Origin of the sequence: Streptomyces sp. CHD11 (assembly GCF_018638295.1) — a bacterium.
GTDB lineage: Bacteria > Actinomycetota > Actinomycetes > Streptomycetales > Streptomycetaceae > Streptomyces.
Map to the genome: position 1 here is coordinate 56,330 of NZ_JABTTS010000022.1, position 50,628 is coordinate 106,957.

General features: G+C 71.3%; 48 protein-coding genes (1 of these 48 running past the window's edge). 29 read left to right on the forward strand and 19 right to left on the reverse strand.

What is annotated here, in order from left to right; genetic code table 11:
- Positions 1 to 138 carry the beginning of a class I SAM-dependent methyltransferase gene (locus tag HTV45_RS21295; RefSeq protein WP_215207423.1) on the reverse strand. The gene continues 717 nt to the left of window position 1, outside the view, so only the first 138 of its 855 coding nucleotides appear in the window; the start codon lies at positions 136 to 138; its stop codon lies off the left edge, out of view.
- 169 nt (positions 139 to 307) lie between these two features.
- On the opposite strand from HTV45_RS21295, the gene HTV45_RS21300 reads away from it, so the two are divergent.
- The 6 genes from HTV45_RS21300 (at position 308) to HTV45_RS21325 (ending at position 6,429) form a co-directional block, all read left to right on the forward strand.
- Positions 308 to 1,657 carry an extracellular solute-binding protein gene (locus tag HTV45_RS21300; RefSeq protein WP_308309721.1) on the forward strand — a complete coding sequence of 450 codons (1,350 nt, stop codon included), beginning with the start codon at positions 308 to 310 and terminating at the stop codon, positions 1,655 to 1,657.
- Positions 1,657 to 2,595 (forward strand): carbohydrate ABC transporter permease, encoded by a 939-nt coding sequence (locus tag HTV45_RS21305; RefSeq protein ID WP_215207424.1) that lies wholly within the window; start codon positions 1,657 to 1,659, stop codon positions 2,593 to 2,595. Before HTV45_RS21300 ends, HTV45_RS21305 begins: the two co-directional genes overlap by 1 nt.
- Positions 2,592 to 3,452, forward strand: coding sequence for a carbohydrate ABC transporter permease (locus tag HTV45_RS21310; protein ID WP_215207425.1), 861 nt, complete (start codon positions 2,592 to 2,594; stop codon positions 3,450 to 3,452). The genes HTV45_RS21305 and HTV45_RS21310 overlap by 4 nt, the downstream gene beginning before the upstream one ends.
- Before the next feature lie 327 nt (positions 3,453 to 3,779).
- Positions 3,780 to 4,616 (forward strand): CPBP family intramembrane glutamic endopeptidase, encoded by an 837-nt coding sequence (locus HTV45_RS21315; protein ID WP_215207426.1) that lies wholly within the window; start codon positions 3,780 to 3,782, stop codon positions 4,614 to 4,616.
- Entirely contained in the window at positions 4,613 to 5,770 is a 1,158-nt protein-coding gene (locus HTV45_RS21320) for a histidine kinase (protein ID WP_215207427.1), read from the forward strand. The genes HTV45_RS21315 and HTV45_RS21320 overlap by 4 nt, the downstream gene beginning before the upstream one ends.
- On the forward strand, positions 5,767 to 6,429 hold the full coding sequence (locus HTV45_RS21325; RefSeq protein WP_215207428.1) for a response regulator transcription factor: 663 nt from the start codon (positions 5,767 to 5,769) through the stop codon (positions 6,427 to 6,429). The genes HTV45_RS21320 and HTV45_RS21325 overlap by 4 nt, the downstream gene beginning before the upstream one ends.
- A gap of 5 nt (positions 6,430 to 6,434) precedes the next feature.
- On the opposite strand, the gene HTV45_RS21330 is transcribed toward HTV45_RS21325, so the two are convergent.
- The 3 genes from HTV45_RS21330 to HTV45_RS21340 form a co-directional block, all read right to left on the reverse strand.
- Complete coding sequence (locus HTV45_RS21330; protein WP_215207429.1) at positions 6,435 to 7,154, reverse strand: hypothetical protein; 720 nt, start codon at positions 7,152 to 7,154, stop codon at positions 6,435 to 6,437.
- On the reverse strand, positions 7,144 to 7,659 hold the full coding sequence (locus HTV45_RS21335) for a SigE family RNA polymerase sigma factor (RefSeq protein WP_215207430.1): 516 nt from the start codon (positions 7,657 to 7,659) through the stop codon (positions 7,144 to 7,146). Before HTV45_RS21335 ends, HTV45_RS21330 begins: the two co-directional genes overlap by 11 nt.
- 253 nt (positions 7,660 to 7,912) lie before the next feature.
- Complete coding sequence (locus tag HTV45_RS21340; protein WP_215207431.1) at positions 7,913 to 8,983, reverse strand: Ku protein; 1,071 nt, start codon at positions 8,981 to 8,983, stop codon at positions 7,913 to 7,915.
- Between the two features lie 63 nt (positions 8,984 to 9,046).
- On the opposite strand from HTV45_RS21340, the gene ligD reads away from it, so the two are divergent.
- The 5 genes from ligD to HTV45_RS21365 all read left to right on the forward strand — a co-directional run bounded on the left by ligD (position 9,047) and on the right by HTV45_RS21365 (position 14,139).
- Positions 9,047 to 9,931 (forward strand): non-homologous end-joining DNA ligase, encoded by an 885-nt coding sequence (gene ligD, locus HTV45_RS21345; RefSeq protein ID WP_215207432.1) that lies wholly within the window; start codon positions 9,047 to 9,049, stop codon positions 9,929 to 9,931.
- Positions 9,932 to 10,164: 233 nt separating this feature from the next.
- Positions 10,165 to 10,710: an SH3 domain-containing protein gene (locus tag HTV45_RS21350; RefSeq protein WP_215207433.1), complete on the forward strand. Its 546-nt coding sequence runs from the start codon at positions 10,165 to 10,167 to the stop codon at positions 10,708 to 10,710.
- A 43-nt stretch (positions 10,711 to 10,753) separates the two neighbouring features.
- Positions 10,754 to 12,115: an FtsW/RodA/SpoVE family cell cycle protein gene (locus HTV45_RS21355; protein WP_215207434.1), complete on the forward strand. Its 1,362-nt coding sequence runs from the start codon at positions 10,754 to 10,756 to the stop codon at positions 12,113 to 12,115.
- The gene (locus HTV45_RS21360) at positions 12,112 to 13,569 is read left to right on the forward strand and encodes a penicillin-binding transpeptidase domain-containing protein (RefSeq protein ID WP_215207435.1); all 1,458 of its coding nucleotides are present in this window, start codon (positions 12,112 to 12,114) and stop codon (positions 13,567 to 13,569) included. Before HTV45_RS21355 ends, HTV45_RS21360 begins: the two co-directional genes overlap by 4 nt.
- A gap of 66 nt (positions 13,570 to 13,635) precedes the next feature.
- Positions 13,636 to 14,139 (forward strand): DUF3291 domain-containing protein, encoded by a 504-nt coding sequence (locus HTV45_RS21365; protein ID WP_215207436.1) that lies wholly within the window; start codon positions 13,636 to 13,638, stop codon positions 14,137 to 14,139.
- Here HTV45_RS21365 and HTV45_RS21370 read toward each other — a convergent pair.
- A complete protein-coding gene (locus tag HTV45_RS21370; protein ID WP_215207473.1) occupies positions 14,136 to 14,735 on the reverse strand; it encodes a Uma2 family endonuclease in 600 nt (199 codons plus the stop codon). The genes HTV45_RS21365 and HTV45_RS21370 overlap by 4 nt on opposite strands.
- A 224-nt stretch (positions 14,736 to 14,959) precedes the next feature.
- Between HTV45_RS21370 and HTV45_RS21375 the strand changes: the two genes are divergently transcribed.
- The 4 genes from HTV45_RS21375 to HTV45_RS21390 all read left to right on the forward strand — a co-directional run bounded on the left by HTV45_RS21375 (position 14,960) and on the right by HTV45_RS21390 (position 18,242).
- Positions 14,960 to 15,898, forward strand: a complete 939-nt coding sequence (locus HTV45_RS21375; protein WP_215207437.1) for a diiron oxygenase — start codon at positions 14,960 to 14,962, stop codon at positions 15,896 to 15,898.
- 50 nt (positions 15,899 to 15,948) lie between these two features.
- On the forward strand, positions 15,949 to 16,602 hold the full coding sequence (locus HTV45_RS21380) for a TetR/AcrR family transcriptional regulator (RefSeq protein WP_215207438.1): 654 nt from the start codon (positions 15,949 to 15,951) through the stop codon (positions 16,600 to 16,602).
- A 54-nt stretch (positions 16,603 to 16,656) separates the two neighbouring features.
- Positions 16,657 to 16,971 (forward strand): hypothetical protein, encoded by a 315-nt coding sequence (locus HTV45_RS21385; protein WP_215207439.1) that lies wholly within the window; start codon positions 16,657 to 16,659, stop codon positions 16,969 to 16,971.
- A 107-nt stretch (positions 16,972 to 17,078) separates the two neighbouring features.
- Positions 17,079 to 18,242, forward strand: coding sequence for an NlpC/P60 family protein (locus HTV45_RS21390; protein ID WP_215207440.1), 1,164 nt, complete (start codon positions 17,079 to 17,081; stop codon positions 18,240 to 18,242).
- Here the strand turns inward: HTV45_RS21390 and HTV45_RS21395 are convergent.
- The 5 genes from HTV45_RS21395 to HTV45_RS21415 are packed head-to-tail and all read right to left on the reverse strand — an operon-like array spanning position 18,215 to position 24,507.
- Complete coding sequence (locus tag HTV45_RS21395; RefSeq protein ID WP_215207441.1) at positions 18,215 to 19,468, reverse strand: styrene monooxygenase/indole monooxygenase family protein; 1,254 nt, start codon at positions 19,466 to 19,468, stop codon at positions 18,215 to 18,217. The genes HTV45_RS21390 and HTV45_RS21395 overlap by 28 nt on opposite strands.
- Before the next feature lie 12 nt (positions 19,469 to 19,480).
- Positions 19,481 to 20,119, reverse strand: a complete 639-nt coding sequence (locus HTV45_RS21400; RefSeq protein ID WP_215207442.1) for an ATP/GTP-binding protein — start codon at positions 20,117 to 20,119, stop codon at positions 19,481 to 19,483.
- Positions 20,100 to 20,537, reverse strand: coding sequence for a DUF742 domain-containing protein (locus HTV45_RS21405; RefSeq protein WP_215207443.1), 438 nt, complete (start codon positions 20,535 to 20,537; stop codon positions 20,100 to 20,102). Before HTV45_RS21405 ends, HTV45_RS21400 begins: the two co-directional genes overlap by 20 nt.
- Positions 20,534 to 21,073: a roadblock/LC7 domain-containing protein gene (locus HTV45_RS21410; protein WP_215207444.1), complete on the reverse strand. Its 540-nt coding sequence runs from the start codon at positions 21,071 to 21,073 to the stop codon at positions 20,534 to 20,536. The genes HTV45_RS21405 and HTV45_RS21410 overlap by 4 nt, the downstream gene beginning before the upstream one ends.
- Positions 21,070 to 24,507 (reverse strand): sensor histidine kinase, encoded by a 3,438-nt coding sequence (locus HTV45_RS21415; protein WP_215207445.1) that lies wholly within the window; start codon positions 24,505 to 24,507, stop codon positions 21,070 to 21,072. The genes HTV45_RS21410 and HTV45_RS21415 overlap by 4 nt, the downstream gene beginning before the upstream one ends.
- A 410-nt stretch (positions 24,508 to 24,917) precedes the next feature.
- Here HTV45_RS21415 and HTV45_RS21420 point away from each other — a divergent pair, with 410 nt between their 5' ends.
- Positions 24,918 to 25,712: a protein phosphatase 2C domain-containing protein gene (locus tag HTV45_RS21420; protein ID WP_215207446.1), complete on the forward strand. Its 795-nt coding sequence runs from the start codon at positions 24,918 to 24,920 to the stop codon at positions 25,710 to 25,712.
- Between the two features lie 108 nt (positions 25,713 to 25,820).
- On the opposite strand, the gene HTV45_RS21425 is transcribed toward HTV45_RS21420, so the two are convergent.
- Positions 25,821 to 26,315, reverse strand: a complete 495-nt coding sequence (locus tag HTV45_RS21425) for a MarR family winged helix-turn-helix transcriptional regulator (RefSeq protein ID WP_215207447.1) — start codon at positions 26,313 to 26,315, stop codon at positions 25,821 to 25,823.
- A 264-nt stretch (positions 26,316 to 26,579) separates the two neighbouring features.
- Between HTV45_RS21425 and HTV45_RS21430 the strand changes: the two genes are divergently transcribed.
- Entirely contained in the window at positions 26,580 to 27,413 is an 834-nt protein-coding gene (locus HTV45_RS21430) for a lysozyme (protein ID WP_215207448.1), read from the forward strand.
- A gap of 75 nt (positions 27,414 to 27,488) precedes the next feature.
- Here HTV45_RS21430 and lon read toward each other — a convergent pair whose 3' ends face one another.
- Positions 27,489 to 29,903 carry an endopeptidase La gene (lon, locus tag HTV45_RS21435; RefSeq protein WP_215207449.1) on the reverse strand — a complete coding sequence of 805 codons (2,415 nt, stop codon included), beginning with the start codon at positions 29,901 to 29,903 and terminating at the stop codon, positions 27,489 to 27,491.
- A gap of 153 nt (positions 29,904 to 30,056) precedes the next feature.
- Here lon and HTV45_RS21440 point away from each other — a divergent pair, with 153 nt between their 5' ends.
- From HTV45_RS21440 to HTV45_RS21470, 7 genes are all read left to right on the forward strand, one after another.
- The gene (locus HTV45_RS21440) at positions 30,057 to 30,755 is read left to right on the forward strand and encodes a spermidine synthase (protein ID WP_215207450.1); all 699 of its coding nucleotides are present in this window, start codon (positions 30,057 to 30,059) and stop codon (positions 30,753 to 30,755) included.
- Between the two features lie 125 nt (positions 30,756 to 30,880).
- The gene (locus HTV45_RS21445; RefSeq protein ID WP_215207451.1) at positions 30,881 to 31,621 is read left to right on the forward strand and encodes a response regulator transcription factor; all 741 of its coding nucleotides are present in this window, start codon (positions 30,881 to 30,883) and stop codon (positions 31,619 to 31,621) included.
- Positions 31,618 to 32,730 (forward strand): ATP-binding protein, encoded by a 1,113-nt coding sequence (locus HTV45_RS21450; RefSeq protein WP_215207452.1) that lies wholly within the window; start codon positions 31,618 to 31,620, stop codon positions 32,728 to 32,730. The genes HTV45_RS21445 and HTV45_RS21450 overlap by 4 nt, the downstream gene beginning before the upstream one ends.
- A gap of 292 nt (positions 32,731 to 33,022) precedes the next feature.
- Positions 33,023 to 36,856 (forward strand): multifunctional oxoglutarate decarboxylase/oxoglutarate dehydrogenase thiamine pyrophosphate-binding subunit/dihydrolipoyllysine-residue succinyltransferase subunit, encoded by a 3,834-nt coding sequence (locus tag HTV45_RS21455; protein WP_215207453.1) that lies wholly within the window; start codon positions 33,023 to 33,025, stop codon positions 36,854 to 36,856.
- An 80-nt stretch (positions 36,857 to 36,936) separates the two neighbouring features.
- Positions 36,937 to 37,116: a DUF6104 family protein gene (locus HTV45_RS21460; RefSeq protein ID WP_030049542.1), complete on the forward strand. Its 180-nt coding sequence runs from the start codon at positions 36,937 to 36,939 to the stop codon at positions 37,114 to 37,116.
- Positions 37,117 to 37,602: 486 nt separating this feature from the next.
- A complete protein-coding gene (locus HTV45_RS21465; protein WP_215207454.1) occupies positions 37,603 to 38,511 on the forward strand; it encodes a DUF4097 family beta strand repeat-containing protein in 909 nt (302 codons plus the stop codon).
- Position 38,512: 1 nt separating this feature from the next.
- The gene (locus HTV45_RS21470; RefSeq protein WP_215207455.1) at positions 38,513 to 39,580 is read left to right on the forward strand and encodes a helix-turn-helix transcriptional regulator; all 1,068 of its coding nucleotides are present in this window, start codon (positions 38,513 to 38,515) and stop codon (positions 39,578 to 39,580) included.
- An 18-nt stretch (positions 39,581 to 39,598) separates the two neighbouring features.
- Here the strand turns inward: HTV45_RS21470 and HTV45_RS21475 are convergent, their stop codons facing one another.
- The 4 genes from HTV45_RS21475 to HTV45_RS21490 all read right to left on the reverse strand — a co-directional run bounded on the left by HTV45_RS21475 (position 39,599) and on the right by HTV45_RS21490 (position 42,870).
- The gene (locus tag HTV45_RS21475) at positions 39,599 to 40,165 is read right to left on the reverse strand and encodes a Clp protease N-terminal domain-containing protein (RefSeq protein ID WP_215207456.1); all 567 of its coding nucleotides are present in this window, start codon (positions 40,163 to 40,165) and stop codon (positions 39,599 to 39,601) included.
- Complete coding sequence (locus HTV45_RS21480) at positions 40,165 to 40,374, reverse strand: HTH domain-containing protein (protein ID WP_215207457.1); 210 nt, start codon at positions 40,372 to 40,374, stop codon at positions 40,165 to 40,167. The genes HTV45_RS21475 and HTV45_RS21480 overlap by 1 nt, the downstream gene beginning before the upstream one ends.
- Before the next feature lie 101 nt (positions 40,375 to 40,475).
- Positions 40,476 to 41,441 carry a zinc-binding dehydrogenase gene (locus HTV45_RS21485; protein WP_215207458.1) on the reverse strand — a complete coding sequence of 322 codons (966 nt, stop codon included), beginning with the start codon at positions 41,439 to 41,441 and terminating at the stop codon, positions 40,476 to 40,478.
- 190 nt (positions 41,442 to 41,631) lie between these two features.
- Positions 41,632 to 42,870, reverse strand: coding sequence for an NADP-dependent malic enzyme (locus tag HTV45_RS21490; protein ID WP_215207459.1), 1,239 nt, complete (start codon positions 42,868 to 42,870; stop codon positions 41,632 to 41,634).
- Between the two features lie 582 nt (positions 42,871 to 43,452).
- Here HTV45_RS21490 and HTV45_RS21495 point away from each other — a divergent pair.
- Genes HTV45_RS21495 through HTV45_RS21505 form a run of 3 tightly spaced genes read left to right on the forward strand, consistent with a single transcriptional unit; the run spans position 43,453 to position 46,176 of the window.
- The gene (locus HTV45_RS21495) at positions 43,453 to 44,418 is read left to right on the forward strand and encodes an ABC transporter substrate-binding protein (protein ID WP_215207460.1); all 966 of its coding nucleotides are present in this window, start codon (positions 43,453 to 43,455) and stop codon (positions 44,416 to 44,418) included.
- Between the two features lie 31 nt (positions 44,419 to 44,449).
- Positions 44,450 to 45,418 (forward strand): amino acid ABC transporter permease, encoded by a 969-nt coding sequence (locus tag HTV45_RS21500; protein ID WP_215207461.1) that lies wholly within the window; start codon positions 44,450 to 44,452, stop codon positions 45,416 to 45,418.
- Entirely contained in the window at positions 45,415 to 46,176 is a 762-nt protein-coding gene (locus tag HTV45_RS21505; RefSeq protein ID WP_285899671.1) for an amino acid ABC transporter ATP-binding protein, read from the forward strand. The genes HTV45_RS21500 and HTV45_RS21505 overlap by 4 nt, the downstream gene beginning before the upstream one ends.
- Positions 46,177 to 46,238: 62 nt before the next feature.
- Here the strand turns inward: HTV45_RS21505 and HTV45_RS21510 are convergent, their stop codons facing one another.
- Positions 46,239 to 47,009, reverse strand: a complete 771-nt coding sequence (locus tag HTV45_RS21510) for a trans-aconitate 2-methyltransferase (RefSeq protein ID WP_215207462.1) — start codon at positions 47,007 to 47,009, stop codon at positions 46,239 to 46,241.
- A 99-nt stretch (positions 47,010 to 47,108) separates the two neighbouring features.
- Between HTV45_RS21510 and HTV45_RS21515 the strand changes: the two genes are divergently transcribed.
- Positions 47,109 to 47,759, forward strand: coding sequence for an ABATE domain-containing protein (locus HTV45_RS21515; RefSeq protein ID WP_215207463.1), 651 nt, complete (start codon positions 47,109 to 47,111; stop codon positions 47,757 to 47,759).
- Here HTV45_RS21515 and sodX read toward each other — a convergent pair.
- Positions 47,642 to 48,076, reverse strand: coding sequence for a nickel-type superoxide dismutase maturation protease (gene sodX / locus HTV45_RS21520; RefSeq protein WP_215207464.1), 435 nt, complete (start codon positions 48,074 to 48,076; stop codon positions 47,642 to 47,644). The two genes, HTV45_RS21515 and sodX, sit on opposite strands and share 118 nt — an antisense overlap.
- Positions 48,077 to 48,221: 145 nt before the next feature.
- On the opposite strand from sodX, the gene sodN reads away from it, so the two are divergent.
- Positions 48,222 to 48,617, forward strand: a complete 396-nt coding sequence (gene sodN / locus HTV45_RS21525; RefSeq protein ID WP_215207465.1) for a superoxide dismutase, Ni — start codon at positions 48,222 to 48,224, stop codon at positions 48,615 to 48,617.
- 120 nt (positions 48,618 to 48,737) lie between these two features.
- On the opposite strand, the gene HTV45_RS21530 is transcribed toward sodN, so the two are convergent.
- A complete protein-coding gene (locus HTV45_RS21530; protein WP_215207466.1) occupies positions 48,738 to 50,081 on the reverse strand; it encodes a M1 family aminopeptidase in 1,344 nt (447 codons plus the stop codon).
- Positions 50,082 to 50,628: the final 547 nt, after the last annotated feature.

Here is a 50,628-nt window from a genome sequence, read left to right on the forward strand (position 1 = left end):
GGCGGCCGCCAGGAGCGGGGCGTTGGCGGGGTCGTTGAGGGCGTCGTAGCGCGCCTGGTGTTCGGCCCAGTGCCGGCCCTCGTAGCCGTTCCACGCCTCGAACTGGTGGGTGTTCACGATCCGGTTGTCATCGGCCATACCTCCCATGGTGCCCTGCGGGGTGGCGGCAGGGTGTCCGCCGGTCCGGTCGGGGAGGCCGCCCGCCCCCTGTCGTTCATGTATGTAAATTCTGTTCATTCTATTGATTCAGGCAATGTCTGTGCGTAGAGTCCGGCCACCTCGCCCGTACGCAATGGACGGAGCTCCCGTGTCGAAGCAACTCCGTAAGCCTGAAGGAGCGCGGCGGTTCGGCGCCATCGCCGCCGTTCTCGCCGTCGCCGCCGCCGCCACCGGTTGTTCATCGGGTGGATCAGGTCAACAGCAGGATGAATCACAGTCGTTGGAGGTCTGGATCCGGCAGGACGCCGGCAGCCCCGCCGCGGAGTCGGCCGAGGCCCTTACCAAGGCGTTCGCCGAGGAGAGCGGCATCGACGCGAAGCTCGTCGCCGTCGGTGTGAACGACTTCGAGACCAAGCTCCAGCAGCGCACCGCCCAGAAGGACCTCCCCGACATCGTCATCAACGACACCGGACAGCTGGGCAACCTGGTGACCCAGGGGCTGGTCCGCGAGGTCGACCGCGAGGGCCTGGCCGGCAGTGCCGACCTCGCCGACCGGGCCTGGGAGGCGGCGCAGGGATACGACGGCAAGTACTACGGAGTGCCCTTCAACTCGCAGGCCTTCGCGCTGCTGATACGCAAGGACTGGCGGGAGAAGGTGGGAGCGGACGTTCCCACGTCCTGGGACGAGCTGACCGATCTGGCGGTCAAGTTCACCGAGGAGGACCCGGACGGCAACGGGAAGAACGACACCGCCGGGATGGTGGTGCCGGGGACCACCACCCGTGGCTATCTGACCTGGTGGTTCTCCACCATGCTGTGGTCCGAGGGCGGTGACTTCGTCAAGAAGCAGGGTGACGGCTACACGGCCGCGATCGACGAGCCCGCCTCGGTAGAGGCCGTGGAGAAGCTCCAGGCGATGTTCTGCGACTCCAAGGTCGTCCAGCCGGGGGCCACCACGGCGGACACCGCCACCACCCACACCGTGTTCGAGAGCGGCAAGGGCGGCATCTACCTGACCGGGCCGTACATGCTGCCGCGCTTCGACGGGTCGCTGGGCAAGGACAAGTACGAGGTGGTCCCCGCCCCGCCCGGCGCCGACGGCCAAGCCGCCCTGGCGGAGGGCGAGAACGTCTATCTGATGGCCGGCTCGTCCAACGAGAAGGGCCAGCAGGAGTTCGCCGAGTTCGCCGCCGCCCCCGCCGGACAGAAGATCGGCCTGGGCGTGGACAACGGCGGCATCATCGTCCGTCTGCCGGTCAACACCACGGTGGACGGGGCGGCCGAGCGCGAGGACCCGCGCTGGGACGTGTTCCAGAAGGTCTACGACGCCTCCGGCCGCAACGCGGCGGCCCTGCCCAACTGGTCCACCGTCCGCCAGATCTCCTCCGAGGGCCTCAACGGCGTGGTCTCCGAATGCTCCCGCGACGTGGGACAGGCGATGGGCGAACTGGCCGGTGAGATCGACGCCGAGCTCGAGAAGCAGGAGGCCAAGGGCTGATGACCGTGACCGAGGCGCGGGCGTCGCGCAAGCCGGACGTCCGGCGCCCGCCCCGTACGGGCCCGCCGGCGAAGACGCGGTGGCGGCGGGCCGCGACGCCCTGGCTGTTCCTGGCGCCGGCCCTGCTGCTCTTCCTGTACTTCAAGTTCATCCCCATGGCGCAGGCCCTGCAGATGAGCTTCCAGGAGGTCCGTCCGTTCCTCGGTAACACGTATGTCGGAGGCGAGAACTACTCCGAGATCGCGGGCAGCGCCGACTTCGGTGCGGCGGTGTGGCACACGGTGGTCCTGGCCGTGGCCACGACCGCCGGTTCGATCGTCATCGGACTGGCTCTGGCGCTGCTGCTGGAGGGCCAGACCCGGTCACTGTGGTTCATCCGCTCGGCGATCTTCCTGCCGGTGGTCACGGCCATGGCGGTCGTCGCCGAGGTGTGGCGGGTCATGTACTACCCGGCCGAGGGGGGCGCGCTGAACTCGGTGCTGTCCGTCTTCGGCATGGGCCCCAGCGAGTTCCTCAACTCGCCGGACAGCTCACTGGCGTCCATCGCCTTCGTCGGTATCTGGCGGGGCGCCCCGTACGACATGATGATCTTCCTGGCGGGGCTGGCCGGCGTGGACCGGGTGCTCTACGAGGCCTCCGCGGTCGACGGCGCCTCGCGCTTCCGCCGGATCTGGCACGTCACGGTGCCCGGACTGCGGCCGGTGTTCGCGATCCTGCTGACGCTGGCCGCCATCCGGGGCCTGCGGATCTTCACCGAGGTCTTCCTGCTCACCAACGGCGGGCCCGACGGCTCGACGGAAGTGCTGCTGACGCTCATCTACAAGCTCGGCCTCGAACGCAACGAGCTGGGGGTGGCGGCGGCCGGGACCGTCATGCTGTTCGTGATTCTGCTGGCGCTGACGATCGCGTCGCGCCTGCGCCGGAGGGAGGCCCGATGAGGAACGAGACGGCGCTCGGCCTCCAGGAGGCCCGCGGGCCATGGGCCAGGCTGGTGCGGTTCGTGCTGTTCACCCTCCTGTTCGCGGTCTTCGCGGGACCGTTGCTGGCACTGATGATCGGCGCCTTCACGCCGACCGTGGACCCGACACAGTTCACCCTGTTCCCCGACCGGCTGTCCCTGGACAACCTGGAACGGGCGATCGACCGGAACGTCCTCGACTACCTCCTCAACTCGTTCATCGTCGTCGGCGCGGGGCTGGCGCTGCAGGTCGCGGTGAGTGTCTTCGCCGGGTACGCGCTGGCCCGCAAGCGGTTCCGGGGCTCGGCGGCCGTGCTGGTGCTCATCCTGGCGACGATGATGCTGCCGGAGGAGGTGCTGGCCGTCCCGCTGTCGGTGCTGCTGGCGGATCTGCCGCTGCTGCGGATCAGCCTGGTCGGATCGCTGGCCGGCATGATCGTGCCGGTGGCGGCCTGGGGCTTCTCGATCCTGGTGATGACCGAGTTCATGAAGGAGATCCCCAGGGAACTGGAGGAGTCGGCACGGCTGGACGGGGCGGGCGAGTTCCGCATCTTCTGGCAGGTCGTCCTGCCGCTGTGCCGGCCCGCCCTCGGGGTCATCGGCATCTTCGGGTTCACGATGATCTGGGACCAGTACATGCTGCCGCTGCTGGTCGCCACCGACCCGGCGCAGTACACCCTGCCGCTGGCGCTGCGCTCCCTGCGCTCGGACGACCAGGTGGGTATCGGGGTGCTGCTGGTCGGCGCGTTCCTGGCGATGGTGCCGTCGGTGCTCGCCTTCCTGGCGCTGCAGCGGTCGTTCATCCGGGGGCTGACGTCGGGAGCCGTGAAGGGGTAACGGCCGGCGGACGGGGGCCACGGCCCCGCGGACAGGACCCGGAGCCTGGCGGACGGGGACCCCCGACGCCCGGCGGACGGGCGTCCGGAGCCCGGCGGACGGGCGTCCGGAGCCCGGCGGACGGGCGTCCGGAGCCCGGCGGACGGGCGTCCGGGGCCGTGCGCCGGGCTCCTTTCCCCCGGTCCCGGGCCGGGCCGGGGCGCTCGTTGTCCCCCGTGGGAGCTACGCGCGGGTGTCCACCGTGAGGTGACGCTTCCGCACGGGCGGATCCGTAGCGTTCGAGGCAGTGGCGGCGGTGGGCCGCGGAGGCTTCGGAGGAGTGAACTCGTGAGAGTCGTTTGGCAGTTGCTGGCCGTCGTGGCGGTGTCCCTCGTCGGAGGACGCAGCGCCTTCGCTGTGCGGGACAATCCGTGGCTCACGCTCGTCGTCGGTGGTCTCACCGTGGCTGCCGCCCTGTTCGTCTACGCCTGGGTGGTACGGCGGACCGAGCGGCGGACCGTCACGGAGCTGGCCCGGGAAGGAGCGGTGACCGCGACCGGGCGGGGCCTGCTGATCGGCGTCGCGATGTTCGGGGCGGTCATCGCCAACATCGCCCTCCTCGGGCACTACGAGACCGACGGTCTCGGGTCGGTGACCGGCGCGGTGGGGCTGGCCGGATTCATGGCCGCCGCCGCCGTCACCGAGGAACTGCTGTTCCGGGGGGTCCTGTTCAGGGTCATCGAGGAACGCGCCGGCACCTGGATCGCCCTGGCCCCGACCAGCGTGCTGTTCGGCCTGTGGCACATGGCCAACCCGGACGCCACCCTGTGGGGCGCTGTCGTCATTACCCTCGGGGCCGGAACCATGCTGGCCGCCGCGTACGCCGCCACCCGCAGTCTCTGGGTGCCGATCGGCGTCCACTTCGGCTGGAACTACGCCGCCTCCGGCATCTTCAGCACCGAGGTCTCGGGCAACGACACCCAGCAGGGACTGCTGGACGCCTCGACGTCCGGGCCGACCCTCATCAGCGGCGGCGACTTCGGCCCGGAGGCGAGCGGGTACGCCCTGCTGTTCGGTGTGCTGCTGACCATCGCGTTCCTGTGGCTGGCCCGCAGGCGCGGCAACCTGGTCCCCCGTGCTGGACGTGCCGACCGCGTCGACACCACCGTTACACTCCCCCGGTGACCAGTCCGAGGCGGGCCGGGGAGGTCTGGGGCCGGCTCCACGTCACCCTCCGCGACCTTCCCCTCGGCGTGCTGATCCTCGCCGCGGCACTCGTGCCGGTGTCGCACAGCCGCGGGACACAGTTCGGCGGCATGGCGGACCGGCCGTTCGACGCCCTGGCCGTCGCCGCGGTCGCCCTCCAGTGCCTGCCGCTCGCCGTGCGCCGGCGGTGGCCCGTCCTCTGCCTCGCCCTGGTGATGTCCGGCTTCGCCGTCGACCAGCTGCGCGGCTACCACTCGCTCGCCGGTACGGCCCTGCCCATCGCGCTGCTGAGCACGGGCTCTCATCTGGAACGGCACCGGCGCACGACCGCGATCGTCTTCTCCGCGGCGTATGTGCTGCTGGTGACCGAGTTCCTCCGGCGGGACACGCCGGAGCCCCCGGCCGAGTTCGTGACGTTCTACTTCGCGCTGTGCCTCGCGTGGGGCATCGGGGTGTGGCTGCGCAACACCCGGATCGAGGAGGCGGAGCGGCGCAGCAGAGTCGCGGAGGAGACGCGGGCCGCCGAACGAACCCGCATCGCCCGCGAGTTGCACGATGTGGTGACCCATCATGTGACGGCGATGGTCGTACAGGCGGAGGCGGCCCGGTATCTGACCGCCGCGCCGGACCGGCTCGACCAGACCCTGAACGCCGTCACCGACACCGGCCGCCGCGCCATCACCGACCTGCGGCACCTTCTCGACCTGCTCGACCCCGGCTACGGCAACGAGGCCAGGGCGCCCACCGTGGGCCGGCTGCTCACCCTCGTGGAGCAGACCCGCCGGGCCGGACAGCCGGTGGACTTCACCGAGAAGGGAACACCGGCGACGGCCACCGGAAGTGCAGATCTCGTGGCGTACCGAGTGGTGCAGGAGGCACTGACCAACGCACTCAAGTACGCTCACGGCAGCCGCACTTCGGTGCAGGTGCAGCACAGTGGGAGGGACATCACCGTGGAGGTCAGCACGGACGGATCCGGGTCCTGGACCGCCTCGTCGCCCGGCGGGAGCGGACGGGGTCTCGCCGGTCTCCGTCAGCGGGTCGACGTCCTCGGCGGCGAGTTCAGCGCCGACGGCCACCCCGGCGGCGGGTTCGTCGTACGGGCCCGGATACCCACCGGGAGCAGCACGTGACCATCGCGCCGATCCGGGTCCTCGTCTGCGACGACCAGATGCTGATCCGTACCGGACTGGTGACGATCATCGACGCCCAGCCCGACCTGGAGGTGGCGGGCGAATGCGGTGACGGGCAGGCCGCCGTCGACCTCGCCGCGAAGGTGCGGCCGGACGTCGTGGTGATGGATGTGCGGATGCCGGTCCTCGACGGCATCGAGGCGACCCGGCTGCTGGCCGGTGCCGGGGTGCCGGAACCCGCCAAGGTGCTCGTGGTGACCACGTTCAATCTCGACGAGTACGTCTACGAGGCGCTGCGCGCCGGGGCGAGCGGGTTCCTGCTCAAGGACGCCCCGCCGGACCGGCTGCTGCACGGGATCCGGACCGTGGCCATGGGGGCGGCGCTGCTGGACCCCGATGTGACGCGCCGGCTCGTGGGCCGGTACGCCGCCCGGATCCGGCCCGTCGAGGACGGCGCGCGGGACGTCCCGCTGACCCCCCGCGAGCTGGAGGTCCTCCGTCTCATCGCGGAGGGACTGTCCAACAGCGAGATCGCCGCGTCGCTGGTGATCAGTCAGGAGACGGTGAAGACCTTCGTCTCGCGCATCCTCGCCAAGCTCCATCTCCGTGACCGCGTCCAGGCGGTCGTGTACGCCTACCGGCGGGGTCTGGTGGCCTGACCCGCTCACTCCCGCTGAGGGACGGGGGTGTCGCGGGCGGTTCCCGCCGGGGCGCCGGGGGTGGCCGTCGAGGTGATCTCGATCCGGGCGCCCACCCGGACCCGGTGGTAGAACCACTCCGCGTCCCCGAGGCTCATGCCGACCCAGCCGTCCTTCCCCGGGACGCTCATGAGTGCCCGGGTGTCGAAGGTGAGGCCGGCGGCGTAGACGGCTTCCCGGCCGGGGGTGCGCAACTCCACCAGGTACGGCACCTCGACCGGCTTCTCGGTCCCTGGGCGGCCTTCGAGCGGCAGCAGGTCGGACTCCGTCTTGGCCGCCACCGTCAGCCGGGTGCCGGCCGGGATCCGGCCGAAGGAGTGCGAGGCGACCCGCAGCACGCGGTCGCCGACCGTGAGGGTGTGACGGCCCAGGTCCAGTACCCCCGACGAGCTGGTGCGAGGACCCGGGGTCGCCATGCTCGGGGCGGCCTCGCCCGGGGCGGCCGCGCTGGGCGCCGGGACGTCCGGGGCCGTGCCCGGACGGTGCCGGTTCCCGGCGGGGGCCCCGGTGTCCAGCGTGAGGGCGACGGCCGTCAGCACGCAGGCCGCGGTACCGAGCGCGAGGGCCGTCCTGCGGCGGCGTGAGCGGCGTCCGGCGCGACCGCGGATCTCCGCGGCGTCCACCCGGGGCGGCGTCTCGTACCGTGCCACCAGGTCGCGCAGGGCGACGCCGAGTTCATCCGACACGGCCGCGCTCCCTCCAGGCCGGCTCCTCGGCCTCGTCCACCGCCAGGTGTCTGGCCAGGGCCGCCCGTCCGCGGGACAGCCGGGCCTTGACCGTCCCCACGGGTGCGCCGGTCTCGGAGGCTACCTGCTCGACGCTGAGGTCGCACAGATGGTGCAGCACGACCGCCATGCGCTGTGTCTCGGGCAGCAGGCGCAGGGCGGAGACCAGGGCGGTGCGGTCGGGGCCCGGGCCGGGGGTCGACTCCGGCGGCGGGGTGTGCCGCACCAGTTCGAGCCAGCGTCGCGCGCGCCGCCAGCGGCTCACGGCCAGGCGCATGGCGACGGTGCGCGTCCAGGCCTCCGGGGCCTCGTCGGCCCGCAGTCTGTGACGCCGGTCCCAGGCCCGTACGAACGCCTCCTGGACCACGTCCTGAGCCTCGCCCAGGTCACCGGTGAAGGCATAGAGCTGCCCGGTCAGGCGGGGGAACGCGGCCGCGTAGAAAGCGTCGAACTCGTCCTCGGTCATGCCCTCCGCCGACAGTCTCGTTTTCCCGCGCCCGGACGCCACCGCCACGCGTACAGGGCTCGCGGGTCGCGCACATCGAAGCACCCTCCTGGAGGAAGACGGCGAACACGGGTGCCGGGATCCAGGTGACGGCATCCGTCACGTCGGCGGCCCCGGATTCGCGGGTGAACGGGATGGTTCGTGACGTTTTCCACAAGGCGCTGCGCCCGGGCGAGCGGTCGCGCCACGCCCGCCGGGGCCCATCTCGCAGGGGTCAGGCGGAGCGTTTGCGGGAGGTCGCCTTCTTCGCCGGGGTCTTCTTCGCGGGCGTCTTCTTCGCCGTCGAGCCGCCCGACGTCTTGGCCGTGCTCTTCGCCGTGCTCTTCGCCGTCGTCTTCTTCTCGCCCCCGCCCGCCTTCGACGTCGACTTGCGGGCCGAGGACGCCGTCTTCTTCCTCGCCGTCGACGTCGACTTCTTGCCCCCGGTCTCCTTGGGCGACGAGCGCGGCGTCGCGCGCTGCGGCATGCGCTTGACCTCGGCCTCCTCCTCCGGTTCCTCGCCGCGGGATTCCCGGGCCGCGCGGACGCTGCTCTCCAGGGCGGCCATCAGGTCCAGGACCTTGCCGCCCCGCTCCGGCGCGGTCGTCTCGGGCGGGGCCTCGCCGGAGGCCTTCGCCGCGATGACCTCCTCGACGGCCTCCCGGTACTCGTCGTGCAGGTCCTCCAGATCGACCTCGCCGAGGGTGTCCATCAGGGCGTCCGCGAGGTCCAGCTCCTTGTCACGGACCGTGACGTCGGTGTCGGGCGCGACGCCCTCGGGGGCGCGGACCTCGTCCGGCCACAGGAGTCCGTGCATGGCGATGGCGTCACCGACCACCCGGAGCATCCCCAGGCGCTCCCGGCCGCGCAGCGCGTACTTCGCGATGGCCACCTTGTTGCTGCGCTTCAGCGCCTCGCGCAAGAGCGTGTACGGCTTGGCCGCCGGGGCCCCGCCCGCCGCCAGGTAGTACGCGGCGTCCATCTGGAGCGGGTCGATCCGGTCCTCGGGGACGAAGGCGACGATCTCGATCGTCCGGGCGGTGGGGAGCGGCAGGCTGGAGAGGTCCTCGTCGGTGATCGGGATGATCGAGCCGTCGGAGTCCTCGTAGCCCTTGCCGATCTCCTGGCCGGTGACCTCGCGGTCCTCCAGTTCGCAGAACTTGCGGTACCGGATCCGGCCGCCGTCCTCCGTGTGGATCTGGCGGAAGGAGATCGAGTGGTTCTCGGTGGCGTTCACCAGCTTGATCGGGATGCTGACCAGGCCGAACGAGATCGCGCCGTTCCAGATGGACCTCACGTGCGGCACCTTTCCGGTCGCAGGCCGGACACTGTCGGGGCTTTTTTGCGGTTTGCGTGGAATTCTCATGATATGGCGCCAATCACCGAGGTGGAGGGGCGACGGCTCCCGCTCAGCAATCTGGAGAAGGTGCTCTATCCCGCCACCGGCTTCACCAAGGCGGAGGTACTGCACTACTACGCGACCGTCGCCGATGTGCTGCTGCCCCATCTGCGGGACCGGCCGGTGTCCTTCCTGCGGTATCCGGACGGGCCCGACGGCCAGGTGTTCTTCACCAAGAACGTGCCGCCGGGTACGCCCGAGTGGGTGACCACCGCGCAGGTGCCGAGGTCCGAGGGGCCGGCCCGGATGGTGCTGGTGCAGGATCTGCCGAGCCTGATGTGGGCGGCGAACCTGGTCACCGAGTTCCACACGCACCAGTGGCTCGTCGGGGACCCCGGGCAGGCCGACCGGATCGTGTTCGACCTGGACCCCGGTGCCCCGGCGACGGTCGTGCAGTGCTGCGAGGTCGCGGTGTGGCTGCGGGAGCGGCTGGCGGCGGACGGTATCGAGGCGCGCGCCAAGACCTCCGGCTCGAAGGGGCTGCATCTGCTCGCCGCGGTGCGCGGCGCCACCTCCGAACAGGTCTCGGAGTACGCGAAGGACCTGGCCGTGGAGGCGGAGCAGGCCATGCCCCGGCTGGTGCTGCACCGGATGAACCGGAACCTGCGGCCGGGGAAGGTCTTCGTCGACTGGAGCCAGAACGCCGCCCGGAAGACCACGGCCACCCCGTACACCCTGCGCGCGCGGCCCGAACCCCTGGTGTCGGCCCCGGTGACCTGGGAGGAGGTGGAGGACTGCCGCTCCCCCGACCGGCTGGCCTTCCGCGCCCCCGACATCACCCCCCGCACGCAGGCCCACGGCGACCTGCTGTCCCCCCTGCTGAACCACCCCGACGCACCCCCGCTCCCCCGCTGAACAACCACCCGTGGCCCGCGTTCCAGCCCACCGAGTCGGGTGGCGGGTGGGTGCGGGCCGGGTGGTCCGGGGGCGGAGCCCCCGGCCGCCCCGGCCGGGGCACACCACCCCGCCCTCCCCCGGAGGGCCCGGTCCCCATTGGCGCAGCAGCACGGGCGGGTGGCACAGCGCGCTCCTAGTGTGGCGACAAGTCACCTTCGACCCGTTCTCTCCCCCCGCATGGAGGTACCGCCATGGCCCCGCGCCCCTCTCCGAGCCGCCCTCTCACCCGCCGTCTGCCCATAGCTCTCGCAGCCGGAGCGCTGGCCGTCGCGACCGCCGTCACCCCCGCGTTCGCCGCCGACGACCCGAGCCAGAGCAGCGACCAGGGAAACTGGAGCCAGCAGAGCGGCGGCAACGGCAACGGCCACAACGCCGGCGCCACCGACCAGCAGAGCGGCGGCAACGGCGACAACACCGGCCACGGCGACCAGCAGAGCGGCGGCAACGGCAACAGCACCGGCTCGAACCAGCAGCACGCCGCCGGCGGCAATCACGGCGACCAGGGCCAGTACCGGGGCCGCGTCACCGCGAGCAAGCTCGCCCTGCGCACCGCCCCGAACCGCGGTGCGCACATCATCCGCTACGCCCACCGGGGCGAGGTCGTCTCCATCTTCTGCAAGGTCCCCGGCGACAAGGTGAACGGCAACCCCCTCTGGTACCTCCTCACGGACGGCACCTGGGCCTGGGGCCCGGCCGGGCACATCGACAACATCGGCCCCGCGCCACGCTGGTGCTGATGAGCACGACACACACGACGCCCGATATGGGTAAGTTCCGGACATGAGCAAGGCCGGTATCACCCTGGCGACGGCGGATCCGCCGACCCCCACCGCCCGCCTCCCCCGGCGCCGTGGCATCGAACTCGCCCTGATCGTCCTGGCCGTACTGCTGTCGGTGTACGGATACTGCGCCGTCGGCCTCGCCAGGAACGGCACCGTCCCGCCCGGCGCCGCCGGTTACGGCGCCGGGCTCGGTGTGCTCGCCCTGGTCGCGCATCTGGCGGTGCGCTGGCGTGCCCCGGACGCCGACCCGCTGCCGCTGCCCATCGGCGTGCTGCTCAACGGTCTCGGCCTGGTGCTGATCTACCGGCTCGACCTGGAGGCGCCGGGTGAGCGGGCCGCCCCGGCCCAGCTCATCTGGTCGGCGCTGGGGGTGGCGCTGTTCACCACGGTCGTCCTGGTGCTGCGCGACCACCGGGTGCTCCAGCGCTACACCTACCTCTGTGTCACCACCGCACTGGTCCTGCTGACGGCCCCCATCCTCTTCCCGGCGGTGAACGGGGCCCGCATCTGGATCCGGATCGCCGGATTCTCCATCCAGCCGGGCGAGTTCGCGAAGGTACTGCTGGCGGTCTTCTTCGCCGCGTACCTCGCCGCGAACCGGGGAGCCCTCACCTACGCCGGCCGCCGTGTCTGGGGACTGCAGCTGCCCACCGGCCGGGTGCTCGGCCCCATCGTCGCCGTCTGGCTGGTCAGCGTGGGCGTACTGGTCCTGGAGCGGGACCTCGGTACGTCGCTGCTGTTCTTCGGGCTGTTCGTGGTGCTCCTGTACGTCGCCACCGGCCGGACCGGGTGGATCGCGCTGGGCCTGCTGCTGGCCTCGCTGGGCGCGGTGGCCGTGGGCCGGCTGGAGCCGCATGTGCACCACCGGATCGAGACCTGGCTGCACCCGTTCGCCTCCATCGAGGCGGGCGAGGGCCCGAACCAGCTCGCCCAGTCGCTGTTCGCCTTCGCGGAGGGCGGGATCCTCGGCACCGGGCTCGGGCTCGGACACTCCGTGCTCATCGGCTTCGCGGTCAAGTCCGACTTCATCCTGGCGACGGCCGGTGAGGAGCTGGGGCTGGCCGGGCTGTCCGCCATCTTCCTGCTGTACGGGCTGCTGGTGGAGCGCGGCTACCGGGCCGGCCTCGCCCTGCCCGACTCCTTCGGCCGGCTGCTCGCCGTGGGCCTCGCCTCCCTCATGGCGCTCCAGGTGTTCGTCATCGCGGGCGGGGTGACCGGGCTGATCCCGCTGACCGGGATGGCGATGCCGTTCCTGGCGCAGGGCGGCTCGTCGGTGGTGACCAACTGGACGATCGTGGCGCTGCTGGTCCGGCTGAGCGACCGCGCGCGCCGGCAGGACGACGGGGGTGGCGTCCGGTGACCCGTCATATGCGGCATGCCGCGCTGTTCTGCGCCCTGCTGCTGGTCGCGCTGCTGGTCAACGCGGCCCGTGTGCAGGTCCTGCACGCCGGGGACTACGAGGTCAACCCGGCCAACCGCCGGGACACCATCTCCCGCTACCAGCAACCGCGCGGGAACATCCTGGTCGCAGGCCGGCCGGTCACCGGGTCACGGGACACCGGGGAGCATCTGCGCTATGAACGCACGTACACCGAGGGGCCGTTGTACGCCCCGGTGACCGGTTTCGCCTCGCAGGAGTACGGCACGACGCTGCTGGAGCACACCGAGGACGAGCTGCTGTCCGGCGCGGCCCCGCTGCTCGCCCCGCTCCCGCGCTGGAACGAGTTCACCCGCTCCCGCAACGCCGGCGGCCATGTGGTGACGACGGTCCATCCGGCGGCGCAGCGCGCGGCGTACGAGGGTCTGCGCTCGCGGAAGGGGGCCGTGGCGGCGATCGAGCCGTCGACCGGGCGGATCCTGGCGCTGGTGTCGGTCCCGTCCTACGACCCCGCGCTGCTGTCCGGGAACGAGGCGGTGGCGCGGGACGCCTGGGCGCGGCTGAACGCCGATCCGGACCGGCCGATGCTGAACCGGGCGGTGCAGCGGACGTATCCGCCCGGTTCGACGTTCAAGGTGGTCACCGCGGCGGCGGCACTGGACGCGGGCGTGGTGAAGAACCTGGACGGGCGGACCGGCTCCCCCGACCCGTACACCCTGCCGGGCACGACGACCCGGCTGACCAACGGGTCCCGGGGCTGCGAGAACGCCACGGTGCGGGAGGCGTTCGTCCGGTCGTGCAACACGGTGTTCGCCAAGCTGGGGGTGGACACGGGGGTGGCGAGGATGAAGGACATGGCGCGGAGCTTCGGGTTCAACGACGCCGGCCTGCGGATTCCCTTCCCGGTGGCGCGCAGTACCTTCGACACCACGGTGGACCGGGCGCAGTTGGCGCTGTCGTCGATCGGGCAGTACAACACGCGGGCCACGCCGTTGCAGATGGCGATGGTCGCGGCGGCCGTGGCGGGCGGCGGGCAGGTGCGGGAGCCGTATCTGGTCGAGCGGACCACGCGGGCGGGCGGCGGCACGGTGTCGACGGCGGGATCACGTCCGGTGCGGCGGGCCATGCATCCGGCGACGGCGACGCGGATGCGGGAGCTGATGCGCGGCGTGGTGGAGGACGGCACCGGCAGCAGGGCCGCGATCCCCGGCGCCCTGGTCGGCGCCAAGACCGGCACCGCGCAGCACGGTCTGGGCAACTCCGGTACGCCGTATGCCTGGTTCATCTCGTGGGCGCAGCACGAGGGGGACATGGAGGCGAAGGTGGCGGTGGCGGTGGTGGTCGAGGACGCGGCGGGGGACCGGGAGGAGATCAGCGGGGGCGGGACGGCGGCGCCGATCGCGCGGGCGGTGATGGAGGCGGTGCTGAAGTCGTAGCCCCGGCAGCTCACTTGGTGAGACGGGGCTGCCGGAGCGCCGCGTTCCCGGCCTAACGTCCGGTCCATGACCGTGACCGCGTACCAACTCGCCCAGGTGAACATCGGCCGGCTCAACGCACCACTGGACTCCCCGCGGTTGAAGGGATTCGTCGACAACCTGGACACCGTGAACGCGGACGCCGACGCAGCGGACGGCTTCGTCTGGCGCCTGCAGAGCGAGGGCGGCGACGCGACGGACGTCGCCGTGTTCGGCGACTCCTGGCTGATCATCAACATGTCGGTGTGGCGGGACACCGACGCCCTGACGGCGTACATGTACCAGGGACGCCACCGGGAGATGCTGGCGCGGCGCCGGGAGTGGTTCGAGCGTGTCCAGGAGGCGATGGTGGCCCTGTGGTGGGTCCCGTCCGGCCACCGCCCCACGGTCGCGGAGGCCGAGTCCCGCATTCTGCACCTGCGTGCCAACGGCCCGACGCCGTACGCGTTCACCCTGCGGACGTCGTTCCCGCCGGGGGGTGCGGAGCCTGTCCCGGGGGACGTGCCGGAGGGGCTGGGCTGCTCGGCCTAGCGGCGGCGGTCGACGGCGGTGAGGTCGATGTCGACGGGGAACGGCACGGTGAGCTTGAGCCGGTTGTGGAAGATGCCCATGGGTACGTACGACTTGGTCATCGGGTCCAGTTCGTAGACGTAGACCACCGGGAGTCCGTCGTTCTGCTCGACGCGCCAGTAGTGCGGAATGCCTACCGCCGCATACTTGCGCGGCTTCAGTTCACGGTCTCGCTCCTCGGAGTCGTCGGAGACGACTTCCACAGCGACCAGAACGTCTTCCGGCCGGAACCAGGTCTGCCTCGGGCCGGTGTCGGCGTCCTCGCGAACCACCAGGACGTCGGGCTCCGGCCGATTGCGCTTGTTGAGCTTGATGGTCATCTCCCGGATGGCATCCCACCCGTCTGGCACCTGCTCCCGCAGGCTTGTTTCGAACAACCCCATGGCGCGTGAGTGAAATCGGGTCTGCGGACTCACGAAGACGAGGCTCCCGTCGATCAGCTCCGTGTGCGGAGGCAGGTTGGGAAGCTTGTCCAGGTCGTCCGCCGTCCAGCCACCCACCGGCGGACGCGGCCACTCGTAGTCCTCGTCCAGCCCGTAGTCGCGTGCGGCGCTCATGATCGCTCCCATGTGCTGCAGTGTGACCGGCAGTGCCAGCCTACCCAGGGCGAACAGCGAGACCGCACTCCATGAGGCGAACGGAACTGCGTGCCGTCGACGCTGTCGCCGGATGGACCACCCGTCGACAACTCCCGCACAGGGGATTGACGCCCTTGCTGACAGGCAGTCTCATACAGGGGTGACCCGCCGGTAACACGAGACGCCCATGAGGTGGAACCGCCATGACGACCCTGACGGATGCGGACGCGGTCGACGGCCTGCGTGATGCGCTCGGGCTGCTCAAGGACCGCGAGCAGGTGGCCGAGCGACTGCTCGAGTCGTCCGCCAAGCACTCCTTCGACCCCGACAAGGAGCTGGACTGGGAAGCGCCCTTCGAGGAGGGCAAGTGGTTCTGGCCGCCGGAGCTGGTGTCGCTGTACGGCACTCCGATGTGGCGGCGGATGAGCGAGGAGCAGCGCATCCTGCTCTCCGGCCACGAGGCCGCAGCGCTCGCCTCGCTCGGCATCTGGTTCGAGCTGATACTGATGCAGCTGCTGGTGCGGCACATCTACGACAAGTCGGCCACGAGCGCCCACGTGCGCTACGCGCTCACCGAGATCGAGGACGAGTGCCGGCACTCGAAGATGTTCGCCCGCCTGATCACCCGCGGGGACACCCCCTGGTACCCGGTGAGCCGGGCGCACCAGAACCTCGGCCGGCTGTTCAAGACGATCTCCACCACACCGGGCTCCTTCACGGCGACCCTGCTCGGCGAGGAGGTCCTGGACTGGATGCAGCGGCTGACCTTCCCCGACGAGCGGGTCCAGCCGCTGATCCGGGGCGTCACCCGCATCCATGTCGTCGAGGAGGCGCGGCATGTGCGCTACGCCCGTGAGGAGCTGCGGCGGCAGATGGTGACCGCGCCGAAGTGGTCGCAGGAGTTCACCCGGGTCACCTCCGGGGAGTTCGCCCGGGTGTTCTCCGTGGCGTTCGTGAACCCCGAGGTGTACGGCAGCGTCGGCCTCGACCGGCGGGAGGCGGTCGCCCAGGTCAGGGCGAGCGGACACCGGCGGGACGTGATGCAGCAGGGGTCGAAGCGGCTCACGGACTTCCTGGACGACATCGGCGTGCTGCGCGGCGTCGGGCGGCGGCTGTGGAAGTCGTCCGGGCTGCTGGCGTAGGCGCGACGGGCGACCGGCGGGCCCTGTGCGCGGGCGGTTACGCTGCGGGCATGACCTCGCAGGCGTCCACCCCCGCCTACCGGCGGCTCAGTGTCGAGGAGCGTCGCGGCCAGCTGCTGGAGGCCGCGCTGTCCCTCTTCGCCCACCACGCCCCGGAGGACGTGTCGCTGGACGACGTGGCGGAGGCGGCGGGTGTGTCACGGCCCCTGGTCTACCGGTACTTCCCCGGCGGCAAGCAACAGCTGTACGAGGCGGCCCTGACCTCCGCCGCCGACGAACTGCGGGACTGCTTCGACGAGCCGCACGACGGCCCGCTGCTCCCCCGGCTGTCCCGGGCCGTCGACCGCTACCTCACCTTCGTCGACCAGCACGACGCGGGTTTCAGCGCGCTGCTCCAGGGCGGAAGCGTCGTGGAGACCTCCCGTACGACCGCGATCGTGGACGGGGTGCGCCGGGCGGCGGCCGAGCACATCCTCAGCCATCTCGACGTCACCGGGCCCGGCCCCCGGCTGCGGATGACCATCCGGATGTGGATCACCGCCGTGGAGGCGGCCTCGCTGATCTGGCTGGACGAGGACAAGCAGCCTCCGCCGGAGGAGCTGCGGGACTGGCTCGTGGAACAGTTCATGGCGGTGCTGGAGGTGACCGCGCGGCGCGACACGCAGACCGACGCGCTGGTACGGAGGCTGGCCTCCGAGCTCTGACGGGCCGGGAGGCCTTGTCGGCCGGTCGCGTACGCCATGGCCGAAACTGGTGACGTGAAGAGCCAAGACACCCCCTTCGAGGGCGGACCCATGGACGGGCGGGTGCTGCCGGTGCTGCTGGGCATCACCGGGCACCCGCCCAAGATCTACCGCATCCCCGTCCCGGCCCCGGACGGCGGACCGCCCACCGTGCTCGTCTACCGGCGGGTGCCCCGCGGGCAGAGCTCACGGACCGGGCTGACCCGGGGGTGGAAGTACCTCCACGACCCGGCGGGGGAGACCGGCAGCCGGCTGAGGTGGCCGTGGTCGAAGCCCGCGCCCGATCCAGACGCCACGCCGAAGGGCAAACCGGACGACGCCGACGGGTGACCCCGTTCCGCCGAACCGCGCACACTCGGCGCGCGGGTTCCGGCGGCCCGCCGGATGCTCGCGATGCGGAGTGGACGAGCGTGCCGCCCCGCGTCGGAGGTGATGGCGTGTCAGGAATGCTTCCGCGTCTGGTGTGTACGGCGGTGCTGGCCGCCGGGAGCGTACTCGCACCCGTGTCCGCGGCGGCCGTCCCGGAACCGGGGGCGGGCGCGGGCGGACCGGGAGAGCGCTCCGTGGCCGAGCTGCTGACGGAGCTTCAGACGCTGTACCGGGAGGCCGGGAAGGCCACCGAGTCGCACAACGCCACCGAGGAGCTGCTCAAGAAGCAGCGCGCCGAGACCGGGCGGCTGGAGCGTGCGCTGGCCCGGACCCGGACCTCCCTGCACAACAGCCGGGGCGCGGCCGGCCGGCTGGCCCGGCAGCAGTACCAGGGCGTCAGCGGCCTCTCCCCCTACATCCGGCTGTTGCTGGCGCGCGATCCCCAGCGGGCGCTCGACCAGGGTCATGTGATCGGGCAGCTGGCGCGGGAGCGGGCGGAGACGGTGGGCCGGCTCACCGGCGAGGAGAGGGCGGCAGGCGAACTGGCCCGCCGGGCGCGCAAGGCCCTAGACGACCGGCGCGTCCTCACCGAGCGGAGCGAGAGACAACGGGACGAGGTGCGCTCACGGCTCCACGACGTGGAGGAGCTGCTGGCCTCCCTCACCGCCGAACAGCTGGCCGCGCTGGCCGAACTGGAGCGCGGCGAGATCGCCGGGGCGCAGGAGGAACTGGTCGCCTCGGGCGCGCTGGGCAGTGGCGGCACGCCTCCCAGCGCGGCGGGCGAACGGGCCGTGCGGTACGCCGTGGAGCAGCTCGGGAAGCCGTACGCGTGGGGGGCGGAAGGGCCCGCCGCGTACGACTGCTCGGGGCTGACCTCCGAGTCGTGGGACGCCGCCGGGACGCCGGTCCCCCGGACCAGCCAGGAGCAGTGGGCGCGGCTGGAGCGGATCGAGCTGGCGGAACTGCGGCCGGGAGACCTCGTCGTGTACTTCCCGGAGGCCACGCACGTCGCCCTCTACCTCGGCGACGGCATGGTGGTGCAGGCTCCCCGCCCCGGCGCGCGGATCAAGGTCTCCCCCATCGCGGCCAACCCGGTGCTCGGCGCGGTGCGCCCCGACCCGGACGGGCAGCCCCTGGCACGGTATGTGCCGCCGGAGCTCCCCGAGGGGGCGGCGGACGGGTCCGACGCCGGCTACTCGGCCGGTCACGCGCCCGAGAGCTCCGCCAGGTAGGCGGCGGTCTTCTCGGGCTCGTAGAAGAAGTTCTCGAAGTCGGCGGGGTCGTCGAAGCCGTTCGCGAAGCGGTCGGCGGCCGGCTGGAGCTGTCCGGCCGCGCCGATCAGGTTCAGGACGTGCTCCGGCGGCGGGGCGAGCATCGCGTTCGTCCACTTGGTGACGTGCCGGGCCGTCTCCCAGTAGCGGTCGAAGGTCGCCCGCATCCAGGCCTCGTCGAACTCCTTCTCACCCTGCTCCAGGATCGAGGCGAGGTAGGCGGCGGCGCACTTGGAGGCGGAGTTGGAACCCTGGCCGGTGATCGGGTCGTTGGCGACGACCACGTCGGCGACCCCGAGGACGAGACCGCCGGAGGGCAGCCGGCCGACGGGGCCCCGGACGGTGGGGGCGTAGCGTCCGGCGAGGGTGCCGCCGGCGTCGGTCAGCTCGACCTTGGTGGCCCGCGCGTACTCCCACGGGAGGAACCTCTCCATGAGTTCCAGGGTCAGGGAGAGGTGCTCGGCGGGATCCCTGACGTCCTTGAACGCGTCCAGCGGGCCGCCGGGTATGCCCTCCCAGAACAGGATGTCGGCACGGCCCGAGGTGGTGAGCGTCGGCATGACGAACATCTCGCCGACCCCGGGGACGAGGTTGCAGCGGACCGCCTCGGTGTCCGGGTGCTCCGGACGCGGGCCGAGACCGTGCACGTAGGCCACCGCGAGGGCGCGCTGCGGCTCGCTGTAGGGGGAGCGCTCCGCGTCCCGGCCGAACATCTGCACGAGCTCGCCCTTGCCCGCCGAGACGAGCACGAGGTCGTACGTACGGGAGAAGTAGTCGAGGTCGCCGACGGCCGCGCCGTGGATGACCAGCTGGCCGCCGCGCTGGGCGAAGGTCTCCATCCAGCCCGCCATCTTCACCCGCTGGTCGACCGACTGCGCGAACCCGTCGAGCCTGCCCAGCCAGTCGATCGCGCGCTGGGTGGGGCCCGGGTCGTGCGAGCCGGGGGCCGCGACCGAGACACCGAGGCCCTGGATCTTCGGGGCCTGGGACTCCCAGAAGTTGAGCTGGAGGTCGCGCTCGTGCTGCAGGGCGGTGTGGAACATGCACTGCGTCGACATGACCCGCCCGGTACGGATCTCGTCGGCGGTCCGGTTGGACATCAGGGTGACCTCGTACCCGTGCGACTGGAGGCCGAGGGCGAGCTGGAGTCCGGACTGACCGGCTCCGACGACGAGTATCTTCCGCATGCGGGGAGTCTCCTACTCGGGGGATTCGTCGAGCGCGTGGCCCACGAGGGACAGAAGGGTCTCGATGGCCGAGATCCGGCGGCGCGCGTCCATGATCATTACAGGTATGTGCGCGGGGATCGTCAAGGCGTCCCGTACGTCCTCGGCGTCGAAGTACTCGCTGCCGTCGAAGTGGTTGACCGCGACGACGTACGGCAGTCCGCAGCTCTCGAAGTAGTCCAGCGCGGGCCAGCAGTCCTTCAGACGGCGGGTGTCGGCCATCACGACGGCGCCGATCGCACCGCGCACCAGGTCGTCCCACATGAACCAGAACCGCTGCTGACCGGGGGTGCCGAAGAGGTAGAGCACCAGGTCGTCGTCGAGCGTGATGCGGCCGAAGTCCATCGCCACGGTGGTGGTGGTCTTGCCCGGTGTGGCGGTGAGATCGTCGGTCCCGGCGCTCGCCTCGGTCATCAGCGCCTCGGTCTGCAGGGGCGTGATCTCCGAGACGGCGGTGACCAGCGTGGTCTTGCCGACGCCGAAGCCTCCCGCCACCACTATCTTCGTGGCGATCGGCGCGCGGGTGCGGTCCGTCTGCCAGGGCAGCAGGGGCTCGTCTCCTTCGACGAGCGGGGAGACGCCGTGAGCGGCGTCAGAGACGACGGAGTCCACTCAGCACCCTTTCCAGCAGCACGCGGTCCGGGCGGCCCGTGCCATGGCCGGTTCCCGTTCCGTAGACACGGATCTTTCCCTGGTCGGCGAGGTCGCTCAGCAGGACGCGGACCACGCCGAGCGGCATCCTCAGCAGCGCGGCGATCTCGGCGACCGTGCGCATCCGGCGGCACAGTTCGACGATGGCGCGCATCTCGGGCATCACCCGGGAGGTGAGGCCGCCCGCGGTCAGCTCCCTGCGCTGCTCGGCGGTCTCCAGAGCGGCGGTGCCGGCCGTGGCGCCGACGAACGTCTCGACGAGGAGCACGTGGCCGAAGCGGGTACGGCCGCCGGTGAGCGAGTAGGGGCGGACCCGGGCGGGTCTGCGGTCGCCCCCGCGGACCGGGAGGTGTTTCTGTTTCCTGGGCCTGGCGCTCATGGGCGGCTCCCGGTGGATTCGGTCTCCTGGTTCTTGCGCAGCTCACTGCGGAGTTCGGGGGTCAGCACATGCCCGGCCCGGCCGACGAACAGGGCCATGTGGTACGCCACCACGCTCATGTCGCAGTCCGGGGAGCCGTGCACGCCGAGCAGCGAGCCGTCGCTGATCGACATCACGAAGAGGCTGCCCTCGTCCATCGCGACCATCGTGTGCTTGACCGGACCGGAGTCCATCAGCTTGGAGGCGCCGACGGTGAGGCTGCCGATGCCGGAGACGACGGTGGCCAGGTCGGCGGCGGAACCGCGCGGGCCGGGCCGCCCTCCGCTCCGCGTGGCAAGGGCCTCCGGGCCGGGGGACATCTCTCGCGGGGTCGCTCCGGTCCGGTGAAGCGGGTCCTCGGAGGAGAGCAGCAGCAGCCCGTCGGAGGAGACCACCGCGACGGAGAGGATGCCGGGCACCTCCTCGACGAGGTTGCTCAGCAGCCAGTGCAGGTTGCGGGCCTCACTGCTCAGTCCGAAGGTACTGGGCGCGGTCAACTGCTTGCCTCCTCGACGGTGCCCCCCGTGGCTTCCTCGGATGGTGCGGTCGTGCCGGACGGCGCCTGGCCGCGACCGGTGTCGGCGCGCTCGGCGATCTCCGCCTCGACGTCCCGGCGGCCGGCGTCCGCCCCCCGGCGGAATCCGCCCAGCCGGCGGCGCAGCGCCTCCGCGTCCACGGCCCCGCTGCGAGGGCGCGGGACCGCGACGGGCTCGCTGATCTTCGGTGTGCGCTTGGGGAGCCCCTTGTCGGTCACCGGCTCGTCGTCCGCGCCACCGTCCTCGACCCGCCCGTGCTCGGCCGCCTCCGCGTCGGGCCGCCGCGGCAGCCCGCCGGGCACCCGCGCCCCGGCGGCGGACTCCGGCCCGGCGCCCGGCTGTGCGTCCCCGGCCACCGGCCGGTCAACGGCACCGGGGGCGTCCGCACCGGGCCGGCTCGGCCTGGCACCGGCGCCGTTCCCGATACCGGACCCGTGCCCGGTGCCGGGGCGTACCGCTTCCGTCTCCGGCCGGCCGCCCGGACCGGCTTCCGGCTCCGCTCCGTGGCCCCGGCCGGCGCCCGGTCGTACGCCCGGCGACGGGGGCCGCGGAGCGCCGGCTCCGGCGGGCTGGGCCGGGATCAACAGCTCCATCGTCGTCTCGGCGAGGCGCTCGTACCGCGCGCCGGCGGGACCGTCCGCCGGCGCGTCGGCCGGGCTCGGCACGGTGTCCTCGGGGTGACCGGCGACGGCGTCGGACGCCCGGTCCCGCGCCGGAACACCCGGCTCTTCGTGCGAGGACCCGGCCGTGGGGCCGGCGGGCGAGGCGGGCTGGTCCTCCTCGCCGGGGCGGCTCGTCGGGGTGTCGTCCGGGCGGGTCTCTGCGGGGGCGGTCGCGGGGGTGGCCCCGGTGGCGGCCGCACGGCCCGGTGCGGGCTCCTCCGGGCCGGAGGGCTCCGGCGCTCCAGCGGCGACCGGCGCCACCGGGAGCGGGCTGTCCGCCACCGCCTCACCGGCAGGGACGTCCACGTCGGCCGCACGACCCGGTGCGGGCTCCTCCGGACCGGAGGGCTCCGGCGCTCCGGCGGCGACCGGCGCCACCGGGAGCGGGCTGTCCGCCACCGCCTCACCGGCAGGGACGTCCACGTCGGCCGCACCCTCCGGCGTGAGCTCCTCCCGGCCGTCGAGGCCGGGAGCGGGCGGCGGGCCGGCCGCCGCGCTGTCGCGTACCGCGTTCTCCGCCAGCTCGACCAGCGGGTCGACCTTCTCCGTACGGCCGGGCAGGACGTTGGAGTTGGCCTCGGCGTCGGCGCCCGGGAGGGAGACGGTGGAGGAGACCCCGGAGACCGACGCGGGCACGGCGGTGGGTGTGGCGGAGGCGAGCAGGGGGTCGGGAAGGACGACGACCGCCGCGATCCCGCCCTGCTTCTGCTCGCGCAGCCGGACACGGACACCGTGCCGGTGGGCCAGCCGGGCCACCACGTACAGGCCGAGGCCCAGACCGTCCTCGGCCTCCGCGTCGTACGTGCTCTCCGGGTCGAAGTCGGACAGGCGGGCGTTGAGCCGTTCCAGCCGGTCGCCGGCCATGCCGATACCCTCGTCCTGGACGGAGAGCATCACCTCGCCGTTCTCCAGCAGCCAGCCGGAGACCTCGACGGGCAGGTCGGGCGGGGAGAACGACGTGGCGTTCTCCAGGAGTTCGGCCAGCAGGTGGGACAGGTCGTCCGCGGCGAACCCGGCGATGTGCGCGTGCGGCGGCAGTGCCGCGATCCGGACCCGGTCGTACCGCTCGATCTCGCTGACCGCGGCCCGTACGACGTCGACCAGCGGAACCGGGCCCGCCGTGTGCCGGCCGTGCTCGGTGCCGGCGAGGACGAGCAGGTTCTCGCTGTGCCGGCGCATGACGGTGGCGAAGTGGTCGAGCTTGAAGAGGGTGGCGAGCCGGTCGGGGTCGTCCTCGCGCTCCTCCAGGCCCTCGATGACACCGAGTTGCCGCTCGACCAGCCCGAGCGTGCGCAACGCGAGGTTGACATAGGTGCCGCCGATGCCGGCGCGCAGCTTCTCCAGCTGGGCCGCGGACTCGGAGAGTTCGGTGCGCAGTTCCTCGCGGGCGTCGGCCATCTTCTGCCGCTGGCCGACGAGATGCCTGCGGTCGGCCTCCAGGGTGGCGATCCGCTCGGCGAGCCGGCCGGCGTGCGCGTGCAGGGCGTTGACGGAGCGGACGACCTGCGCGAACTCGTCGTTGCGGCCGGTGAAGGCGACCGGTTCCGCAGTCGCGGGGTCCTCCGCCTCGGCGAGACGGGCGGAGCCCCGGCGCAGCACGGAGAGCGGGCGGGTGAGCGTGCGGGCCATCGCCGTGGCGATACCGACCGCGAGCAGCATCAGGGCGCCGAGGACGGCGATCCTGATCTCCAGCTCGGTGACGTCGTCGTCGCGCAGTTGGGCGAGGTCCTTGGTGCGCTTGTCGAAGAGCGCGGACTCCACTCCCCGCATCGTCTCGACCCGCGCGGTGAGCGCGGCGCCGAGCTTCTTGGTGCTGGTGTCGAGTTCCTCGTCGGAGAGGGTCGGCTTGTCGGTGAGACGGGCGAGGTACTTCTCGGCGGAGTCGACCTCGGGGCCGTTGACCGTGGAGTCGTAGGAGGCGCGGGCGCTCTGGGGCGCGGCGTCGCGGAAGCCGGCGAGGGCCGCGTCGGAGCGCAGCCGGGCCTGGAGCGCGGCGGCGGTCAGCGCGTCGCGCCGCTCGCTGTCGGCGTCCGAGGAGGTGGTGGACGTGGTCGGCAGACCGGTGATCGGGTCGATCACGGTCTCCGTGGTGCTCGGCACGTTCAGCGCGGCGAGCAGCAGTCCGCGGGTGGCGGCGGCCTGGTGGACGGCGGAGTCCAGCTCGGCGAGGGCGTAGCCGCCGGAGCCGGCCCGGGGCGGGGTCCGCTCCGCCAGCTGCTCGGAGAGCCGGTGCAGCTGGGTGATGGCGGTGGAGTACGCCTGGTGCGTGTCGAGAGCGCTGCTCTTCCCGGTGAGCGCCGCTCTGCGTACGGCCGCCACGGTGTCGAGCTCCTCGCGCATCGCCTCCGAGGTGTCGGGGTCGGCGCGCAGTTCCTCGACCTGCCGGTCGACCCGGGCGCTGTGCTCCTCGGAGGGCGCCTTGGAGCGAGGCCGGCCGGCCGCGATGTAGGGGACGACGTCGTCCCGCTCGTCGGCGAGGGAGTGGGCGAGGGCGAGGGCGTCCTGGGTCCGCTCGGCGAACGTCACCAGGTCCTGCGAGTCGCTGAGCTGCCCGGAGGCGGCGATCACGGAGGGCGCCCCGGCGCCGGCGATCGCGGCGGCCACCACGGCCACGGCCACGATGAGCCGGTTGCGTACATGGGTGGGACGGCCCCTGCCGACGGTGGGCGTCCGCTCCGCGTCCTTCGTGGAGGCCGTCTGCTTGCCTTTGCGACGAGGCCGCGTCTTCTGCACCGGTGCTCGCATTCCTGACTCGTGTACCCGTGGGCCCGGGTGACGCCCCGTCAACGGATTCGGGGGTTCACCCCGGGATTCTGACCGCGCTCGGGCAGCAGCGAGACGCCCCCATCGCTCCCCGACCTTCCCAGTGCCCGTGGACAGTGGATGCGCATCACCTGGCCCGCCACTCGAAGGAGTGAACCCCGGAGGTGAGTTGAGGGGCAAGTTCCGCCGCGCCGTACAGCCGCCGTGCGCGGGGCGCCGGTTGGACGTCCGCGGCGGGCGGTGGCAGTATTCGCCGCCACGCCTGCCCGGAGCACTGCAATACACCCCAAACCAGGCGGCTGACCTGCGCGGCTGCGGGGATCCGCCGGTCGCTGTCGGCCTTTCGCGGGCCTTGTGGAGAGCTCGTGCAGACTGGCCGGATGCGTACTGAGCTTGTTTCGGAGCCCGGTGATCCGGGGCGCCCCAACGAGGACTTCGCGAGCGTCGGGCTCCCGGCTTCCGGGCAGGGCGGGACGCTCGTGGTGCTGGACGGGGTCACGCCGCCGGTCGACGGAGGCGGCTGCCTGCATTCCGTGCCCTGGTTCACCGCCCGGCTGGGCGGCGCGCTGACCGAACTGACCGTTTCCCTCCCGGATGTTCCCCTGGCCGAGCTGCTGTCCCGCGCCCTCGCGCGTACCGCCGCGGCCCACGCGACAACCTGTGACCTTTCTCACCCCCGCACTCCGCAGGCGACGGTCGCGGTGGCCCGCTGGTCCCCGGCCCGCGTGGACTACCTGGTGCTGTCCGACTCGGCCCTGCTCGCCGAGTCCCCCGGCGGCACGGTCACCCCGTTCCTCGACGACCGGCTGGACCGGCTGCCGCCCTCGGCCCTGGCCACCCACGCCCTGGTGGACACCACGCTGCGCAACAAGGAGGGCGGCTTCTTCACCGCGGCGGCGGATCCCTCGGTGGCCTCCCGCGCGGTGACCGGTTCGCTGCCGCGCGGCGAGGTGCGCGCGCTGGCCGCGCTGACGGACGGTGCGGCCCGCTGGGTGGAGAGGTTCCACCAGGGCGACTGGGCGGACTGTCTCGCCCTGATCCGGACGGAGGGGGCGCGGTCCCTGGTGGACCGGGTACGGACGCTGGAGCGCGCGGACGCGGACCGGGTGCCGCCACGCCGGGGAAAGACGCACGACGACGCGACGGTGGTCTACGCGGAACTCGCACCCGGCTGACGGCACCCGTTCCCGTCCCCGCGGGCGGAGTCCGGGCCGGGGCAGGGCGGGACACGGCTCTCCGGACGCCGCACCCCCCGGCGCCCCGGCGGCCGCGTCCCGCGCCGCTCACCTCTCCATCCCCCGGTTCAGCTGGTTCAGCAGCCGGGCGAGTTCGGTGACCTCCGCGGGGTCCCAGTCGGCGAGCCGGCCGGCGTACCGCGCGCGGCGGGCCTCGCGGACCCTGCTCACCCGCCGCCTGCCCTCCTCGGTGAGGGCGACCAGCCAGGCGCGGCCGTCGGCGGGGTCCGGCTCGCGGCCGACCAGCCCCAGCTCCTCCAGCGCGCGCAGCTGACGGGACATCGTCGCCTTGCCGACGCCGATGTAACCGGCCAGTTCGGTGGCCCGCTGCCGGCCGCACTCATCCAGACGGACCAGCAGTCCGTAAGCGGACGGTTCCAGGTCGGGGTGGACTGCTCGGGCCATCTCCCCCTGACTGGCCCGGGCGCGCCGCAGCAGTACCGTCAACTCGCGCTCCAGGGCCAGGAATCCGGGCTGTTCCACATCCGGCTCGGGCCCCGGCGCGGCGGCCTGTTCCCCGCCGCCGTTTCCGTCTTCGTGCACGTCTGCCCCTGCCTCGGTCTTCCCGTTCGATACGTTGCCCGCCAAGTGGCGACGCCGCCGCGGCTCCACCAGTATTTCGCAGGCGTGGACCAACGGCGGCCGGCGGGCACCTCCCACGCCTTTCAGGGCAGCGGGGGAGGCCGGTCCGCCCGCCGTCGTGGCTCCACGTGGCCCTTTCTCTACCAGGCGATTACGTGACATGCCCACTACGTGCGACGTGGGTCACATTCCGGTTTCGCCCCCGCCGACCTTCGGAGACGCGTCATGCCCGTGCCCAGATCCGGACGATCCGGATTCACCCGTATACCCGCGCTCGCGACCGCCGGAGCGGTCCTGCTCGCGCTCCTCGCCCTGCCCCGCGCGGCCGCCGCGGACGAGTCCGCCCCCACCGTCCCGCCACGCGGCTCGGCCCATATGGGCATGGGCGTCGTCGCCCACGACGGCCAGGGCGGCCTCCCCTCCGCGCGCTCCACCCAGACGGAGGGCGTGGACGTCTCCAGCCACCAGGGCACCGTCGCGTGGCCGACCCTGTGGGCGAGCGGGGTCCGGTGGGCCTACGCCAAGGCCACGGAGGGCACGTACTACACGAACCCGTACCACTCCCAGCAGTACAACGGCTCCTACGACGTCGGCATGATCCGCGGCGCGTACCACTTCGCCACCCCCGACACGGCGAGCGGCGCCGCCCAGGCCGACTACTTCGTGAACCGCGGCGGTGCCTGGTCCGCCGACGGACGGACCCTGCCGGGCGTCCTCGACATCGAGTGGAACCCCTACGGCGACGCCTGCTACGGCAAGTCCGCGACCGCGATGGTGAGCTGGATCCGCGACTTCCTGAACCAGTACAGGGCCCGCACCGGCCGGAACGCCGTCCTCTACACGGCCACCAGCTGGTGGAAGCAGTGCACCGGCAACTACGCCGGCTTCGCCTCCACCACCCCGCTGTGGATCGCCCGGTACGCCTCGACCGTGGGCGAACTGCCCGCCGGCTGGGGCGCCTACACCATGTGGCAGTACACCTCGACGGGGCCGACCGTGGGCGACCACGACCGCTTCAACGGCACCGTCGACCGGGTGCGGGCCTTCGCGGCCGGCTGATCCGGTCCCGGACGGGGAGCGGCCCGGGGTCTCCCGCACGGGACCCCGGGCCTCCCCTTCACGGCCGTCCCGGCGTCACGCGGCGACCGGAACCTCCGGCGCCGCGCCGCTCACGGCCGGCGACAGCGCCAGTTCGAGGACCTGGCGGACATCGGTGACGGCGTGGACGTCCAGCCCGTCCAGCACCTCCGCCGGGACGTCGTCCAGGTCGGGCTCGTTGCGCTTGGGGATGATCACGGTGGTGATCCCCGCGCGGTGCGCGGCGAGCAGCTTCTGCTTCACCCCGCCGATCGGCAGCACCCGCCCGGTCAGCGAGACCTCACCGGTCATCGCCACATCGGTGCGGACCAGCCGGCCGGAGAGCAGCGAGGCCAGGGCGGTGGTCATGGTGACGCCCGCGCTCGGACCGTCCTTGGGCACCGCGCCCGCCGGGAAGTGGATGTGCACGCCCCGGTCCTTCAGGTCGGCCACCGGCAGCTCCAGCTCGGCCCCGCGGCTGCGCAGGAAGCTCAGCGCGATCTGCGCGGACTCCTTCATCACGTCACCCAGCTGGCCGGTCAGGGTGAGCCCCGACGCCCCCGTCTCCGGGTCGGCCAGGGACGCCTCCACGTAGAGGACGTCCCCACCGGCGCCGGTCACCGCGAGCCCGGTGGCGACACCGGGGACGGCGGTACGGCGCTCGGCCGGGTCCTGGGCGGACTCGGGCACGTGGTGCGGCCGGCCGATCAGGTCCCGCAGATCCGCTTCCGTCACGGTGAGGGGCAGCTCCCGCTCGCCCAGTTCGTGCCGGGCCGCGACCTTGCGCAGCAGACGCGCGATGGACCGCTCCAGGGTGCGCACGCCCGCCTCACGCGTGTACTCGCCGGCCAGCCTGCGCAGCGCGCCCTCGTCGACCGTCACCTCGTCCTTGTCGAGACCCGCGCGCTCCAGCTGGCGCGGGAGCAGGTGGTCGCGTGCGATGACGACCTTCTCGTCCTCGGTGTAGCCGTCGAGACGGACCAGCTCCATACGGTCGAGCAGGGCCTCCGGGATGGCTTCGAGGACGTTGGCCGTCGCGAGGAACACGACGTCGGACAGGTCGAGCTCGACCTCCAGGTAGTGGTCCCGGAAGGTGTGGTTCTGCGCCGGGTCGAGGACTTCGAGCAGGGCCGCCGCCGGGTCACCGCGGAAGTCGGAGCCGACCTTGTCGATCTCGTCGAGCAGGACGACCGGGTTCATCGAACCGGCCTCCTTGACCGCCCGCACGATCCGGCCGGGCAGCGCGCCGACGTACGTACGGCGGTGGCCGCGGATCTCGGCCTCGTCGCGGACGCCGCCGAGGGCGACGCGGACGAACGTGCGGCCCATGGCGTGGGCGACGGACTCCCCGAGCGAGGTCTTGCCGACGCCGGGCGGGCCCACCAGTGCCAGTACGGCGCCGCCGCGCCGTCCGCCGACGACGCCCAGGCCCCGGTCGCCGCGCCGCTTGCGCACCGCCAGGTACTCGGTGATCCGCTCCTTCACGTCGTCCAGACCCGAGTGCTCGGCGTCCAGTACGGCCCGGGCGCCCCGGATGTCGTAGGCGTCCTCGGTGCGCTCGTTCCACGGCATCTCCAGGACCGTGTCGAGCCAGGTGCGGATCCAGGAGCCCTCCGGCGACTGGTCGGAGGACCGCTCCAGCTTGTCGACCTCCTTGAGCGCGGCCTCGCGGACCTTCTCCGGCAGGTCGGCGGCCTCCACGCGGGCGCGGTAGTCGTCGGACTCCTCGCCCTCCTGCTCTCCGTTGAGTTCGCGCAGCTCCTTGCGGACGGCCTCCAGCTGGCGGCGCAGCAGGAACTCGCGCTGCTGCTTGTCGACGCCTTCCTGGACGTCCTTGGCGATGGTCTCGGCGACGTCCTGCTCGGCGAGGTGGTCGCGCAGCTGCTGGGTGGCGAGCTTCAGCCGGGCCACCGGGTCGGTGGTCTCCAGCAGCGCCACCTTCTGCCCGGTGGTCAGGAACGGCGAGTATCCGGAGTTGTCGGCGAGCGCGGAGACGTCGTCGATGGCCTGGACCCGGTCGACGACCTGCCAGGCGCCGCGCTTGCGGAGCCAGGCGGTGGCGAGCGCCTTGTACTCCTTGACGAGTTCGCCCACGTGGCCGGGCAGAGGTTCGGGCACGGTCTCGTCGAGGCGGGTGCCCTCCACCCACAGGGCGGCGCCCGGTCCGGTGGTCCCGGCGCCGATGCGCACCCGGTCCCGGCCGCGGATCAGGGCGCCCGGGTCGCCGTCGGCCAGCCGTCCGACCTGCTCGACCGTGCCCAGCACGCCGGTGCCGGCGTAGGTCCCGTCGACGCGTGGCACCAGCAGCACCCTGGGCTTACCCGGTTCGGTCCCGGCGGCGGCCTGGGCGGCCTCCACGGCGGCGCGCACCTCGGAATCGCTCAGGTCCAGCGGAACCACCATCCCGGGCAGCACGACCTCGTCGTCGAGCGGCAGCACGGGCAGGGCGAGCGGTGCGGACTCAGTAGCCATGATCTCCCCTTCGGCAGTCAAGTTGAGCTATGCCGACTCAATGCGAGGGAGCCGCCGAATGTTCCCGGGGGCGCGTTCGCTCTGAGCGATCACCGTGGGCGGGGTCCGGAAGGCCATGACCCCCCGTGAAAACGGAGCTGTCAGGATGAACGCATGTCCACCCGGTACGGCATTCCCGAAGCACCCGAAGCCCCCGAAGTCCTGGACCGCCGCGAGGGCCCGTACGGCGAGGTCGTGCTGCGCAGGCACGGCGGCCTGCTGCAGATCATCGCCAACGGCTGCTTCCTGATGGACACCTCCGACGGCCGTTCGGAGCGGCGGCTGGTCGACGCCGCACTGGCCGCCCTCGGCGCGCGCGTCGCGGACCCGCGGGTCCTGATCGGCGGTCTCGGAGTGGGCTTCTCGCTCGCGCACGCGGCGGGGCAGCCCCGCTGGGGACGGATCACCGTGGTGGAGCGGGAGCCGGCCGTCATCGAGTGGCACCGCGCCGGACCGCTGTCCGAGCTCTCCGCGCGGGCCCTCGCCGACCCCCGCGCGCAGATCGTCGAGACGGACCTTCTCGCCTACGTGCATGAGACGTCCGACACGTTCGACGCACTGTGTCTCGACATCGACAACGGGCCCGGCTGGACCGTCACCGAGGACAATGAGGGGCTCTATTCCGCGGGCGGACTCAAGGCCTGTGCGCGGGTGTTGAATCCGCACGGGGTGCTCGCGGTCTGGTCGGCCAGGCCGTCCCCGGAATTCGAGGGAACCATGCGGAATGCCGGATTCCGGCAGGTGCGTACCGAAGAGATCCCGGTTGCCCGGGGCGTTCCGGACGTCGTGCACATCGGAGTCCGCCCTGGATAGCAAAGCCACGGTGAATCCCCGTACGCTGCTGCCCTGACGCGGATCATTCAAGCGTCAATCGCAGTGATGCGCAGACGACGGATCACCCCACGGATTCCGGAAAAAGCACACCTCAGGGGCGGGCGATGGAGCAGACACAGACCTCCCACAACGGCACGGCCACGGCCACACCCGGCGCTCAGCGCCGCATCCTGGTGGTCGAGGACGACGCGACGATCGTGGACGCCATCGCGACCCGCCTTCGCGCCGAGGGATTCCTGGTGCAAACGGCCGGCGACGGCCCGTCGGCGGTGGACACCGCGGAGGCCTGGCAGCCCGACCTGCTGATCCTCGACATCATGCTGCCCGGCTTCGACGGCCTGGAGGTCTGCCGGCGTGTGCAGGCCCAGCGGCCGGTGCCGGTCATGATGCTCACCGCGCGGGACGACGAGACCGACATGCTGGTCGGGCTGGGCGTCGGCGCCGACGACTACATGACGAAGCCGTTCTCCATGCGGGAGCTGGCGGCACGCGTGCATGTGCTGCTGCGCCGGATGGAGCGCGCGGCCCTCGCGGCCACCACACCGCGCAGCGGCATCCTGCGCCTCGGCGAACTGGAGATCGACCACGCGCAGCGCAGGGTGCGGGTGCGCAGCGAGGACGTCCATCTGACGCCCACCGAGTTCGACCTCCTGGTGTGCCTGGCGAACACACCGCGCGCGGTGCTCTCGCGCGAGCAGCTGCTGGCCGAGGTCTGGGACTGGGCGGACGCCTCCGGCACCCGTACGGTCGACAGCCACATCAAGGCACTGCGCCGGAAGATCGGCGCCGAGCGGATCCGTACCGTGCACGGTGTGGGCTACGCCCTGGAGACGCCGAACCCATGACCGGCGGTCCGGCCGGACGCGATGGTCCCGGGGGCACCCCGCCCTGGGGCGGTGTGCGTCCGTTCTCGATCAAGACCAAGCTGGGCGCGCTGGTCGTCGTCTCCGTCCTGATCACCACGGGACTGTCGGTGGTCGCCGTGAACACCAAGACGGAGCTGCGCTTCATCACGGTCTTCTCGATGATCGCCACCCTCCTCATCACGCAGTTCGTGGCCCACTCGCTCACCGCGCCGCTCGACGACATGAACGCCGTGGCCCGGTCCATCTCGCACGGCGACTACACCCGCCGGGTGCGGGAGAACCGCCGGGACGAGCTGGGCGACCTGGCCCAGACGATCAACGTGATGGCGGACGAGCTGGAGGCCCAGGACCGCCGCCGCAAGGAGCTGGTGGCCAACGTCTCGCACGAGCTGCGCACGCCCATCGCGGGGCTCCGCGCGGTACTGGAGAACATCGTCGACGGCGTCACACAGGCCGATCCCGAGACGATGCGCACGGCCCTGAAGCAGACCGAGCGGCTCGGCCGTCTCGTGGAGACGCTGCTGGACCTGTCCCGCCTGGACAACGGGGTCGTCCCGCTGAGAAGGCGCCGTTTCGAGGTGTGGCCGTACCTGTCCGGCGTGCTCAAGGAGGCCAACATGGTCGCCTCCGCCCGCGCGGGCATGGCCTCCGGATCCGGCAGCCACACCCGTACGGACGTCCATCTCCACCTCGACGTGTCGCCGCCGGAGCTCACCGCGCACGCCGACCCGGAACGCATCCACCAGGTCGTCTCCAACCTGATCGACAACGCCGTCAAGCACAGTCCGCCGCACGGCCGGGTGACGGTCCGGGCGCGCCGCGGCGACCTGCCGGACTCCCTGGAGATCGAGGTGCTGGACGAGGGCCCGGGCATTCCGCGGACCGAGTGGCACCGGGTCTTCGAGCGGTTCAACCGCGGCAACGTCAACCGGCCGCACGGCCCGGGCAGCGACGGCGGCACCGGTCTCGGCCTCGCGATCGCCCGCTGGGCCGTCGATCTGCACGGCGGCCGGATCGGAGTGGCCGAATCCGAGCGGGGATGCCGGATTCTCATCACTCTTCCGGGAACGTCATCCGTACCAAGTTGACGTAAAGTTCGAAGCGGAGCCGCAAGGCCGCGCCGTGTTCGCGCTGACGGACACGTGTGACCGGGGCTCAGACCCGCGTGCACTGCGCGTCGGGTCCGGGCCGAGCGATCCCTGAATCCACCGGAAGAACCGGAACCACGCTTGTTTCCCGCCATTTCTCGCGCCGAAACACGTGCGGGGATGTGACTTACGCGACGATGAACGGGCCCGGCCTGACCTTCCGGCCCGAGGGGGCGTAGCCTTTATTTCCGCTGTCCATCATCTTGCGAAGCGGAAGAGGGCGGTTGACGCCGTGTCGCCACAGTCCCCCAGTAACTCGAGCATCTCGACCGACACCGACCAAGCGGGCAGGAACCCCGCTGCGGCCTTCGGTGCCAACGAATGGCTCGTCGACGAGATCTACCAGCAGTACCTCCAGGACCCGAACTCGGTGGACCGAGCCTGGTGGGACTTTTTCGCCGACTACAAGCCGGGCGCACCCGCGACCTCGGCACCGGCGGGTAACGCGGCCGCGGGGGCCGCGGGAACCGCCACCACCCCGGCCGCCCCGGAGCAGCAGGCCGCGCCCGCTCCTGCGGCCGGCCGGTCCACTGCCGCCGCTCCCGCGCCGGCCACCGCCAAGGCACCGGCTCCGGCCGCGGCTCCGGCGAAGGCCGCGGCGCCCGCCGCGAAGCCGGCCGCGGCCCAGCCGAAGGCCGCGGCCAAGGCGGAGCCCAAGGCCGGGCCCTCCGGTGCGGCGAAGAGCGGCGCCGAGCAGGTGACCCTGCGCGGTCCGTCCGCCGCCGTGGCGAAGAACATGGACGCCTCCCTGGAGCTGCCCACGGCCACGTCCGTGCGCGCGCTGCCGGTGAAGCTGCTGTTCGACAACCGCATCGTCATCAACAACCACCTCAAGCGGGCCCGGGGCGGGAAGATCTCCTTCACCCACCTCATCGGCTACGCGATGGTGCAGGCCATCAAGGCCATGCCCGGGATGAACCACTCGTTCGCCCGGGTGGACGGCAAGCCGACCCTGGTGAAGCCGGAGCACATCAACCTCGGTCTGGCCATCGACCTGGTGAAGCCCAACGGCGACCGCCAGCTGGTCGTCGCGGCCATCAAGAAGGCCGAGTCGCTGAACTTCTTCGAGTTCTGGCAGGCCTACGAGGACATCGTCCGCCGCGCCCGCGACAACAAGCTGACGATGGACGACTTCACCGGTGTCACGGTCTCCCTGACCAACCCCGGCGGCCTCGGCACCGTCCACTCCGTGCCGCGCCTCATGCCCGGCCAGTCGGTCATCCTGGGCGTCGGCTCGATGGACTACCCGGCGGAGTTCCAGGGCACCAGCCAGGACACCCTGAACAAGCTCGGCATCTCCAAGGTCATGACGCTCACGTCGACCTACGACCACCGGGTGGTCCAGGGCGCCGCCTCCGGCGAGTTCCTCCGCTCGGTGGCGAACCTGCTGCTCGGCGAGAACGGCTTCTACGACGAGATCTTCGAGGCGCTGCGCATCCCCTACGAGCCGGTCCGCTGGCTCAAGGACATCGACGCCTCCCACGACGACGACGTCACCAAGGCCGCCCGGGTCTTCGAGCTGATCCACTCCTACCGGGTCCGCGGCCACGTCATGGCCGACACCGACCCGCTGGAGTACCGCCAGCGCAAGCACCCCGACCTGGACATCGTCGAGCACGGCCTCACCCTGTGGGACCTGGAGCGCGAGTTCGCCGTCGGCGGCTTCGCCGGCAAGTCCCTGATGAAGCTGCGCGACATCCTCGGCGTGCTGCGCGACTCGTACTGCCGCACCACGGGCGTCGAGTTCATGCACATCCAGGACCCCAAGCAGCGCAAGTGGATCCAGGACCGCATCGAGCGCTCGCACACCAAGCCGGAGCGCGAGGAGCAGCTGCGCATCCTGCGCCGGCTGAACGCGGCGGAGGCCTTCGAGACCTTCCTGCAGACCAAGTACGTCGGCCAGAAGCGCTTCTCCCTGGAGGGCGGCGAGTCCGTCATCCCGCTGCTCGACGCGGTGCTGGACTCGGCGGCCGAGTCCCGGCTGGACGAGGTCGTCATCGGCATGGCCCACCGCGGCCGGCTGAACGTGCTGGCCAACGTGGTCGGCAAGTCGTACGCGCAGATCTTCCGCGAGTTCGAGGGCAACCTCGACCCGAAGTCGATGCACGGCTCCGGCGACGTGAAGTACCACCTGGGCGCCGAGGGCACCTTCACCGGCCTGGACGGCGAGCAGATCAAGGTCTCCCTGGTCGCCAACCCCTCGCACCTGGAGGCGGTCGACCCGGTCCTGGAGGGCGTCGCCCGCGCCAAGCAGGACATCATCGGCAAGGGCGGCACGGACTTCACCGTCCTGCCGGTGGCGATCCACGGCGACGCGGCCTTCGCGGGCCAGGGCGTGGTGGCCGAGACCCTGAACATGTCGCAGCTGCGCGGCTACCGCACCGGCGGCACGGTCCACGTCGTCATCAACAACCAGGTCGGCTTCACCGCGGCGCCGGAGTCCTCGCGCTCCTCGATGTACGCCACCGACGTGGCCCGCATGATCGAGGCCCCGATCTTCCACGTGAACGGCGACGACCCGGAGGCCGTCGTGCGCGTCGCGCGCCTGGCCTTCGAGTTCCGCCAGGCGTTCAACAAGGACGTGGTGATCGACCTCATCTGCTACCGCCGCCGCGGTCACAACGAGTCGGACAACCCGGCCTTCACCCAGCCGCTGATGTACGACCTGATCGACAAGAAGCGCTCGGTGCGCAAGCTCTACACCGAGTCCCTCATCGGTCGCGGCGACATCACCCTGGAGGAGGCCGAGCAGGCGCTCCAGGACTACCAGGGACAGCTGGAGAAGGTCTTCACGGAGGTCCGTGAGGCCACCTCTCAGCCGTCCGCGGTCGAGCACCCGGAGCCGCAGGCCGAGTTCCCGGTCGCCGTGAACACCGCGGTGACCACGGAGACCGTCAAGCGGATCGCCGAGTCCCAGGTGAACATCCCCGACCACATCACCGTCCACCCGCGCCTGCTGCCGCAGCTGCAGCGCCGGGCGGCGATGGTCGAGGACGGCACCATCGACTGGGGCATGGGCGAGACCCTCGCCCTCGGCTCGCTGCTCCTGGACGGCGTCCCGGTGCGCCTCGCCGGCCAGGACTCCCAGCGCGGCACCTTCGGCCAGCGCCACGCGGTCATCATCGACCGCAGCACGGGCGAGGAGTACACGCCGCTGCAGTACCTCTCCGAGGACCAGTCGCGGCTGAACGTCTACAACTCCCTGCTGTCCGAGTACGCGGCGATGGGCTTCGAGTACGGCTACTCGCTGGCCCGCCCCGACGCGCTCGTGCTGTGGGAGGCGCAGTTCGGTGACTTCGTCAACGGCGCGCAGACGGTCGTGGACGAGTTCATCTCCTCGGCGGAGCAGAAGTGGGCCCAGACCTCCGGTGTGGTCCTGCTCCTCCCGCACGGCTACGAGGGTCAGGGCCCGGACCACTCCTCGGCGCGTCCCGAGCGGTTCCTGCAGCTCTGCGCGCAGAACAACATGACGGTCGCGATGCCGACGTCGCCGGCGAACTACTTCCACCTTCTGCGCTGGCAGGCGCACAACCCGCACCACAAGCCGCTGGTCGTCTTCACCCCGAAGTCGATGCTGCGTCTGAAGGCCGCGGCGGCGAAGGCGGAGGAGTTCACCACGGGCCAGTTCCGCCCGGTCATCGGTGACACCTCGGTCGACCCGGCCGCGGTCAAGAAGGTCGTCTTCACGGCCGGCAAGGTCTACTACGACCTCGAGGCCGAGCGGCAGAAGCGCGGCGCGACGGACGCCGAGGCCGCCAATACGGCGATCATCCGCATCGAGCGCCTGTACCCGCTGCCGGGTGCGGAGCTCCAGGCGGAGATCAAGAAGTACCCGAACGCCGAGAAGTACCTGTGGGCCCAGGAGGAGCCGGCGAACCAGGGTGCCTGGCCGTTCATCGCGCTCAACCTGATCGACCACCTCGACCTGTCGGTCGGCGCCGACCTCCCGCACGACGAGCGTCTGCGCCGCATCTCGCGGCCGCACGGCTCGTCGCCGGCGGTCGGCTCCGCCAAGCGCCACCAGGCCGAGCAGGAGCAGCTGGTGCGCGAGGTCTTCGAGGCCTGACCAGCAGCCGTACGCGTGGGCCGCACTCCTCTTCACGGGGGGTGCGGCCCTCTCGTTTCCCCGCACATATCCTTGTCCTCATGTACTTCACGGACCGTGGCATCGAGGAACTGGAGAAGCGGCGCGGCGAGGAGGAAGTCACCTTCGAGTGGCTGGCCGAGCAGCTGAGGACGTTCGTCGACCTCAACCCGGACTTCGAGGTGCCGGTGGAGCGCCTGGCCACCTGGCTGGCCCGCCTGGACGACGAGGACGACGACTGACCCCCGCCCGGCCCTGAAGCCCCGGGCTCCCGGCCGCCCCGCTCACTCCCGCGAGCATCCCTCCGTACCTCCGGCCCCTTCACACCGCGCCGCCCCCCGCGCGCCCCCTCATCCTGGGCGCGACGACGGTCATCACCTCCCCCCACCGCAGCCGGCCCACCCTCCTCACCACCGGCACCGCACCCGCGGGCGATCGTGCCGCAGGGCGGCACGGGTGGGCGCGACGGCACCCCGCAAGCGCCGGGCTGCGCAACCGCCCCCCGCCCGGCCCCGGTCGCGGGGCCACCGGTGAAGCACCGGGCCGCACAACCCACCCGGCCCGGCCCAGCACCGCACGCACGCACGCGCCCGCACGGCCACCCGCGCCCAGCCGCTCACCCCGACGAGTGCCTTGACTTTCACCTCCCGCGATATATCGTGAATAGCGTAAGACGCGATATGGCGCGTCAGTGTGCCATCGGGTCACACCCCCAGGAGGCCCCCACCATGCCCGAGTCGTCCGTAGCGGAGCCCACCACGCTCACCTTCGACGCCCCCGTGACCGATCTCCACGTACGCATCGTCAACGGCACGGTCAACGTCGTGGGCACCGACAAGGCCTCCGCCCGCCTGGAGGTCTCCGAGATCGACGGCCCGCCCCTGACGGTGACCCAGAAGGACGGCACCCTCACGGTGGCCTACGACGACCTGCCATGGAAGGGCTTCCTCAAGTGGCTCGACCGCAAGGGCTGGCGCCGCAGCGCGGTCGTCTCCCTGGCCGTCCCCGCCGAGACCCGCGTCGAGGTCGGCGTGGTCGGCGCCACCGCCGTCGTCTCCGGCATCCGCGGCCCCGCCGCGGTGAAGGGCGTCGCGGGCGAGACCACCCTGGTCGCCCTCTCCGGCCCCGTCCGCGCGGACACCGTGTCCGGCAGCGTGGAGGCCCAGTCCGTCACCGGCGACCTCCGCTTCGCCTCCGTCTCCGGCGACCTCACCGTCGTCGAGGGCTCCGGCCCCTCCGTGCGGGCGGACACGGTCAGCGGCTCCATGATCGTGGACCTCGACCCCGACGGCCCCACCGACGTGAAACTGACCAGCGTCTCGGGCGAGATCGCCGTCCGGCTGCCCGACCCGGCGGACGCCGAGGTCGAGGCCAACACCGCCAGCGGCGCGATCTCCAACGCCTTCGACAGTCTCCGGGTCCAGGGCCAGTGGGGCGCCCACAAGCTCAGCGGCCGCCTGGGCGCGGGCAGCGGCAGACTGCGCGCCACCACCGTCTCCGGTTCCATAGCCCTGCTGCGCCGCCCGCCCGGCGAGGACGATCCGCGCCGGCCCAGCCATCAGGACCAGCACGGCGCACCGGACCCGCAGGCCGGCGCGGGTGACAATGCCGGTACGACCGACAAGAAGGTGCTCTGACATGCCCCCCGTCTTCGCTCACGGACGCCTCCGCCTCTACCTGCTGAAGCTGCTGGACGAGGCACCGCGCCACGGCTACGAGGTGATCCGCCTCCTCGAAGAGCGCTTCCAGGGGCTGTACGCACCCTCGGCGGGCACGGTCTACCCCCGCCTGGCCAAACTGGAGGCGGAAGGCCTCGTCACCCACACCACCGAGGGCGGCCGCAAGGTGTACGCCATCACCGACGCCGGCCGCGCCGAACTCGCGGACCGCAGCGGCGAACTGGCCGACCTGGAGCTGGAGATCCGGGAGTCGGTCGCCGAATTGGCCGCCGAGATCCGGGCGGACGTCAGCGGCGCCGCGGGCGATCTGCGCCGTGAGATGCGGGCAGCGGCCGGCCGGGCCCGTCAGTCCCGCCAGTCCCGCCAGTCCCGCGCCGACGGGACGTCCACCGAGGACGAGAGCTTCCTCGGCGACTTCACGGTCTTCGGTGACAAGGACGCCTGGCGCGCCGCGAAGGAGGAGATGCGCCGCGCCAAGCAGGAATGGAAGGAGCAGGCCCGGCGCGCCAAGGACGAGAGCCGCCGCTCCCGTGAGGAGGCCCAGCGCGCACGCCGTCAGGCCAAGGAGGCCCAGGACAAGGCGCAGGAGGAGGTGCAGCGCATCATGCGGCAGGTCCAGGAGCAGGTGCAGGACCACTTCGCCCGGGGCGACTGGCCGACGGGACTGCGCGAGGGCCTGGGCGAACTGGTCAAGGAGATGGGCGGGTTCGGCAAGGACTTCGCCTTCGGCCGCACCGGCACGGGACCCTCCGGCGGAGCCACCGGCAAACCCTCCGGGCCGTCGTACTCCCAGACCCCCGAGGACTTCCCCGCCGACTACACCCCGGCCTGGGCTCACGAGGACGCGGCGGACTCCACCGGCGACCCCGTCCGCGACCTCGACCGCCTGCTGGACCGCTTCCGGGACGACATCCGGGACTCGGCCCGCGACCACGGCGTCACCGCGGACCAGCTCCGTGACGCCCGCGGCCATCTGTCCGCGGCGGCGGCCCGGATAGCGAAGACGCTGCGTTCCCCGCAGTCCTGAGCCGCCGCCGGCCCGCCCTCAGCCCGCCTTGGCGCTCCCGCCGCTGCCGTACAGCACCCGGGTGACGGACTCGTAGGTCACTCCGTGGTCGGCGAGCACCTCGGCGGGGACGCCGGGGCGGGAGGTGAGGGCGAGCAGGATGTGCTCGTCGCCGATGTGCCGGTCCCGCCGGTCCACGGCGACACGCAGGGCCCCCTCGAGCACGTCCTTGGCGTCCCGGCCGAAGCTGCGGCGCCCAGCCCACCACCCCTTGTCCCTGCGGTGGCCGGACATCGATCCGATCCCGTGGGTTTCCTCCACCCGGGCGACGATCTCCGAGACGTCGATCCCCAGCCCGGCGAGCGCGTCGGTCTCGGCCCGGGAGAGACCGGCTCGGCGCCGGGCGTCCTCCAGGGCCTGCCGGGCCGACTCCCTGCGTTCGTCCGCCCCGAGCACCGCCAGCGCGAAGGACGCGCGGCTCGCCTCCCGGTCCAGCAGCGCGAGCAGCAGGTGCCCCGCGTCGACGGTTCCCGCCTCCGCCCTTTCGGCATGCTCGACCGCCCCCTTCACCACATCCCGGGCGTCCTTCGTGAACCGCTCGAACATCAATGCCTCCCGTACTTCTTGTGCACGGCCTGCCTGCTGACCTTGAGTTCGGTGGCAATCTCCTGCCACGACCAGCCCTGGTTGCGCGCGTTGCGCACCTGCACGGCCTCCAGCTGCTCCAGCAGTCTGCGCAGCGCGGCGACGGCCCGCAGACCGATCCGCGGGTCACGGTCGCCCGCCCGTTCGGCGAGGTCGGTTGCCTCAGTCATGGCGTCAACGTACGTTGACGCCGCGCCGCCGTCAACCCCAGTTGACAAGCCGACGGCCGGCCCGGAGACCCGGACCGGCCGTCGCCACGCACACCCGCTTCTCAGGAACCGGTGAGCACGATCTTCCCGAACTGCCCCCCGGCCTCCATCCGCTCGAAGCCCTCCCTCGCCCGGTCCATCGGCAGCACCTCGTCGATGACCGGACGGACACCCGTGGCGGCGCAGAAGGAGAGCAGGTCCTCCAGTTCGTCCTTGGTCCCCATCGTCGATCCGACGATCTTCAGTTCCAGGAAGAAGACCCGGGTCAGCTCGGCGTGCGAGGGCCGGTCGCCACTGGTGGCCCCGGAGATCACCAGCGTGCCGCCGGGGCGCAGCGACTTCACCGAGTGGGACCAGGTGGCGGCCCCCACGGTCTCGATGACCGCGTCGACCCGCTGGGGCAGCCGCGCACCGGGCTCCACCGCCTCCACGGCGCCGAGCTCCAGCGCCCGCCTGCGCTTGGCCTCGTCCCGGCTGGTGGCGAAGACCCGCAGCCCGGCCGCCTTGCCGAGCACGATGGCGGCCGTCGCGACACCGCCTCCGGCCCCCTGCACCAGCACGGAGTCACCGGGCCGGACCCCGGCATTGGTGAACAGCATCCGGTACGCCGTCAGCCAGGCGGTCGGCAGGCAGGCCGCCTCCTCGAAGGAAAGCTCCTTCGGCTTGGGCAGGATGTTCCAGGTGGGCACGGCGACCTGCTCGGCGAAGGTGCCGGGGTAGCGCTCGGTCAGGATGGACCGGGGCTCCCTGGGCCCCACGCCGTGACCGGTCTGGCCGATCACCGAGTGCAGGACGACCTCGTTGCCGTCCGCGTCGACACCCGCGGCGTCGCAGCCGAGGATCATCGGCAGCTTGTCCTCCGCGAGGCCGACGCCGCGCAGGGACCAGAGGTCGTGGTGGTTGAGGGAGGCGGCCTTGACCGTGACGGTGCTCCAGCCGGGGCGGGTCTCGGGAGCGGGACGCTCCCCCGACTCCAGACCGCCGAGCGGCTGGTCGCGGTCGATTCGGGCGGCGTAGACAGCGAACATGACCTTGACGATAGGGTCCCCGGCCCGCCGGGGGAACCAGGGCCCGCTGTGACACACGCCCTCTTGCCGGCCGCCCCGCGCCGCACGGCGGCGGCTGCCGCCCGCCCGGCCCCGGACCTCCGGGGTGGCCCCCCGGAAAGAGAGCCGGCCCCGTCCGTACCCGGACGGGGCCGACGAGAACACATCCGCCTCAGCGGCGGGCGACGCCCTCGGCCCGGGCGGCCGCGGCCACGGCGGCCGTCACCGCGGGGGCGACCCGCTCGTCGAAGGGGGACGGGATGACGTAGTCGGCGGCGAGATCGTCACCGACCACCGAGGCCAGTGCCTCGGCCGCCGCCAGCTTCATCCCCTCGGTGATCCGGGAGGCCCGCACCTGCAGCGCGCCCGCGAAGATCCCGGGGAACGCCAGCACGTTGTTGATCTGGTTCGGGAAGTCCGACCGGCCGGTGGCCACGACGGCCGCGTACTTGTGCGCGACCTCCGGGTGCACCTCCGGCTCCGGGTTGGCCATGGCGAAGACGAACGCGCCCTCGGCCATCGACGCCACCGCCGGCTCCGCCACCGTGCCGCCGGAGACACCGATGAACACGTCGGCCCCGGCCAGGGCCGACTCCAGCGATCCGGAGAGGCCGGCCTTGTTGGTGAACGACGCCAGCTCCGCCTTGACCGGCGTGAGGTCGTCGCGGTCGGCCGACACGACGCCCCTGCGGTCCGCCACGGCGACGTCCCCGATGCCGGCCTCGACCAACATCCTGGCGATCGCGACCCCCGCGGCGCCGGCGCCCGAGATCACGGCCCGCAGCTCGCCCAGCGCGCGCCCGCTCAGCCGCGCCGCGTTCCGCAGCGCCGCCAGCGACACGACCGCGGTGCCGTGCTGGTCGTCGTGGAAGACCGGGATGTCCAGCCGCTCCTGCAGCCGACGCTCGATCTCGAAGCACCGGGGGGCGGAGATGTCCTCCAGGTTCACCCCTCCGAAGGACGGGGCGAGCCGGACCACGGTCTCGACGATCTCGTCGACGCCGGTGCAGTCCAGCGCGATCGGGACCGCGTCCACGCCGCCGAACTGCTTGAAGAGGATGGCCTTGCCCTCCATCACCGGGAGGGAGGCCTCGGGCCCGATGTCCCCGAGCCCGAGCACGGCCGTACCGTCCGTCACGACGGCGACGACCTGCGACTTCCACGTGTAGTCGTGGACCAGGTCCGGCTGCTCGGCGATCGCGCTGCACACCTTCGCGACGCCGGGCGTGTAGGCCAGGGACAGATCGTCCCGGTCGCGGATCGGCACGGTGGCCTGCACGGCCATCTTGCCGCCGCGGTGCAGCGCGAACGCCGGATCGAAGGAATCCAGGGGCTCCGGCCCGCTCTCCGGTTCCTTGTGACCGTTCCGGCTTTCGCTGTCGCTGCGAGGATTGACAATCTCCGCTGCCACTTGGTTCTACCCCTTAAGTATTTACGGTTGAGGGTTGCCACTCCTGGTGAGGGGTGGGCGGGACCGCGCAAGGCCCGGAGGGGTTGTGCGTACGGGCCAGACGCGACGGGCGCGCCGCACACGCGCCCTCGAGCCCCGGATGAGGGGTGTAAAGAACCTTCTTACCGGACGGGGGCCTTCGGCGACGAGTCCATAACGTGAAGGTCACACGCCGACACCCGGAAAACTCGTCCGATATCAGGACAAGACCGGGATGAACCTCCAGTAACCCTACAAATACCACCAGCCATCCCTCCCGTGACCTCCATAGCATGGTCGACACCGGAGATCTTCCCGCCGGAATGGTGAATTCCCACAGACTGTCCGGCCGTGATGTACCGCACTGGGCCGGTTCGAGCGCGACCCGTTATCCGATTTTGACATCGGGAGACCCCTGAGCGGCGCAGTCCGAATGGCAAGATGCGGTAATCACACGAGGTCGCGGCACTCGAAGGTGTGTGCTCCCGACGACCCACGGCGATGCCGCACCGGCAGCCGCCGGCCCCATCGGCAACTCCACCCATCCGCCGGAGGAACCCCACCATGACCGCACGTATCACCCGTCGTACCACCGCCGCGCACTCCCGTCTTGCGGCGGTCGGCGCGATCGCGGTCGCAGGCGCACTGCTTCTCACCGGCTGCGGTGACCAGACCGACGACAGCGGCAGCGGAGGCAGCGCGGAGAAGGACAAGTCCAGCTCCGCCCCCCTGTTCGACAAGCTGCCCAAGAAGATCCAGGACGCGGGCGTCCTGAAGGCCGGCACCAACGCCGAGTACGCCCCGATGGAGTTCCAGGAGGGCGGCAAGATCGTCGGTGTCGACCCCGACCTCGCCGCCGCGCTGGGCGAGAAGCTGGGCGTCGAGGTCGAGTTCACCTCGGGCTCCTTCGACGGTCTGATCACCTCGCTGAACTCGGGCCGCTACGACATCGCGATGTCGTCCATCACGGACAACAAGCAGCGCCAGGAGGGCCTGGACGACAAGGGCAAGAAGCTCGGCCCGGGTGTCGACTTCGTCGACTACTTCGTCGCCGGCACCGCCGTGTACGTGCAGAAGGGCAACCCGAAGGGGATCAACTCCATCGAGGACCTGTGCGGTCAGCCGGCCGCCGTGCAGCGTGGCACCACCTACGAGAAGGCGCTGCAGGACCAGTCCGAGAAGTGCACGGACGCGGGCGAGAAGAAGATCACGATCCAGTCGTTCGAGAACGACACCGAGGCCCAGACCCGCGTGAAGTCGGGCGGCGCGGTCGCCGGTGTCAACGACTACCCGGTCGCGGTCGACCTGGCCCGCAAGGCGGACGACGGCAATGCCTTCGAGATCGTCGGTGAGCAGGTGGACGCCGGTCCGTTCGGCATCGCGGTGAACAAGGACAACAAGGAGCTCACCGAGGCCCTGGAGGCGGCCGTCAACGCGATCATCGAGGACGGCACCTACAAGGAGATCCTGGCCAAGTGGGGCGCCGAGACCGGCGCCATCGAAAAGGCCACGATCAACGGCGGCAAGTGACGCCCCGAGCACGTACTGAAGGGCAGTCACCGTGACTGACAAATTCGACAAGGAGACGGCCGGCGCCCGCCCGGCGCCCGCCGTCTCCAAGGAGGACGCGGCCACCGTGCCGCCCTCCGAGATCAAGGCCATCCCGGTGCGCCACTACGGCCGGTGGGTCAGCGGTGTCGTCGTGCTGGCGCTGGTGGCCCTGCTCGTCAACGCCTTCGCCACCGCCGAGAAGATCCAGTGGCAGGCCGTCGGCGACTACGTGTTCGACGGCACCGTCCTCGCCGGTGCCGGCCGTACCCTGCTGATCAGCGTCCTGGCGATGATCATGGGTGTGGTCCTCGGTGTGATCCTGGCCGTGATGCGGCTGTCGAAGAACCCGGTGACGAGCTGGGTGGCCTGGCTCTACATCTGGTTCTTCCGCGGTACGCCGGTCTACGTGCAGCTTCTGGTGTGGTTCAACCTGGCGCTGATCTTCCCGATGCTGAACCTCGGCCCGTTCTACAAGGACGAGATGGTCGACGTCATGACGCCGTTCATGGCGGCCCTGCTGGGTCTTGGCCTGAACGAGGCGGCGTACATGGCGGAGATCTGCCGCGCGGGTCTGACGTCCGTCGACGAGGGACAGACCGAGGCCTCGCACGCGCTCGGCATGAGCCAGGGCAAGACGCTGCGGCGCATCGTGATCCCGCAGGCGATGCGCGTGATCGTGCCGCCGACCGGCAACGAGTTCCTCAACATGCTGAAGACCTCGTCACTGGTATATGCGGTGACGTACAACGAACTGCTGCGCGCCACCTCGACCATCGGCTCCACGTCGTACGCCGTGATGGAGATGCTCTTCGTGGCGTGCATCTGGTACCTGGTCATCACCAGCGTCTTCAGCGTCGGTCAGTTCTACCTGGAACGCCGCTTCGCACGCGGTTCGTCCCGCAACCTGCCGCAGACCCCGTGGCAGAAGATCAGGACCAACATGATGGCCTTCAGCCGCGAGAGGAGCAGCAGGGTATGACGGCCATGGTGAAGTCCGAGGGCGTCCACAAGTCCTTCGGCGCGGTCCAGGTCCTCAAGGGCATCGACCTGGAGGTCAGGAACGGCGAGGTGTTCTGCCTCATCGGCCCCTCCGGTTCCGGCAAGTCGACCTTCCTGCGGTGCATCAACCACCTGGAGAAGATCAACGCGGGCCGTCTGTACGTCGACGGCGAGCTGGTCGGCTACCGCCAGAAGGGTGACAAGCTGTACGAGCTCAAGGACAGCGAGGTCGCTCTGCAGCGCCGGGACATCGGTATGGTCTTCCAGCGCTTCAACCTGTTCCCGCACATGACGGCCGTCGAGAACGTCATGGAGGCGCCCGTCCAGGTCAGAGGCGTCAGCAGGGGGCAGGCGCGGGAGCGTGCGATGAGTCTCCTGGAGCGGGTGGGTCTCGGTGACAAGGCCAAAAACTACCCCTCGCAGCTCTCCGGCGGCCAGCAGCAGCGGGTGGCGATCGCCAGGGCGCTCGCCATGGATCCCAAGCTGATGCTCTTCGACGAGCCGACCTCGGCCCTCGACCCGGAGCTGGTCGGTGACGTCCTCGACGTCATGCGCGACCTCGCCGAGTCGGGCATGACGATGGTCGTCGTCACCCACGAGATGGGCTTCGCCCGCGAGGTGGGCGACAGCCTGGTGTTCATGGACGACGGCGTGGTGGTCGAGGCCGGCAACCCGCGTGAGGTGCTGACCGACCCCCAGCACGAGCGCACCAAGTCGTTCCTGTCCAAGGTGCTCTGACCGCGGTCCCGCGCACGGGTGGAGGGCGGTACGGATCTTCCGTACCGCCCTCCACCCGTGCGTTACTTCAGCGCCAGCAGCAGGGTGTCCGACGGCGAGCACCACACCGGCCGCGCCTCGGCGAACCCCTTCTCGCGCAGCACGCGCGCGTGCCACGCCGCGGACGGCATGTCGCCGTCGGCGTGTTCGCCGTAGATCTCGAAGCGGCGGGCCGTCGGCTCGGCGAGGACCGGGTCCTGCGCCGCGAGCTGCCACCACTCGGCCCAGTCCAGGGCGCCGTCGGCCCTGGCCCGGTCCATACGGGCATGGCGCTGCGCCCGCTCGGCCGCGTTGATCCGGGGCGTCGCCTCGTCGATCATGTGATCCGCGTTCATGAAGACACCGCCGTCGCGGGTCAGCCCCGCGATGTGCCCGTAGAGGTCCGCGAGCGGTTCCTGGTGCAGCCAGTGGAGCGCGGTCGCGGTCAGTACGGCGTCGTAGGAGTCGTACGGCAGGGCGTCCGCCCAGCCGGGGTCCTTGAGGTCGGCGGTGACGAACGTGACCCGCTCGTCCCCCGCGAAGGTGCCCTCGGCGATGGCCAGCAGTGCCGGGTCAAGATCGACGCCGGTGCTGGTGGCGCCGGGGAGACGGGCGAGCAGCCGGGCGGTGATGGTGCCGGTGCCGCAGGCCAGGTCCAGCACGCGCGGGGCGGTGCCGGCGAGGGCCTCGACCATGTCGAGCATGACCCGGAACCGCTCCTCGCGGTCGGGCATGTACCACTCCTGCTGCCGGTCCCAGCTCTCCTGCCAGGCGTGCCAGTCGGTGGCGGCCGTGGTGGTGCGCGCGTCCGTCATGAGGCCCTCTCTCGTCCACGTCACGTAATACCCTTGTGCCACGGCCGTCTGTTACAAGACCGCGCTTCTGACGATAGATCCACCACGTAAGGACTACAAGTGGAACTGGCCTATTACTCGGACTACGCCGTGCGTCTCGTCAACACCGAGGAACCGGCCCGGGGAAAGGACACGCTGACCTCGGTCGAGGCCGTCCGCGACCTGTTCGGCGGGAACCAGTCGGCCGCCCGGCGCACGACCGACGCCGATGTGACGCGGTTCCGCTCGGTCCGGGGCAGGCTGCGCTCGGTCTTCGAGGCGGCGGACGGGGGCGACGAGACCCTCGCCGTCGACCTGCTGAACTCGCTGCTGCTGGAGTTCCCGGTCAGCCCGCAGATCTCCGGCCACGACTTCCGCGACGACGACGGCCGCCCCCTGTGGCACATGCACCTGGCCGACCACCCGTCCAACGCGACCGCGGGCTACGCCGCCACCGCCGCCATGGGTCTCGCCTTCCATCTCACCGAGTACGGCGTGGACCGGCTCGGCCTGTGCGAGGCGGCGCCCTGCCGCAACGCCTATCTGGACACCTCGACCAACCGCTCCCGCCGCTACTGCTCCGACCGCTGCGCCACCCGCGCCAACGTGGCCGCCTACCGCGCCCGCAAACGCCTGGAGGCCGACCGGGCGGAGAGCACCGGCCGGGCCGACGACAGCGCCCAGCCCACCACGGCCAGCGGTGAACGCCGCTCCGGCGTGCGCGGCCGGTAGCGGAAGCGGACCCGGCCCAGTACCAGCTCGTCGGGGACCACGCCGTAGTCGGTGCTGTCCCCGCCGGCGTAGGCGTTGTCCCCGAGCACCCACCAGCCGCCGTCGCGCCGCTCGGCGGCCCGCTTCACGACCAGCAGGTCCTGCTGGAACGGATGCCGCAGCACGATCACATCACCGCGTCTGACCCTGGCCCCGTAGTGCACCAGCAGCCGGTCCCCGTGGTGCAGCGTGGGCACCATCGACGGCCCGGTCACCTCGGCCACCCCGAAGGGCAGCGGCGCCCTCCCCCGCTCCGCGTCCTGCGACAGCTCCGGCATCTCCCGGCACCTCCCGGTTCTTCCTCCACCAGTCCCAGTGTGACCCCGGACTTTTGTCCTAAGCCCGCGGGGGCACCCGCGAAAAGCCGTCCGCCACGGAGTAATGTCCAGTGTGAGAAGACGATCACGAGGAAGGAAACGCTCCATGCTTTCCCGCCTGTTTGCCCCCAAGGTCAAGGTCAGCGCCCACTGCGACCTGCCCTGCGGCGTGTACGACCCGGCCCAGGCCCGCATCGAGGCGGAGTCGGTGAAGGCCGTCCAGGAGAAGATGGCCGCCAACGACGACCCGCACTTCCAGACCCGCGCCACGGTGATCAAGGAGCAGCGCGCCGAGCTGGCGAAGCACCATGTCTCCGTGCTGTGGAGCGACTACTTCAAGCCCCCGCACTTCGAGAAGTACCCGGAGCTGCACCAGCTGGTCAACGACACCCTGAAGGCCCTGTCGGCCGCCAAGGGCTCCACGGACCCGGCGACCGGCCAGAAGGCCCTGGACTACATCGCCCAGATCGACAAGATCTTCTGGGAGACCAAGAAGGCCTGATCTCTGGTCGGGCCGTCCGACCCGCGGTTTCGCTGGTCAGACTCCCTACTGGTCCGCACCCGGTCCGCAGGCCGCCGAGAACGGCGTCCATCACGGACCGGGTGCGGTCTTCTCCGTCACTCAGCTACGTGACAGAGCCGTCGCCCCGGGCTTCAGCGTGCCCGGCCAGAGGTAGGCATCCTCGGGGATCCGGTCACTGCGGATCCAGGCGTCGAAGAAGCCCTGGAGGTCCTGCCCGGACACCTCCTGGACCAGCTTCTCCATCTCGGCCCATACAGGGGCTTTGCCGCTGTATCGAGCCGGCCACTGCTTCAGCACCTCGCCGAACGCGGCTTCGCCGATCTGCCGTCGCAGCGCGTGGAGCATGATCGGGCCCTTTGTGTAGACGCCCGCGCCGTCGGAGAGCTTCTGCTTCCAGAACTCATCGTCGGACTTGTACTGCTCGATCTCCTGCCGGTACTTCGCGTCCAGGTCCTGCTGCCCGCTGAACTCCGGCCACATCCACTGAGCGTACGACGCGAAGCACTCACTCAGGCACATGTCCCGCTGATGTGCCTCCTCCACCAGCATTCCGTACCACTGGTGCGCCAACTCATGTGCCACGACAGTGGAGTCGAAGAAGCGCTCGTCCTCGGCGTTCGGGAATATCACGGCCCCCTGACTCGCGAGATTCGGGACGTCGTCGGACGCCAGGTCGAGGAAGAAGCTCACCAGCGTGCCGTACGGATAATCCCCGAACTTCTGAGTGAGGAAGTCCATCATCTTCTGCTGCTGGTCGGCGTACTTCTTGAACTCCCCCTTCCTGCCCGCACTGTAGACCGTTGTGAGGGGTGTTCCGTCGCTGAGCTTCGTCCGCTCGACGTCCCACTTTCCGACTCCGAGAAGTGCCCGGTTCGCGGGCAGGGGATCCGTGGAACTCCAGTGGAAGGTGGACCAGGCGCCGTCTCGCCGTACCGGCTCCTCCTGGCCGCTGGAGACGGCGGTCCAGCCATGTGGCACGGTCGCCGACAACTGGAAGTCCGCCGTGTCGTCCTGGTTGTCGTTCCCGGGGAACCAGGTGCCCACGGGGGCCAGGACCGTGATGACGCTGCCGTCCTCGCTCTTGGCCCAGCTCGGGTTGTCGTGGCCCGGATTCCCGTCGTAGCGGACACGGACCTGGAATGTCCGGCCCTTTTCGATCTTCTCCTCAGGGATGACGGTGACGCTTCCGTCTCCGGATTTCGCGAAACTCTTCGCGGGCTTGCCGTCGATCTCGACCGAGCGGGCCGTCAGCGCGAGGTCCATATCGAATCGCGCGAGATCCGCGGTGGCCTCCGCAGCGACCTCCGTATCGCCTTCCAACTGTGATGAGCCGGGGTCATAAGTGACCTTGACGTGATAGCCGGCGACGTCATACGCCCGGACACCGCCGTCGGCGGGCGCGGGTGCCGGCGCCGATGTGGGCGAGGCGAGTGCCGATTCCATCCCGCACGCCACCCCGGCCAGCGCCAGCCCTGCGCCAAGGGCGGTTCGGGCACGGCGTGCCCACCCAGCATTCCCGGTACTCCTCGTGCTTCGCATTCCCTGCTCGCGTTTCATGCGTTCACCTGTCCTCGTCCGAGACACTTCGCCATCGCCACCCCGCCGGGGCAGGGAGTCTGCGCGTCGCCCTCCGCCTGCGCGACGAGGCACACCGGGGAGCCTCGCAGGGCGACCACTTCGGCCTCGGGGCGCAGAACGGCGCCAGGCCCTAAGGGCGGGTCCTGCGGGGCGGGTGCCGCGTTCGCGGCGGGTCCGGCGAAGGCTCCCGCGGTCACGGGCAGGAGCACGGCCGGGGCACCCGCCCGGCTCCGGTCCGCGTGAGGTTCCCCCTGTCGGCTGGACAGCTTGATACTGGGACGGATGGTCCTGGAGGAAGCAGTCACAGGTAGTGAGCAACAAGAGCAATATGAGCAAGCGGTACACGACCGAGTTCAAGCGGGACGCGGTCGCCCTGGCGTTGTCCTCGGAGAAGACGGTCACCGAGGTCGCG

Bases quoted from the DNA above. Each gene is read 5' to 3' on its own strand.
- sodN (WP_215207465.1), top strand. From the start codon at position 48,222: ATGCTTTCCCGCCTGTTTGCCCCCAAGGTCAAGGTCAGCGCCCACTGC.
- HTV45_RS21510 (WP_215207462.1), bottom strand. From the start codon at position 47,009: ATGACGGACGCGCGCACCACCACGGCCGCCACCGACTGGCACGCCTGG.
- HTV45_RS21480 (WP_215207457.1), bottom strand. From the start codon at position 40,374: ATGACTGAGGCAACCGACCTCGCCGAACGGGCGGGCGACCGTGACCCG.
- HTV45_RS21350 (WP_215207433.1), top strand. From the start codon at position 10,165: ATGGCCCCGCGCCCCTCTCCGAGCCGCCCTCTCACCCGCCGTCTGCCC.
- HTV45_RS21375 (WP_215207437.1), top strand. From the start codon at position 14,960: ATGACGACCCTGACGGATGCGGACGCGGTCGACGGCCTGCGTGATGCG.
- HTV45_RS21450 (WP_215207452.1), top strand. From the start codon at position 31,618: ATGACCGGCGGTCCGGCCGGACGCGATGGTCCCGGGGGCACCCCGCCC.
- HTV45_RS21305 (WP_215207424.1), top strand. From the start codon at position 1,657: ATGACCGTGACCGAGGCGCGGGCGTCGCGCAAGCCGGACGTCCGGCGC.
- HTV45_RS21495 (WP_215207460.1), top strand. From the start codon at position 43,453: ATGACCGCACGTATCACCCGTCGTACCACCGCCGCGCACTCCCGTCTT.
- HTV45_RS21370 (WP_215207473.1), bottom strand. From the start codon at position 14,735: ATGAGCGCCGCACGCGACTACGGGCTGGACGAGGACTACGAGTGGCCG.
- HTV45_RS21355 (WP_215207434.1), top strand. From the start codon at position 10,754: ATGAGCAAGGCCGGTATCACCCTGGCGACGGCGGATCCGCCGACCCCC.
- HTV45_RS21420 (WP_215207446.1), top strand. From the start codon at position 24,918: ATGCGTACTGAGCTTGTTTCGGAGCCCGGTGATCCGGGGCGCCCCAAC.
- HTV45_RS21310 (WP_215207425.1), top strand. From the start codon at position 2,592: ATGAGGAACGAGACGGCGCTCGGCCTCCAGGAGGCCCGCGGGCCATGG.
- HTV45_RS21470 (WP_215207455.1), top strand. From the start codon at position 38,513: ATGCCCCCCGTCTTCGCTCACGGACGCCTCCGCCTCTACCTGCTGAAG.
- HTV45_RS21405 (WP_215207443.1), bottom strand. From the start codon at position 20,537: ATGAGCGCCAGGCCCAGGAAACAGAAACACCTCCCGGTCCGCGGGGGC.
- HTV45_RS21365 (WP_215207436.1), top strand. From the start codon at position 13,636: ATGACCGTGACCGCGTACCAACTCGCCCAGGTGAACATCGGCCGGCTC.
- HTV45_RS21430 (WP_215207448.1), top strand. From the start codon at position 26,580: ATGCCCGTGCCCAGATCCGGACGATCCGGATTCACCCGTATACCCGCG.
- HTV45_RS21440 (WP_215207450.1), top strand. From the start codon at position 30,057: ATGTCCACCCGGTACGGCATTCCCGAAGCACCCGAAGCCCCCGAAGTC.
- HTV45_RS21530 (WP_215207466.1), bottom strand. From the start codon at position 50,081: ATGGAATCGGCACTCGCCTCGCCCACATCGGCGCCGGCACCCGCGCCC.
- HTV45_RS21445 (WP_215207451.1), top strand. From the start codon at position 30,881: ATGGAGCAGACACAGACCTCCCACAACGGCACGGCCACGGCCACACCC.
- HTV45_RS21465 (WP_215207454.1), top strand. From the start codon at position 37,603: ATGCCCGAGTCGTCCGTAGCGGAGCCCACCACGCTCACCTTCGACGCC.
- HTV45_RS21395 (WP_215207441.1), bottom strand. From the start codon at position 19,468: ATGCGGAAGATACTCGTCGTCGGAGCCGGTCAGTCCGGACTCCAGCTC.
- HTV45_RS21505 (WP_285899671.1), top strand. From the start codon at position 45,415: ATGACGGCCATGGTGAAGTCCGAGGGCGTCCACAAGTCCTTCGGCGCG.
- HTV45_RS21485 (WP_215207458.1), bottom strand. From the start codon at position 41,441: ATGTTCGCTGTCTACGCCGCCCGAATCGACCGCGACCAGCCGCTCGGC.
- lon (WP_215207449.1), bottom strand. From the start codon at position 29,903: ATGGCTACTGAGTCCGCACCGCTCGCCCTGCCCGTGCTGCCGCTCGAC.
- HTV45_RS21335 (WP_215207430.1), bottom strand. From the start codon at position 7,659: ATGACCGAGGACGAGTTCGACGCTTTCTACGCGGCCGCGTTCCCCCGC.
- HTV45_RS21460 (WP_030049542.1), top strand. From the start codon at position 36,937: ATGTACTTCACGGACCGTGGCATCGAGGAACTGGAGAAGCGGCGCGGC.
- ligD (WP_215207432.1), top strand. From the start codon at position 9,047: ATGGCGCCAATCACCGAGGTGGAGGGGCGACGGCTCCCGCTCAGCAAT.
- sodX (WP_215207464.1), bottom strand. From the start codon at position 48,076: ATGCCGGAGCTGTCGCAGGACGCGGAGCGGGGGAGGGCGCCGCTGCCC.
- HTV45_RS21380 (WP_215207438.1), top strand. From the start codon at position 15,949: ATGACCTCGCAGGCGTCCACCCCCGCCTACCGGCGGCTCAGTGTCGAG.
- HTV45_RS21475 (WP_215207456.1), bottom strand. From the start codon at position 40,165: ATGTTCGAGCGGTTCACGAAGGACGCCCGGGATGTGGTGAAGGGGGCG.